Origin of the sequence: Arthrobacter ipis, from assembly GCF_014694315.1 — a bacterium.
GTDB lineage: Bacteria > Actinomycetota > Actinomycetes > Actinomycetales > Micrococcaceae > Arthrobacter > Arthrobacter ipis.
Genome location: NZ_JAAOXD010000004.1, coordinates 293,976 through 350,794, shown reverse-complemented (window position 1 = coordinate 350,794; position 56,819 = coordinate 293,976). Strand labels below are relative to the sequence as shown.

52 protein-coding genes, 2 pseudogenes and 1 riboswitch are annotated in these 56,819 nt (G+C 66.4%); of the genes and pseudogenes, 30 read left to right on the top strand and 24 right to left on the bottom strand.

Translation table 11 applies throughout. The features are described from left to right. Positions 1–36 precede the first annotated feature (36 nt). From sdhC to G9E11_RS13570, 5 genes are all read left to right on the top strand, one after another. Positions 37–417 carry a succinate dehydrogenase, cytochrome b556 subunit gene (sdhC, locus tag G9E11_RS13590; RefSeq protein WP_190606543.1) on the top strand — a complete coding sequence of 127 codons (381 nt, stop codon included), beginning with the start codon at positions 37–39 and terminating at the stop codon, positions 415–417. A 3-nt stretch (positions 418–420) separates the two neighbouring features. Further along, on the top strand, positions 421–912 hold the full coding sequence (locus G9E11_RS13585) for a succinate dehydrogenase hydrophobic membrane anchor subunit (protein ID WP_190606542.1): 492 nt from the start codon (positions 421–423) through the stop codon (positions 910–912). 106 nt (positions 913–1,018) lie between these two features. Continuing rightward, positions 1,019–2,821: a succinate dehydrogenase flavoprotein subunit gene (gene sdhA / locus G9E11_RS13580; protein WP_190606540.1), complete on the top strand. Its 1,803-nt coding sequence runs from the start codon at positions 1,019–1,021 to the stop codon at positions 2,819–2,821. Position 2,822: 1 nt separating this feature from the next. Continuing rightward, a complete protein-coding gene (locus G9E11_RS13575; RefSeq protein WP_111904067.1) occupies positions 2,823–3,605 on the top strand; it encodes a succinate dehydrogenase iron-sulfur subunit in 783 nt (260 codons plus the stop codon). A 220-nt stretch (positions 3,606–3,825) separates the two neighbouring features. Next, positions 3,826–4,596 carry an alpha/beta hydrolase family protein gene (locus G9E11_RS13570; RefSeq protein WP_190606538.1) on the top strand — a complete coding sequence of 257 codons (771 nt, stop codon included), beginning with the start codon at positions 3,826–3,828 and terminating at the stop codon, positions 4,594–4,596. Here the strand turns inward: G9E11_RS13570 and G9E11_RS13565 are convergent. The 13 genes from G9E11_RS13565 to glyA all read right to left on the bottom strand — a co-directional run bounded on the left by G9E11_RS13565 (position 4,553) and on the right by glyA (position 16,339). Further along, positions 4,553–5,566, bottom strand: coding sequence for a YihY/virulence factor BrkB family protein (locus tag G9E11_RS13565; RefSeq protein WP_194718208.1), 1,014 nt, complete (start codon positions 5,564–5,566; stop codon positions 4,553–4,555). The two genes, G9E11_RS13570 and G9E11_RS13565, sit on opposite strands and share 44 nt — an antisense overlap. Before the next feature lie 88 nt (positions 5,567–5,654). Then, the gene (locus G9E11_RS13560; RefSeq protein WP_246468932.1) at positions 5,655–6,251 is read right to left on the bottom strand and encodes a 2'-5' RNA ligase family protein; all 597 of its coding nucleotides are present in this window, start codon (positions 6,249–6,251) and stop codon (positions 5,655–5,657) included. A gap of 16 nt (positions 6,252–6,267) precedes the next feature. Beyond that, positions 6,268–7,356: a tryptophan--tRNA ligase gene (gene trpS / locus G9E11_RS13555; RefSeq protein ID WP_111904062.1), complete on the bottom strand. Its 1,089-nt coding sequence runs from the start codon at positions 7,354–7,356 to the stop codon at positions 6,268–6,270. 18 nt (positions 7,357–7,374) lie between these two features. Continuing rightward, a complete protein-coding gene (locus G9E11_RS13550; protein ID WP_190606535.1) occupies positions 7,375–8,208 on the bottom strand; it encodes an exodeoxyribonuclease III in 834 nt (277 codons plus the stop codon). A 10-nt stretch (positions 8,209–8,218) separates the two neighbouring features. Beyond that, positions 8,219–8,782 carry a hypothetical protein gene (locus G9E11_RS13545; protein ID WP_190606533.1) on the bottom strand — a complete coding sequence of 188 codons (564 nt, stop codon included), beginning with the start codon at positions 8,780–8,782 and terminating at the stop codon, positions 8,219–8,221. Positions 8,783–8,844: 62 nt separating this feature from the next. Next, positions 8,845–9,678, bottom strand: coding sequence for an ABC transporter permease (locus tag G9E11_RS13540; RefSeq protein WP_190606531.1), 834 nt, complete (start codon positions 9,676–9,678; stop codon positions 8,845–8,847). Then, positions 9,675–10,553, bottom strand: coding sequence for an ABC transporter permease (locus G9E11_RS13535; protein WP_190607068.1), 879 nt, complete (start codon positions 10,551–10,553; stop codon positions 9,675–9,677). Before G9E11_RS13535 ends, G9E11_RS13540 begins: the two co-directional genes overlap by 4 nt. A gap of 13 nt (positions 10,554–10,566) precedes the next feature. Then, positions 10,567–11,538, bottom strand: a complete 972-nt coding sequence (locus G9E11_RS13530) for an ABC transporter ATP-binding protein (protein ID WP_190607071.1) — start codon at positions 11,536–11,538, stop codon at positions 10,567–10,569. 127 nt (positions 11,539–11,665) lie between these two features. Further along, the gene (locus G9E11_RS13525) at positions 11,666–11,974 is read right to left on the bottom strand and encodes an SHOCT domain-containing protein (RefSeq protein ID WP_190606528.1); all 309 of its coding nucleotides are present in this window, start codon (positions 11,972–11,974) and stop codon (positions 11,666–11,668) included. 139 nt (positions 11,975–12,113) lie between these two features. Beyond that, positions 12,114–12,779: a response regulator gene (locus tag G9E11_RS13520; protein ID WP_190606526.1), complete on the bottom strand. Its 666-nt coding sequence runs from the start codon at positions 12,777–12,779 to the stop codon at positions 12,114–12,116. Beyond that, a complete protein-coding gene (locus G9E11_RS13515) occupies positions 12,776–13,972 on the bottom strand; it encodes a sensor histidine kinase (protein ID WP_190606525.1) in 1,197 nt (398 codons plus the stop codon). Before G9E11_RS13515 ends, G9E11_RS13520 begins: the two co-directional genes overlap by 4 nt. A gap of 160 nt (positions 13,973–14,132) precedes the next feature. Then, on the bottom strand, positions 14,133–15,026 hold the full coding sequence (locus tag G9E11_RS13510) for a bifunctional methylenetetrahydrofolate dehydrogenase/methenyltetrahydrofolate cyclohydrolase (protein WP_190606524.1): 894 nt from the start codon (positions 15,024–15,026) through the stop codon (positions 14,133–14,135). 8 nt (positions 15,027–15,034) lie between these two features. Next, positions 15,035–16,339: a serine hydroxymethyltransferase gene (gene glyA / locus G9E11_RS13505; RefSeq protein WP_311764372.1), complete on the bottom strand. Its 1,305-nt coding sequence runs from the start codon at positions 16,337–16,339 to the stop codon at positions 15,035–15,037. Between the two features lie 174 nt (positions 16,340–16,513). Then, positions 16,514–16,600, bottom strand: a riboswitch (ZMP/ZTP riboswitch). Between the two features lie 42 nt (positions 16,601–16,642). On the opposite strand from glyA, the gene purU reads away from it, so the two are divergent. From purU to G9E11_RS13485, 4 genes are all read left to right on the top strand, one after another. Further along, positions 16,643–17,503, top strand: coding sequence for a formyltetrahydrofolate deformylase (gene purU / locus G9E11_RS13500; RefSeq protein ID WP_190606521.1), 861 nt, complete (start codon positions 16,643–16,645; stop codon positions 17,501–17,503). A 68-nt stretch (positions 17,504–17,571) separates the two neighbouring features. After that, positions 17,572–17,931, top strand: coding sequence for a class I SAM-dependent methyltransferase (locus tag G9E11_RS13495; RefSeq protein WP_190606519.1), 360 nt, complete (start codon positions 17,572–17,574; stop codon positions 17,929–17,931). 186 nt (positions 17,932–18,117) lie between these two features. Further along, entirely contained in the window at positions 18,118–18,438 is a 321-nt protein-coding gene (locus G9E11_RS13490) for a DMT family transporter (RefSeq protein WP_190606517.1), read from the top strand. Between the two features lie 142 nt (positions 18,439–18,580). Next, positions 18,581–19,105, top strand: a complete 525-nt coding sequence (locus G9E11_RS13485; protein WP_190606515.1) for a gamma carbonic anhydrase family protein — start codon at positions 18,581–18,583, stop codon at positions 19,103–19,105. 66 nt (positions 19,106–19,171) lie between these two features. Here G9E11_RS13485 and G9E11_RS13480 read toward each other — a convergent pair whose 3' ends face one another. Together G9E11_RS13480 and G9E11_RS13475 are read right to left on the bottom strand one after the other, a co-directional pair. Then, entirely contained in the window at positions 19,172–20,905 is a 1,734-nt protein-coding gene (locus tag G9E11_RS13480; protein ID WP_190606513.1) for a flavin monoamine oxidase family protein, read from the bottom strand. Between the two features lie 33 nt (positions 20,906–20,938). Beyond that, positions 20,939–22,477, bottom strand: coding sequence for an amino acid permease (locus G9E11_RS13475; RefSeq protein WP_190606510.1), 1,539 nt, complete (start codon positions 22,475–22,477; stop codon positions 20,939–20,941). A gap of 101 nt (positions 22,478–22,578) precedes the next feature. Between G9E11_RS13475 and G9E11_RS13470 the strand changes: the two genes are divergently transcribed. Beyond that, positions 22,579–24,381, top strand: a complete 1,803-nt coding sequence (locus tag G9E11_RS13470) for a PucR family transcriptional regulator (RefSeq protein ID WP_190606508.1) — start codon at positions 22,579–22,581, stop codon at positions 24,379–24,381. A gap of 9 nt (positions 24,382–24,390) precedes the next feature. Here the strand turns inward: G9E11_RS13470 and G9E11_RS13465 are convergent, their stop codons facing one another. Then, a complete protein-coding gene (locus G9E11_RS13465; RefSeq protein WP_311764371.1) occupies positions 24,391–25,218 on the bottom strand; it encodes a carbon-nitrogen hydrolase family protein in 828 nt (275 codons plus the stop codon). A 201-nt stretch (positions 25,219–25,419) separates the two neighbouring features. On the opposite strand from G9E11_RS13465, the gene G9E11_RS13460 reads away from it, so the two are divergent. The 10 genes and pseudogenes from G9E11_RS13460 to G9E11_RS13415 all read left to right on the top strand — a co-directional run bounded on the left by G9E11_RS13460 (position 25,420) and on the right by G9E11_RS13415 (position 37,331). Continuing rightward, a complete protein-coding gene (locus G9E11_RS13460; protein WP_190606506.1) occupies positions 25,420–26,610 on the top strand; it encodes an ROK family transcriptional regulator in 1,191 nt (396 codons plus the stop codon). Positions 26,611–26,739: 129 nt separating this feature from the next. Continuing rightward, positions 26,740–28,296 carry a multiple monosaccharide ABC transporter ATP-binding protein gene (gene mmsA, locus G9E11_RS13455; RefSeq protein WP_190606504.1) on the top strand — a complete coding sequence of 519 codons (1,557 nt, stop codon included), beginning with the start codon at positions 26,740–26,742 and terminating at the stop codon, positions 28,294–28,296. Between the two features lie 44 nt (positions 28,297–28,340). Continuing rightward, entirely contained in the window at positions 28,341–29,618 is a 1,278-nt protein-coding gene (gene mmsB / locus G9E11_RS13450; RefSeq protein ID WP_190606502.1) for a multiple monosaccharide ABC transporter permease, read from the top strand. A 55-nt stretch (positions 29,619–29,673) separates the two neighbouring features. Beyond that, positions 29,674–30,774 (top strand): substrate-binding domain-containing protein, encoded by a 1,101-nt coding sequence (locus G9E11_RS13445; RefSeq protein ID WP_190606500.1) that lies wholly within the window; start codon positions 29,674–29,676, stop codon positions 30,772–30,774. Positions 30,775–31,029: 255 nt separating this feature from the next. Then, a pseudogene (locus tag G9E11_RS21165) lies at positions 31,030–31,244 on the top strand (hypothetical protein); the annotation flags it as partial. Continuing rightward, positions 31,241–32,310 (top strand): annotated as a pseudogene (locus G9E11_RS13435) (Gfo/Idh/MocA family protein). The pseudogenes G9E11_RS21165 and G9E11_RS13435, both read left to right, overlap by 4 nt. Before the next feature lie 121 nt (positions 32,311–32,431). After that, a complete protein-coding gene (locus tag G9E11_RS13430; RefSeq protein WP_190606498.1) occupies positions 32,432–33,634 on the top strand; it encodes a hypothetical protein in 1,203 nt (400 codons plus the stop codon). 87 nt (positions 33,635–33,721) lie between these two features. Then, positions 33,722–35,341, top strand: a complete 1,620-nt coding sequence (locus G9E11_RS13425) for a hypothetical protein (protein ID WP_190606496.1) — start codon at positions 33,722–33,724, stop codon at positions 35,339–35,341. A gap of 329 nt (positions 35,342–35,670) precedes the next feature. Next, positions 35,671–36,792 carry a serine/threonine-protein kinase gene (locus tag G9E11_RS13420; protein ID WP_246468958.1) on the top strand — a complete coding sequence of 374 codons (1,122 nt, stop codon included), beginning with the start codon at positions 35,671–35,673 and terminating at the stop codon, positions 36,790–36,792. Next, a complete protein-coding gene (locus G9E11_RS13415) occupies positions 36,789–37,331 on the top strand; it encodes a mucin-associated surface protein (protein WP_190606493.1) in 543 nt (180 codons plus the stop codon). The genes G9E11_RS13420 and G9E11_RS13415 overlap by 4 nt, the downstream gene beginning before the upstream one ends. A 75-nt stretch (positions 37,332–37,406) precedes the next feature. On the opposite strand, the gene G9E11_RS13410 is transcribed toward G9E11_RS13415, so the two are convergent. Beyond that, positions 37,407–39,623, bottom strand: coding sequence for a catalase (locus G9E11_RS13410; protein ID WP_190606491.1), 2,217 nt, complete (start codon positions 39,621–39,623; stop codon positions 37,407–37,409). Positions 39,624–39,897: 274 nt separating this feature from the next. Between G9E11_RS13410 and G9E11_RS13405 the strand changes: the two genes are divergently transcribed. Further along, the gene (locus G9E11_RS13405; protein WP_190606489.1) at positions 39,898–40,779 is read left to right on the top strand and encodes an SRPBCC family protein; all 882 of its coding nucleotides are present in this window, start codon (positions 39,898–39,900) and stop codon (positions 40,777–40,779) included. A gap of 113 nt (positions 40,780–40,892) precedes the next feature. Here the strand turns inward: G9E11_RS13405 and G9E11_RS13400 are convergent, their stop codons facing one another. Then, the gene (locus G9E11_RS13400) at positions 40,893–43,112 is read right to left on the bottom strand and encodes an NADP-dependent isocitrate dehydrogenase (RefSeq protein ID WP_190606486.1); all 2,220 of its coding nucleotides are present in this window, start codon (positions 43,110–43,112) and stop codon (positions 40,893–40,895) included. Between the two features lie 373 nt (positions 43,113–43,485). Here G9E11_RS13400 and G9E11_RS13395 point away from each other — a divergent pair, with 373 nt between their 5' ends. Beyond that, positions 43,486–44,487: a trypsin-like serine peptidase gene (locus G9E11_RS13395; RefSeq protein ID WP_190606484.1), complete on the top strand. Its 1,002-nt coding sequence runs from the start codon at positions 43,486–43,488 to the stop codon at positions 44,485–44,487. Continuing rightward, a complete protein-coding gene (locus G9E11_RS13390; RefSeq protein WP_190607127.1) occupies positions 44,471–44,641 on the top strand; it encodes a hypothetical protein in 171 nt (56 codons plus the stop codon). Before G9E11_RS13395 ends, G9E11_RS13390 begins: the two co-directional genes overlap by 17 nt. Positions 44,642–44,820: 179 nt before the next feature. Here the strand turns inward: G9E11_RS13390 and purH are convergent, their stop codons facing one another. After that, positions 44,821–46,491 (bottom strand): bifunctional phosphoribosylaminoimidazolecarboxamide formyltransferase/IMP cyclohydrolase, encoded by a 1,671-nt coding sequence (gene purH / locus G9E11_RS13385; RefSeq protein WP_190606482.1) that lies wholly within the window; start codon positions 46,489–46,491, stop codon positions 44,821–44,823. Positions 46,492–46,695: 204 nt separating this feature from the next. Here purH and G9E11_RS13380 point away from each other — a divergent pair, with 204 nt between their 5' ends. After that, positions 46,696–48,048 (top strand): MFS transporter, encoded by a 1,353-nt coding sequence (locus G9E11_RS13380; protein WP_190606479.1) that lies wholly within the window; start codon positions 46,696–46,698, stop codon positions 48,046–48,048. 182 nt (positions 48,049–48,230) lie between these two features. Here the strand turns inward: G9E11_RS13380 and purN are convergent, their stop codons facing one another. Continuing rightward, positions 48,231–48,809: a phosphoribosylglycinamide formyltransferase gene (gene purN / locus G9E11_RS13375; protein ID WP_190606477.1), complete on the bottom strand. Its 579-nt coding sequence runs from the start codon at positions 48,807–48,809 to the stop codon at positions 48,231–48,233. Between the two features lie 39 nt (positions 48,810–48,848). Between purN and G9E11_RS13370 the strand changes: the two genes are divergently transcribed. Then, positions 48,849–49,292 carry a hypothetical protein gene (locus tag G9E11_RS13370; protein WP_190606475.1) on the top strand — a complete coding sequence of 148 codons (444 nt, stop codon included), beginning with the start codon at positions 48,849–48,851 and terminating at the stop codon, positions 49,290–49,292. Positions 49,293–49,334: 42 nt separating this feature from the next. Here G9E11_RS13370 and G9E11_RS13365 read toward each other — a convergent pair whose 3' ends face one another. After that, positions 49,335–50,654 carry a cell division protein PerM gene (locus tag G9E11_RS13365; protein WP_190607063.1) on the bottom strand — a complete coding sequence of 440 codons (1,320 nt, stop codon included), beginning with the start codon at positions 50,652–50,654 and terminating at the stop codon, positions 49,335–49,337. 173 nt (positions 50,655–50,827) lie between these two features. On the opposite strand from G9E11_RS13365, the gene G9E11_RS13360 reads away from it, so the two are divergent. Further along, positions 50,828–51,289, top strand: coding sequence for a DUF4383 domain-containing protein (locus tag G9E11_RS13360; protein ID WP_190606473.1), 462 nt, complete (start codon positions 50,828–50,830; stop codon positions 51,287–51,289). A 200-nt stretch (positions 51,290–51,489) separates the two neighbouring features. On the opposite strand, the gene G9E11_RS13355 is transcribed toward G9E11_RS13360, so the two are convergent. Beyond that, on the bottom strand, positions 51,490–51,672 hold the full coding sequence (locus tag G9E11_RS13355; RefSeq protein WP_190606471.1) for a hypothetical protein: 183 nt from the start codon (positions 51,670–51,672) through the stop codon (positions 51,490–51,492). Positions 51,673–51,839: 167 nt separating this feature from the next. Here G9E11_RS13355 and G9E11_RS13350 point away from each other — a divergent pair, with 167 nt between their 5' ends. After that, positions 51,840–52,973 carry a hypothetical protein gene (locus G9E11_RS13350; RefSeq protein WP_190606469.1) on the top strand — a complete coding sequence of 378 codons (1,134 nt, stop codon included), beginning with the start codon at positions 51,840–51,842 and terminating at the stop codon, positions 52,971–52,973. Positions 52,974–53,061: 88 nt separating this feature from the next. Further along, positions 53,062–53,271, top strand: a complete 210-nt coding sequence (locus tag G9E11_RS13345; protein WP_190606468.1) for a hypothetical protein — start codon at positions 53,062–53,064, stop codon at positions 53,269–53,271. 109 nt (positions 53,272–53,380) lie between these two features. On the opposite strand, the gene G9E11_RS13340 is transcribed toward G9E11_RS13345, so the two are convergent. Next, positions 53,381–54,139 (bottom strand): MarR family winged helix-turn-helix transcriptional regulator, encoded by a 759-nt coding sequence (locus tag G9E11_RS13340; RefSeq protein ID WP_190606465.1) that lies wholly within the window; start codon positions 54,137–54,139, stop codon positions 53,381–53,383. Positions 54,140–54,239: 100 nt separating this feature from the next. Then, on the bottom strand, positions 54,240–55,115 hold the full coding sequence (locus G9E11_RS13335; RefSeq protein WP_190606463.1) for a PRC and DUF2382 domain-containing protein: 876 nt from the start codon (positions 55,113–55,115) through the stop codon (positions 54,240–54,242). A 411-nt stretch (positions 55,116–55,526) separates the two neighbouring features. Here G9E11_RS13335 and G9E11_RS21160 point away from each other — a divergent pair, with 411 nt between their 5' ends. After that, positions 55,527–56,525 carry a hypothetical protein gene (locus tag G9E11_RS21160; RefSeq protein ID WP_246468930.1) on the top strand — a complete coding sequence of 333 codons (999 nt, stop codon included), beginning with the start codon at positions 55,527–55,529 and terminating at the stop codon, positions 56,523–56,525. Beyond that, positions 56,522–56,819: phage holin family protein (locus tag G9E11_RS13325; protein ID WP_190607061.1), on the top strand; the 298-nt coding region annotated here is incomplete at its 3' end. The genes G9E11_RS21160 and G9E11_RS13325, both read left to right, overlap by 4 nt.

Here is a 56,819-nt window from a genome sequence, read left to right as displayed (position 1 = left end):
ACGCCAGCGCCACTGTTTTGCAGGGAGGTTTATTCAGTGCCGACGAAACCAGCTGGCACCTTGTACCGCGGCCGTGAAGGCATGTGGTCTTGGGTTGGACACCGCATTACTGGTGTAGTGATCTTTTTCTTCTTGTTGGTCCATGTGCTGGACACCTCCCTGGTGAGGGTGTCGCCTGAGGCCTACACCGCTGTAATCGGTGCCTACAAGAACCCGCTGATGGCCCTGGGTGAAACGGGCCTCGTCGCAGCGATCGTGTTCCACGCCTTCAACGGCCTGCGGATCATCGCCGTCGACTTCTGGAAGAAGGGCGCCAAGTACCAGCGCCAGATGCTTTGGGTGGTGCTGGGCCTGTGGGTCATCACCATGGTCGCCTTCGCCATCCGCCACCTGTCCCTCGCGCTCGGAGGTCACTAAGCCATGTCTGCAACTGAGATCCAGTCCCCGCGCAGCGGACAGATCGCCGGCAAGCCCGAGTCCGGCAAGATCGCCCCGAAGTACCGCCGCAACGGCACCTCCCGCGGCAACTTCGAAATGCTGGCCTGGCTGTTTATGCGCCTCTCCGGCGTGGTCCTGGTAGTGCTGATCTTCGGCCACCTCATCGTGAACCTCCTGGTGGGCGAAGGCATCCACGCCATCGACTTCGGCTTCGTTGCCGGTAAGTGGGCAGATCCGTTCTGGCAGTTCTGGGACCTGGCCATGCTGTGGCTCGCCATGCTTCACGGCACCAACGGCGTGCGCACCATCATCAACGACTACGCCGAGAAGGACTCCACCCGCTTCTGGCTCAAGATGGTCCTCTACGCAGCCTCCGCCGTCATCATCATCCTCGGCACCCTGGTGATCTTCACCTTCAACCCGTGCCCCGTAGTGGACGGCGTCCAGCTGCCCGGTGGCTTCTGCCCCGCGTAGCATCCCGTGGCGGCCCGCCATCCATTGGCGGGCCGCAGTTTTTGTGCGGAGACGGCTCCGGCCGCCCGCTGTTTTATTGCGAATTTTGAGAGAAAGAGCGTCTGGTATGCAGGTCCATAAGTACGACGTCGTCATCGTCGGTGCCGGTGGCGCCGGGATGCGCGCCGCGATCGAGTCCGGTCAGCGTGCGCGAACAGCAGTACTGACCAAGCTGTACCCCACCCGCTCCCACACGGGTGCGGCACAGGGCGGCATGTGTGCAGCCCTGGCCAATGTCGAGGAAGACAACTGGGAATGGCACACCTTCGACACCATCAAGGGCGGCGACTACCTGGTTGACCAGGACGCCGCCGAGGTCATGGCCAAGGAAGCCATCGACGCGGTGCTGGACCTCGAGAAGATGGGCCTGCCGTTCAACCGCACGCCCGAGGGCCGCATCGACCAGCGCCGCTTCGGCGGCCACACCCGTGACCACGGCAAGGCACCGGTGCGCCGCGCGTGCTACGCCGCCGACCGCACGGGCCACATGATCCTCCAGACCCTGTACCAAAACTGCGTCAAGCACAACGTCGAGTTCTACAACGAGTACTACGTCCTGGACCTCCTGACCGTCGAGGAAGACGCCGTGCGCGAGGACGGCACGCCGTTCAAGCAGAAGCGCGTGGCCGGCGTCGTGTCCTACGACCTCGCCTCCGGCGAGCTGCACGTCTTCCAGGCCAAGTCCGTGGTGTTCGCCTCCGGCGGCGCCGGCAAGGTCTTCAAGACCACCTCGAACGCCCACACCCTGACCGGTGACGGCATGGGCATCGCGTTCCGCCGCGGCATCCCCCTGGAGGACATGGAGTTCTTCCAGTTCCACCCGACCGGCCTCGCCGGCCTGGGCATCCTCCTGTCCGAGGCCGCCCGCGGTGAAGGTGCCATCCTGCGCAACTCCGAGGGTGAGCGCTTCATGGAGCGCTACGCCCCCACCATCAAGGACCTCGCCCCTCGTGACATCGTGGCCCGCTCCATGGCCAACGAGGTCCGCGAAGGCCGCGGCTGCGGTCCGAACAAGGACTACGTGCTCCTTGACCTGACGCACCTTGAGCCCGCCCACATCGACGCCAAGCTGCCGGACATCACGGAGTTCGCCCGCACCTACCTCGGCGTGGAGCCCTACACGGAGCCGGTCCCCGTCTTCCCGACGGCCCACTACGCCATGGGCGGCATCCCGACGAACATCACCACCGAGGTCCTGCAGGACAACGACACTGTTGTTCCGGGCCTCTACGCCGCCGGCGAGGTGGCCTGCGTTTCCGTGCACGGCTCCAACCGCCTGGGCACCAACTCGCTGCTGGACATCAACGTGTTCGGCAAGCGCGCCGGCATCGCCGCCGCCGAATACGCCAAGACGGCTGACTTCGTGGAGCTGCCGGAGAACCCGGAAGACTTCACCATCAGCCTCCTGGACGTGGCCCGCAACGCCAACGGCACCGAGAAGGTCTCCGCGATCCGCAAGGAACTGCAGGACACCATGGACGCCAACATGCAGGTGTTCCGCACGGCTGACACGCTCAACCAGGTCCTCCGGGACATCGAGTCCTTCGAGGAGCGCTACACCCGCATCAACGTCCAGGACAAGGGCAAGCGCTTCAACCTTGACCTGCTGGAGGCCGTTGAGCTCGGGTTCCTGCTGGAACTGGCCAGGGTCATGACGGTTGCTGCCCTGCACCGTGAGGAATCGCGCGGCGGCCACTTCCGCGAGGACTTCCCCGAACGCGACGACGAAAAATTCATGAAGCACTCCATGGCGTACAAAGAAGACCACGCACCGGCCGACGGTTCCGCGGAGGAGGCAATCGCCGGTGTCCGGCTTGCCACCAAGCCGGTTGTCTTTACGCGCTACGAGCCGATGGTGAGGAAGTACTAATATGTCCGCTGAACTTGCTGAGCCAGCCTCCAAGATCGAACTTCCCGCCGGTGTTGGCGGCGGCGGGGAAATCCCGACGTTCGACATCACCCTGCGCGTCCGCCGCTACGACCCCGAGGTTTCCGCCGAAGCCCGCTGGGACGACTACAAGCTGACCATGTACGGCACGGACCGCGTGCTGGACGCCCTGCACAAGATCAAGTGGGAAATCGACGGCAGCGTCTCCTTCCGCCGCTCCTGCGCCCACGGCGTCTGCGGTTCCGATGCCATGCGCATCAACGGCCGCAACCGCCTCGCCTGCAAAACCCTGCTGAAGGACCTGGACACGTCCAAGCCCATCACCGTTGAGCCCATCAAGGGCCTTCCGGTGGAGAAGGACCTGATCGTGGACATGGAGCCGTTCTTCCAGTCCTTCCGCGAGGTCATGCCGTTCCTCATCAACAAGGGCCACGCGCCCACGAAGGAACGCCTGCAGTCCGCCGAGGACCGTGAGCGCTTCGACGACACCACCAAGTGCATCCTGTGCGCCGCGTGCACGTCGTCCTGCCCGGTGTTCTGGACCGATGGCCAGTATTTCGGCCCGGCAGCGATCGTGAACGCCCACCGGTTCATCTTTGACTCCCGTGACGACGCCGGTGACATGCGCCTGGAGATCCTCAACGACAAGGAAGGCGTGTGGCGCTGCCGCACCACCTTCAACTGCTCGGAGGCGTGCCCCCGCGGCATCCAGGTCACGCAGGCCATCGCAGAGGTCAAGCAGGCCATCCTGGCCCGCAAGATCTAGGGATTAAGCGCGGACGACGGCGTCGCTCACCACGTACGGTAAACGTACGGTGAGCGGCGCCGTCGTCGTTTTCCGACTCCGGTGATTGAGCCTGTCGAAATCCTGGTTTCTCCCCACCCGCGCCCTGACCTCGCAAACTCGGCCCGGAACCCGGCGGGCGTGGGCCCAGCTCAACCACCGGGCACGGTTTCGACCAACTCAACCATCAGGGAAAGAACAGATGCACCGCTCCGAAAAAGTCTCGTTCGAAGGCACCACCGGCGAACTGCTCTCCGGCATTCTCGATGTGCCGGACGGCCCGGTGAAGGGCTGGGGCGTCTTTTCGCACGGCTTCACGCTTGGCAAGGACAGCCCCGCGGCATCCCGGATGTGCAAGGCACTGGCGGACAGCGGGATCGGCATGCTCCGCTTCGACAACGTGGGCCTCGGCGGCTCAGCGGGCCAATGGTCCGCGGGGTCGTTCAGCCATAAGGTGGCGGACACGGTCCGGGCTGCGGAGTACATGCGGGCCGAGGGCCGGGCCATCTCCCTGCTGGTGGGGCATTCCTTCGGCGGCGCCGCCGTCCTCGCGGCCGCATCAGAGATCCCGGAAGTCGATGCGGTCGCCACTGTCGGGGCGCCCTTCTCCCCCAAGCACGTGGCCCACGTCTTTGATGCGGCGCTCGACAAGATCCTCAGCGAAGGCAGCGCCGAGGTGGACCTGGGCGGCAAGCGCGTGGAGATCCGCCGGCACTTCGTGGAGGACCTGGAGAACGCCGACCTCACGGACTGCATCAAGCGGCTGCACAAGCCCCTGATGGTCCTGCACTCCCCCACGGACAACACCGTGGGCATCGAGAACGCCAGCACGATCTTCCAGACCGCCCGCCATCCGCGGAACTTCGTCTCGCTGGAGGGCAGCGACCACCTCCTGACCGGCAAGGGGCAGGCGGCGCGGGCTGCGAAGATTATCGCGGCGTGGGCCGACCAGTACCTCGACGCCGGACACTGACGCCCACGGGGCGCGGGTGCTCGGCCGGGTGGTACCCTTCCACCGGCGTCTTTCCGGGCTGCACCTGCCGTGACCCCCAGCCCCTGGTCTTGGCCGCCGGCGAGGCCTTCAGGTCCTCCTCTCGGATTGCTGACCAGGACGCGGCCACAAGGTAGACCTGGCTGACCAGGTTGAACCAGATCAGCAGCCCGATGATGATCGCGAACGGCGCCAGGATGGGGTTGCGTCCGGCACCGGCCAGCAGTTCGGTGCTGAAGACCTGCAGCGCAGTGGTACCCACACCTGCGAGGATGGTTCCTTCCAGCAGCGCCTGCCGGGACAGCTTCAGGCCGCCGGCCAGCCGGAACATGATCAGCGCCGTGATCCAGTTCAGGACCAGCGGCACGGCGATCTTGATCAGCGCCGCCATCGGGCCGGCCACGGCCGGATCCAGGCGTAGCTGCTCCATCGCCCAGCCCGCCGCCGTGCCGAACACGAGGGACGCACCCGAGCTGATGACCAGGGCGACGCCCAGCAACAGCAGCGTTCCGGCGTCGTGCAGTTTGAGGACCACGGGATTGAGTTTAAGCGGGCCCAGCATCATCACGCCGCGGAGCCCCTCCCGGAGGCCGGCGATCCAGCCCAGGGACGTGATGACGGTGACGACGGCGGCGATCACCGCCGTCCAGCCGAGACCGTCGGGATTCAGGAGGTCCTTGGGGTCCACCAGCCCGTCTCCGCCGTCGACCTTCAGCAGCCCGGGGGCGCTTTCGGCCACGCTTGCGGTGATCCGGTCAAGGAGAGCCGGCTGGCCGCGGAGCGCCAGGCCCGCGATGGAGAACCCGGTGGCCAGCAGGCCGGTGATGGAGAAGAACATGTTGAAGCCGGTGCCCGCGCTCATCAGCGGGCCGTGCTGCCGGGTGTAGTGCTGCCAGGCCCGCATCGGGCGGAAGGCGTTCAGCCTGGCCTGCAGCCACTGGACCAGGGCCATGAGCTGCGGAAACGCCCCCTGGCCGGACCTGCGGACCTTGCCCAACTCCACCCGCTTTCGGATCACCGCCAGCAGCAGCTGAGCACGCTCAGTGGGGAGCGGTGGCTCCGTCGGCGTTTGTTGCCCGGAGTGCGTCCCGTTCGTCGTCTGGTTCGGTACCAAAGTCAAGCTCTTCCCGTAGCTGCCAAATACCGTCGGTGTCGTGCTCGTAAAGTCCCATGCTAACCACCGGGAAGGTGGCCCTGTAGTCTTTCAGCACCGTTTCGGCCTCATCGAGGCTCTCGGGTGCGACGTCGTGGGCAATGGTCACATGGGGATGGTAGGCAAAAGGCAGATCACGTTCGAGTGGGCCGGTCTGGAGCTTTTCGTGCAGGTCGACGCATTCCTGGAAGCCGTCCTCCACGTTGATGAAGACCACCGGGGAGACGGGCCGGAAAGACCCCGTGCCGCCGATGGTCACCATGAACGGCGCCTGCGTCCGGGCCACCTGCCGCACGTGGTCACGGGCCGCTTCCCAGTCATGGGTGGGCGTGGTGGTGACCAGCGTGATGTGCGCCGGGATAACGGTGGCCATGGGGTCCCCGAAGGACGCCCGCCACCGCTGCAGCTCCTCGGCGATTTCAGGCGGGAAGCCCAGAATGACCCCTAGGCTCATTCCGTTGCTGACTTCGCTGTTGGCGGGCATGGGGGCCGGCATCTCGCTAGCGGGCTCCGGCATATGGCAGGAAGCCGGTCTTGGCGTAGACGTCCGCGAGCGTGGCTGAGGCGATGGCGCGCGCCTTGTCGGCGCCGTGGGCCAGCAGGCGGTCCAGTTCGGCCGGGTCGGCCAGCAGTTCGTTCGCGCGGTCGCGGATGGGGGTCAGGCGCTCCGTCACCACCTCGGCGAGGTCCACCTTGAGGTGGCCGTACATCTTGCCCTGGTAGTCGCCAACGAGCGCATCCACAGAACGGCCCGTGATGGCCGAGTAAATGGTCAGCAGGTTCGAGACCCCGGGCTTGGTTTCCCGCTCGAACCGGATTTCCGTCTCCGTGTCCGTGACCGCCGACTTGATCCGCTTGGCGATGACCTTCGGATCATCCAGCAGGTTGATCAGCCCCGCCGGGGATTCTGCCGACTTGGACATCTTGGCAGTGGGGTTCTGCAGATCGTAGATCTTCGCGGATTCCAGCTGGATGAAGGGCTTGGGCACGGTGAAGGTCTCGCCGAAGCGGGAGTTGAACCGGGTGGCGAGGTCGCGGCTGAGCTCGACGTGCTGGCGCTGGTCCTCGCCCACCGGAACGCCGTGGGGCTGGTACAGCAGGATGTCCGCGGCTTGCAGGATGGGGTAGGTGAACAAGCCCACGCTGGCCTGGTCCGAGCCCTGCTTCTGCGCCTTGTCCTTGAACTGTGTCATGCGTGACGCCTCGCCGAAACCCGTGATGCAGTTCAGGACCCAGGCCAGCTGGGCGTGTTCGGGAACCTGGGACTGGACGAACAGGGTGCACTTGTCCACGTCCACGCCACCGGCGATGTACTGCGCCGCCGTGACCCGCGTGCGGCGTGCCAGCTCGGCGGGGTCCTGGGGAACGGTGATCGCGTGCAGGTCCGGGATGAAGAAGATGGCGTCGTACTCATCCTGCATCCGCACCCAGTTCACGAGGGCGCCGAGGTAGTTGCCAAGGTGCAGCGAGTCGGCGGAGGGCTGCATGCCGGACAGGATGCGGTGCCGGATCCCTGCAGCCGGCTGGGTTCCGTTTGCTGCTTCGGGCTGCGCAGCTGCGGCGTCGGTCACGGTGGAAGTGGAGGTCATTCGTAGGAGCCTTTGGAACTAGAGCCGGTAGTCCACTACCAGCGGGGCGTGGTCAGAGAAGCGGGTGTCCCACGAGGGTGCCCGGTCCACGACGGCCGAAACTGCGGCGGCCGCGAGGGCGGGGGTGGCCAGGTGGTAGTCGATGCGCCAGCCGGTGTCGTTGTCGAAGGCCTGGCCGCGCTGGGACCACCAGGTGTAGGGGCCGTTGACGTTGCCCGCCAGGCCCCTGTGAACATCCTTCCAGCCGATTTCCTCACCAAAGAAGCGGTCGAAGTAGGCGCGCTCCTCGGGCAGGAAGCCGGCACGCTTGACGTTGCCCTTCCAGTTCTTGATGTCCAGCTCAGTATGGCCGACGTTCAGGTCACCGGTGACCAGGGCGTGGTCGCTGTGCTTGGTGAGCTCGGGCAGACGCGTGCTCATAAGATCCAGGAAGCGGTATTTGTCCTCCTGCTTGGGGGTGCCGGCCTCGCCGGAGTGCACGTAGGCGCTCACGACGGTCAGCTGGGACGCGTTGCCTTCGGCGTCGCGGACCCGGAAGTCCGCCTCCACCCAGCGGCCGGCTGTGGCGAAGTAGTCGTCGCCGATGTGGTCGCGGGTGACGAGGGGCTCCTCGCGGGAGGCGATGGCTACGCCGGCGCGGCCCTTGGCCTCGGCTTCGGCGTGCAGGATGTGCCACCCTTCGCCGATGAGCTGGCGGACGATGGCATCAGGGGCCCGGACTTCCTGCAGCGTCAGGATGTCCACTTCGCGGGTCGCGAGCCATTCCGACATGCCCTTTTTGTAGGCAGCACGGAGGCCGTTGACGTTGACTGTTGCGATGCGAAGGTGGTCCTTCTTCAATGCCGAGCTCACCCGTTCCACTCTAGTCGATGATGGTTCCGGCCACGGGCTCGCCGGAGCCGCCGGACGACTTGATCATGTCACGTGCGTTGGTGGCGGTGATTTCGATGGTCTCCAGGGCGCGGCGGATGGTGTCCTGGTCCGCAGCTGCGCCCTTGGCCCGCTCCTGCTCCACCACGCGTACCTGCACCTGCACGATCTTGAAGGAGTGGTCCAGCTTCATGTCCCGGATTTCCTCGGCCTCGCCGCGTTCACGGACCAGGCGGGTTCCGCCGTGGTCGGCCGAAACGGTGGAGGGTGCGCGGCCTGCGGCGGCGTTGAACGCGTTGTGCGCCTCGTTGATCTTTGCCCCGGCCTTCTTGGCCGCCCGCTGGATGCTGAAGACCACGAAGGAAGCCAGCGCCAGCCAGAACAGCGCGATGACGGCAACAACCCAGCCGACGACGTCGTTCTGGTTGGCGGCGAAGATCACTGCCACGAGGAAGGCGGTGATCAGGACCAGCAGGCCCGGACCGCTGATGCGGAACATGGAGAATCCGCCCCGGCCCGGGGTGGATGAAGACTTGGAGCTGCCCAGAGATTGCATGAAGCTATTCTCTCAAATCCCCGGACCGCCCCAGGACGCTTCCACCGGCGGCGAACACCTGTCTACTTCAGGAACAGGCTCCGCAGCCTGCCGGTGGTGAGCATGAGGCCCAGCACGATCATCACCAGGTAGTAGCCCACGTGGATGGCCGTCGCCGGGGTGAAGGAGGCCGCGCTGATCTGCCGCAGCAGCTCCACGCCGTGCCACAGCGGCATGGCCTGGATCAGCCACTGGATGTACTCGGGGTAGACGCTCAGCGGATAGAAGGTGGCGCTGAACAGGAACATCGGCAGCATGATGAAGTTCACCCAGTCCATCTGCTGGAAGGTCTTCATGAAGCTCGTGATGCCCATGCCGAAGCTGGCGAACCCGAACGCGATCAGCACCGAGGCCGGAATCATCAGCAGCGCCCATGGAGTGGTGATCAGGCCCATCAGCCCCATGACCGCCGTGAACCCTGTGGCGTACAGCAGGCCGCGCAGCAGGGCCAGGATGATCTCGCCGATTGCCACGTCCACGGGCCCGAGCGAGGTGTACAGCATCCCCTGGTAGAGCTTGGCGAAGTTCATCTTGAAGAAGACATTCCAGGTGGAGTCGTACACCGCCCCGTTCATGGCCGAGACCGCAAGGAGCGCCGGGGCGATGTACGCCGCGTAGCTGATCTCCTGGCCGCCCGGACCGGAGACGTTACCCACCACGGCACCCATCCCGACGCCCATGGAAATCAGGAACAGCACAGGCTCGAAGAACCCGGACAGCATGACCATCCAGTTGCTGCTCTTGGTGGCCATCAGCCCGCGCCCGATCACCGCCCGGGCGTTGCGCGAGTACAGGGGGCCGAAGCGCCGGTTCCGGGCTTCGTCCGTGACGGCGTGGCCCTGGGTCAGGACTGTCACTGCCCCATCCTCCTGACGAATTGGCGTTTGGTGAGCACCCAGCCGAACCAGGCGAGGGCCAGCAGGAACACGACATGGATAATGGTCAGCACCGGGGATTCCTCGTAGCCGAAGGTCATCACCCGGCCCAGCTCCGTGCCGTGCCAGATGGGCGAAATCCAGCCGATCCAGCGGACCAGCACGGGCAGGGTGTCCAGCGGAAAGAAGGTGCCGGAGAACAGGAACAGCGGCATGACGATGAACCGCATCACCATGGCGAACTGGCCCTTGTCCTCCTTGATGGATGCGGCGTACGCCATGAGCGGCAGGCCGAACGAGAGCCCGGCGAGGGTTGCCACCAGCACGGAACCCCAGCCCCAGCCACTGGGTGATGCACCGAACAGGGCCACGATCACGAAGTAGATGACGGACTGCAGCAGGAACCGCAGGGTCACCGCGATGATCTGCCCCGCCGCGATCTGCTCCGGCGTCAGCGGGGAGGCGTGCGGCCCGTAGTAGACCCGTCGCCATTTGAAGCCGTCCATAACAGGGAACGTGAATTCGGTGCCGGCGGTCATGACCGCGGCGGAGACGAGCAGGGCCGGCGCGATGAAGGCGATGTAGCTGACGCCGCCGAATGCGGAGACAGCGTTGGTGTCCACCAGTGTGGCCAGGCCGACGCCCATCGCGAACAGGTACGCGGCGGGCTGGCCCACGCTGTACAGGAAGATGGACCAGCCGTACCCCTTCATGACGCGGAGCACCTGCTCGGCGTAGTAGAAGGCGCCCCAGCGCCGCGCCCTGGCGGCCGACACCTCGGGAGGGTGCGCCCGTAGGGTGCGTCCCACCGTCGTACTATCCGCTGAAACAGCGGTGGCCGGCCGGGCGGCCGGCATGCGAGGCGACGGCTCAGTCAACGAGGCTCCTGCCGGTGAGCCGGAGGAACACGTCCTCCAGCGAGGACCTGCGCACCAGCGACGTCAGCGGCCGCAGTCCGCGGCCGGAGACTTCCTCCAGCGCCGCCTCGCCGTCGTGCGTGTAGATGAGCACCCGGTCCGGGAGCGTTTCCAGGCGTTCGCCGATGCCCTCGAGCTCGGCCCCGATGCTGGCGTTGCGTTCCGACCCGAACCTCAGCTCGAGGACCTCGCGGGTGGAGTAGTCCCGGATGAGCGCGGCCGGCGATCCCTCCGCCATGATCCGGCCCTTGTCCACCACGATCAGCCGGTCGCAAAGCTGCTCCGCCTCGTCCATGTAGTGCGTGGTGAGGATCAGCGTGACACCCTGCTCCTTCAGGCGGAACAGCCGGTCCCAGAGGATGTGCCGCGCCTGCGGGTCCAGGCCGGTGGTGGGCTCGTCGAGCAGCAGGATGCGGGGTTCGTTGATGAGCGAGCGCGCAATGGTGAGGCGCCGCTTCATGCCGCCGGACAGGGCGTCCACCTTGGACTTGGCCTTGTCCGTCAGCTGCGCGAATTCGAGCAGTTCGTCGGCCTTGGGCTTGAGGTAGCTCATGGGCAGGCCAAAGTAGCGGCCGTAGACCAGCAGGTTGTCCCGGACCTTGAGTTCCTCGTCCAGGTTGTCCTGCTGCGGCACCACGCCCAGGTGCGCGCGCACCTCGGGACCGTTCTGCTCGGGATCCAGCCCCATGATGGTCAGGTTCCCGGACGTCCGCTGGGACACGCCGCCGATCATTTTCATGGTGGTGGACTTGCCCGCGCCGTTCGGCCCGAGCAGCCCGAAGGACTCCCCCGCGGGAACGCTGAAGGAAATGCCGTCGACGGCGATGACGTCGCCGTAGGTCTTGGTCAGGTTCTCTGCGGTAATCACGTACTGCGGCGCGGCGGGCGCTTTATGTTTCTCGGGCCCTGTCTCGTGGGCGGGCACAGGCTTCTTGGACGTTCCTTCAGCGGAATGGAGTTCGGGCACCCCATCACGCTAGTACGCGGCGCGGGCCAAAGGAATAGCTGCATCTCATAATCGGGCGATACCTGACCTCGCGTTGCGGTAGCCGTTACCTGCGGTTCCCCCGCGAGTCCCCCCGCAGGACCTCCAGCCGCTGACGGTATTCGGTCTCATCAATTTCGCCGCGTGCGTAGCGCTCGCGCAGGACGCTTTCTCCGCCGCGGGTGGTGGCCCACTCGTGGTTCCTGCGCCAGGTGCGCCGGGCGAAGAAGATGAACAGTCCGATCACCAGGATCCAGAACAGCGGGAACAGCAGGAACCATGGCGAGAATCCTGTGCCCCACGGGCCGTGGGCGGCGGGATCGGCCACAAGCTGCGCGGACTGCACCGCAAAAGTGGTGGCTAGGGATGAAGTCATGTCGTGCTCCCAAAATCTCGGTACGGGCCGGCTTTCGGCTCTGGTTCGAGTCTGGCCGTCCGACGGCGGCGGGTCGTCCGACGCCGGGAGTCACCTTGGGTGCCCCGCGTACTCCGCCAGGAGTCACGCGCCTGCTGCCTCAGCCGGCCCAGCCGGGCCGGACGAGGCCCGATTCGTACGCCAGTACCACCAGCTGCGCCCGGTCACGGACCAGCAGCTTGGTCATGATGCGTGAGACGTGTGTCTTGGCGGTGAGCGGTGTGATCACCAGCCGCTCCGCGATCTCGGCATTGTTCAGGCCCTCGCCCACGAGCCGCAGGACTTCCCGCTCGCGCTCGGTGATGTTCGCCAGCGACGCCGGAGCCGCCGTCGCCCGGGACTGGAGCGCCAACTGGGCCATGATGCGCCGGGTGACCGACGGCGAGAGCAGCGCGTCGCCGTCGTGGACCACGCGCACGGCGCGGAGCAATTCCTCGGGTTCGGTGTCCTTCACCAGGAACCCTGCTGCCCCGGCCCGCACCGCCTCCGCGATGTATTCGTCCAGTTCGAAGGTGGTGAGGATGATGATGCGCGTGCCGGCGAGGGCCTGGTCCGCCATGATCTTGCGGGTGGCCTCCAGCCCGTCCATCTCGGGCATGCGGATGTCCATGAGCACGACGTCGGGACGCTCCCGGGCGGCCAGGCGGACGGCGTCGCGGCCGGTGCCGCACTCGGCCACCACCTCCATGTCCGGTTCGGCGTTGAGGAGGGCGCGGAAGCCGGCGCGGATGAGGTTCTGGTCATCGGCCAGCAGGATGCGGATCACCGCGCCTCCCGCTCGGGTCGCGGCCAGGGGCCGGCCAGCGGCCCGGCGACCGGTATCACCGCGCGGACCCGCCAGCCCGGATGCAGCGGCTCACGGTTGAGCGGCGCCACGTGGAGCGAGCCGCCCACGGCGGCCGCCCTCTCCCGCATCCCCGTCACCCCGTTGCCTTCAGGCACTCCGGCGGCACCGGCGCCGTCGTCGTCAACGGTCACGGTGAGCTGCTTTCCGGGGTTCCCTACCGGGGTCGTGCCCTCCAGGGCAAGGACGACGGCGGCCTTCCGGGCTCCGGAATGCCGCACCACGTTGGTCAGGGCCTCCTGGACGATCCGGTACGCCGCTTCCTGGACGGCGTCCGGAAGCTGCTGCGCAGCGGTGGCCTCCGGCTGGGTCAGGCTGACTTCGAGCCCAGCGCGGCGGGCGTCCTCGGCGAGCCCGGGAATCCTGTCGAGCCGCGGCGGCGGCGCGGGACTCAGCGGGGCGTCCTCGCGGAGCACGCCCAGGAGCTGGCGGACCTCGGCGAGCGAATCCTTGCTCGCGGCCTTGATGGCTTCCAGCGCGGGGCGGAACTGGTCAGGGTCCTTCTCCCCGAGGTGCAGCGCCACGGAGGCACGGACGTTGATGAGCGACAGGGAGTGGGCAACGACGTCGTGGATGTCCCGGGCGAGCGTCAGCCGGTACTCGTCGCGGGCGGCCTGCTCGCGCGCCTCGTGCTGGCGGCGCCGTTCCGCCACCCGTTCGCCGCGCAGCCGCGCGCCCTCCCCCAACAGCACAAGAATGGCCAGCCACGAGGTCCCGGCGAATGCCCGGATGAGGGCAAACTCGTCGCCGCCGGCTGCCGCGCCCGCCACCAGGACGGTTGCGCATGCCCCGGCCACGGTCCAGGTTTGCCAGCGCTTCCCGGCCGCCGCGGAAAGCACGATCGCCAGCGCCAAAGACAGGAACACCGGACCCCATGCGTAGCCGAGCACCAGATACGCCGCGACGGACGCCGCCGCGGCCGGAAGCATCACCAGCGGGGCGCGGCGCCGCAGCGACAGGGAGGCCGGTCCCGCCAGCAGCAGGACGAACGCGAGGGCATCCAGCGGCCGGTGGTCCGGCTGCCGCGCGGAGGCGAACACCGTGCCCACCACCTCGAAGATGGCCACGGCAACCACGATCGCTGCTGTGGGCGGTCCCCGGAAACGGCGCTGCATATGTCCGAGCCTAGCCGGGAAGGCCATGGCCGTCGTCGGCTTAACGGCGTAGGGCGCCTACTCCCGGAGGAGTAGACTCCCCACCCGCTCCCTAACCTCGCAAGCTCGGCCAGGGAACCCTGCGGGCGTGGGCCCAGTCAGTCGGACCGACGCCCGCTGGTTAAGCAATCCCCGCCTGGCGTTCCGCGGCTTCGACCACGTTGGTCATGAGCAGCGCCACGGTCATGGGACCGACGCCGCCGGGGTTCGGCGAAATCCAGCCAGCAACCTCGGCAGCGGCGGGATCGATGTCGCCGTGGACCCTGCTCTTGCCCGTCTCAGCGTCGGTTTCACGGGTGACACCGACGTCGATCACTGCTGCGCCCGGCTTTACGTCCGCAGCCTTGACGATGTGCTTTGCACCCGCCGCGCCCACAATGACGTCCGCCTGGCGCAGCAGCTCCGAGAGGTTCCCGGTTCCGGTATGCGTCAGCGTCACGGTGGCGTTCACGGCCCGCCGGGTCAGCAGCAGGCCGATCGAGCGGCCGATCGTGACGCCGCGGCCCACCACCACGACGTGCTTGCCCGAGAGGCTGTAGCCGTTGCGCTCCAGGAGTTCGATGACGCCGCGGGGAGTGCACGGCAGCGGCGAAGTGATCTCGTCGTTGACGTTGAGCACCAGCCGGCCAAGGTTGGTGGGGTGCAGGCCGTCGGCATCCTTGGCGGGGTCGATCCGCTCCAAAATGGCGTGTGTGTCCAAATGCTTGGGCAGCGGCAGCTGCACGATGTAACCGTGGCAGGCAGGGTCCGCATTGAGATCGTCGATGAGGGCCTCGACCTGAGCCTGGGTGGCGTCCGCCGGAAGCTCACGCTGGATCGAGTTCATCCCGATCTCCACAGACTGCTTGTGCTTCATGGACACGTACAGCTGCGAGGCGGGGTCCGCGCCCACGAGCACGGTGGCAATGCCCGGAGTGACGCCGCGGGCCTTCAGGGCCGCGACGCGCTCAGCCAGCTCGGACTTGATGGCTGCAGATGCTGCCTTGCCGTCAAGGATCTTCGCGGTCTGCGCCATAGACGGGTTCACCACTGCTCGTGCTGCGGGTACAGCGGGAAGTCGACGGCGAGCTTGTCCACGCGGGCCTGCAGGGCCTCGACGTCCGTGGCGGAGCCCGCCTTCAGTGCGGTGGCGATGATCTCGGCAACCTCAGTGAACTCGGTGGCGCCGAATCCGCGGGTGGCCAGGGCCGGTGTGCCGATGCGCAGGCCGGAGGTGACCATCGGCGGGCGGGGGTCGAACGGCACGGCGTTGCGGTTGACGGTGATGCCCACGGAGTGCAGGAGGTCCTCGGCCTGCTGGCCGTCCAGCTGCGAGTTGCGCAGGTCGACGAGCACCAGGTGAACGTCGGTGCCGCCGGTGAGGACGGACACGCCGGCCTCGGCAACATCCGACTGGTTGAGGCGGTCGGCGATGATCTTGGCGCCTTCCAGGACGCGCTCCTGGCGCTCCTTGAATTCGGCGGTGCCGGCAATCTTGAAGGCCACGGCCTTGGCGGCGATGACGTGCATGAGCGGTCCGCCCTGCTGGCCCGGGAAGACGTTGGAGTTGAGCTTCTTGGCCCACTCCTGCTTGGCCAGGATCACACCGGAGCGGGGGCCGGCGAGGGTCTTGTGCACGGTGGAGGTGACGACGTCGGAGTGCGGCACCGGGCTCGGGTGCAGGCCTGCTGCCACGAGGCCGGCGAAGTGTGCCATGTCCGTCCAGAGCAGGGCGCCAACTTCATCGGCGATGGAGCGGAACGCGGCGAAGTCGAGGTGGCGCGGGTAGGCGGACCAGCCGGCGATGATCACCTGCGGCTTCTCGGCGATGGCCTGCTCGCGCAGCTTGTCCATATCGACGCGGAAGTTGTCCTGCTCCACCTGGTAGGCGGCCACGTTGTAGAGCTTGCCGGAGAAGTTCAGCTTCATGCCGTGCGTGAGGTGTCCGCCGTGGGCCAGGGACAGGCCCAGGATCTTGTCACCGGGGGTGATCATGGCGGAGAGCGCGGCAGCGTTGGCCTGCGCGCCGGAGTGCGGCTGGACGTTGGCGTATTCGGCGCCGAACAGGTCCTTGACCCGGTCAATCGCCAGCTGCTCGGCGACGTCCACATACTCGCAGCCGCCGTAGTAGCGGCGGCCCGGGTAGCCTTCGGCGTACTTGTTGGTCAGAACGGAGCCTTGGGCTTCCATGACCGCGCGGGGGGCGAAGTTTTCGGAGGCGATCATTTCCAGGGTGCCGCGCTGGCGGCCAAGTTCCTGGTCCAGTACTGCGGCGATCTCGGGATCGAGCTCAGCCAGCGGCTGGTTGCTGACGGCGGAGGTGCTAACGGAAGTCGGTGAAGTAGTCACGAAGAACTCCTGGCTAGGGATGGGCACTGCTAAAGGTCAGGCTACCGGCTGGCACGTTGCTCCGCCCGTCGGTGACCACCATCCGGAAACGTTCCGGGCGCAGGTCTATCCAGGGCGCCGCAGCGCAATCGGGTGGCCGCTCTTCGAGAAGCGCAGCGCTACCGGCAAAACATGACCCTCGGCCCAGGCGTACGATCCGTGGTCTTCGTGAATGCCGCTCCCTGGTGGTTAGCCACCCAAACGCCAGTTGCGACGCCACCACACTATCAAAAGCGGGACCGACGCGCGGGTAGGCTGTTCTTCGTGAATGAAGACCAGCTCGCCAAATCGCACGTCGTAACCCTGTCCTGCCCGGACCGCCCGGGAATCGTCCACGCCGTGGCCGGCGCCCTGCTCGTGGCGGGCTGCAATATTACGGACTCCCAGCAGTACGGCAGCGAATCCACCGGCACCTTCTTCATGCGCGTGGAAGCCACCACCACCGCACCCGAAAACGAGGTTGTCGCCGCCCTGGAACCGGTGGCCGAAGCCTTCGGCATGCAGTGGAACCTGAACCCCGTCGGCCGGAAGGTCCGTACCCTGCTGATGGCCAGCAAGTCCGCCCACTGCCTGAACGATCTCCTGTTCTTGCAGCGCTCCGGCACCCTGCCCATCGAGATCCCCGCGATCGTCTCCAACCACCGCGACCTGGCCGGGCTGGCCGAGTTCTACGGCATTCCGTTCCACTACATCCCGGTGACGGCCGACACGAAGGAACAGGCCGAGGACCAGCTGCGCAAGATCATCGCCGAAGAGGGCGTCGAACTGACCGTCCTGGCCCGTTACATGCAGATCATCTCCGACGACCTGTGCACCGAGCTGACCGGCAAGGCCATCAACATCCACCACTCCTTCCTGCCGTCCTTCAAGGGGGCCAAGCCCTACCACCAGGCCCATGCCCGCGGCGTGAAGCTGATCGGTGCCACCGCGCACTACGTCACCGCTGCGCTGGACGAGGGCCCGATCATCGAACAGGAAGTCATCCGGGTGGACCACGCGCGCACGCCGGAGCAGTTCGTGCAGATGGGCCGGGACGTGGAAGGCCGCACCCTCGCCCAGGCCGTGCAGTGGCACGCCGAACACCGCGTGCTCCTGGACGGCAACCGGACGGTCGTCTTCAACTGACGCTCCGCCTTTTACGGGCTTGCCAGCGGTTCACACTGGGCGGGTTTTAACCAAGACTGGTTAACACGATGACTCTGCTGACAGAAACTTCGCTGGAACCATTCATCGCCCTGCTCAAAGCACAGGGCAGGCACTCCGTGCTGGACGTGTGCTGCGGCCCGGGCGACGACGGCCTCCGGTTCGTCCAGGCCGGAATCCACTACACGGGCGTTGACCCCTTCGACGGCAACGTAAGGTACGCCATGGCCCGCCGCCTGAGCGTCTCCGTGGCGGAGCCCGCGCGCCTGCCCTTCGCCGTGAATACGTTCCCGGCGGTCTGGGCTGTCCAGTCGCTGGAGGGCCTTACGGCGGACCAGGCGGACGACGTCGTGCGGGAGCTTGAGCGGGTGGCAGAACCGGGTGCGCCGATCGCCGTCGTCCTCCCCTGACCACCGCCCACCGGCGCCGACAGACCGACCCGGAGAAGCTGGCCCACGCCTTTGAGAAGACTTGCTGGAGCTGTAGCGGCCCCTCGGGTGAATCCACCGTTCCGCGCGCACCTAGGATGGGACCGTGGGTGCGCAACGCCGGCAGCACGCCGGTCAGGCCCCAGCAATCAGAGAGGACAATACGTCTTGGGCTACGTCTATCTGGCACTGGCGATCGCCGTCGAGGTCCTGGGCACCAGTCTCCTGAAGTTCACAGAGGGATTCAGCCGGCTCTGGCCCAGTGTCTGGTGCCTGGCGTCTTACGGGGTTGCCTTCGCGTTGCTTTCCCAGGTGGTCAAAAGTGTACCCGTCGGCGTCGCCTATGCCCTGTGGTCAGGCCTCGGAACGGTCGCCATCGTGGCCATCGGCGCCGTCTTCCTCGGCGAGGAACTGAACGTCATGAAGATCCTCGGGATCGCACTGGTGGTGGCCGGCGTCGTCGTCCTGAACGTCGGCGGAGCCCACTGACGGTCTTCCCGGCAGGAGATCCATATCCCGGCTCGGATGCGTTTTTGTCCAGATATCGCGCCCTGATGGCCCTTTAACTCGCGACAACTGGACTAAAACTCCTAAGGAGGGTCATGGGGTGCCGGTGTCCTAGGCTTGGGGCATGGCTCCCATTTACCCCTTCGCCGGTGACACCCCGGACATTCACCCTTCCGTTTTCGTTGCGCCGACGGCGTCGGTCATCGGCCGCGCCACGCTCGCCGAGGACGCCAGTGCGTTCTACGGCGTTTCGGTCCGCGCGGACACCGCCGCCATCACCGTGGGCACCGGCAGCAACCTGCAGGACAACGTGGTGCTGCATGCCGACCCCGGCTTTCCCTGCAGCGTGGGGGCGCGGGTCAGTGTGGGGCACAGCGCCGTCGTCCATGGCTGCACCGTGGAGGACGACTGCCTCATCGGCATGAGCGCCACCATCCTGAACGGCGCGGTGATCGGCGCCGGCTCGCTCGTGGCGGCCGGCGCCGTCGTGCTGGAAGGGACTGTTGTCCCGCCCCGCTCGCTGGTGGCCGGTGTCCCGGCCAAGGTGCGCCGCGAACTTACCGATGAGGAGTTCGACGGCGTGAAGAACAACGCAGCGCGGTACCGGGAGCTCGCCCGGGCGCACCGCGAAGTCCACGCGCCCAAGTAGGTCGCAGCACAGGGCGTTCCCAGCGCTGGGAACGCCCTGAAGTGCTACCCGGTTGGGGACCGCGGGTCAGTCCAGGCTGATCGGGCCCAGCTCGTCCAGCAGGTCGCCGGGGCCGGGGTTGCCGGGTGCCGATGAGCCGCCGAGGTGGTTCACCACGCCCCACACCGCGTTCAGGCCGGTGGTCACGGCTCCCTCGGCCCAGCCGGCGGTGAAGGAAACGTCGTCGCCGGCGAGGAAGATGCCGCGCTGGCTTTCCGGCAGCTGGTCCTGCTTAAAGTGCGTGAACAGCCGCTGCTGGTAGCGGTAGTGGCCGGGCAGGTTCGCCTTGAACGCGCCCATGAAATTGGGGTCGGCCTCCCAGGACACGGTGATGGGCTGGCCCACGATGTGGCTGGCGATATCCACGCCGGGGTAGATCTGCTCGAGCGAGTGCAGCATCAGCTCCACGCGTTCGTCGGCGTCCAGCGCCAGCCACTTCAGCGCGTCGTCGTTCCAGGTGTAGGACAGCAGAATCACGGCGGGCTGGTCCGGGCCGTTGTCCAGCAGGTAGGTGGCGCGGTTCAGCCGGTCCGTGAGCGTCATGGACAGCACCTCCCTGCCGGTTTCCGGATCGATGTCCTTCCAGAACGGCCGGTCCACCATCACGAACGTCTTGGACGACTGCATGTAGTGCGAACGCTCGATCGCCGTCCACAGCTCAGCCGGGAACAGCGCCTCCTCGGTATGGATCCGGGTGGACAGCAGCCATGACTGGCAGGTGGTGACCACCGCCGGGTAAGAGGCTTCCCTCCCCCAGCGCTCCCGGATGCGAAGGTTGCCGTCCGTCTCGCGGCTGATCCGTTCCACTGCTCCGCGCGGGGAGCCGGAGTGCAGGGACGCCAGGGACGTCCCTTCCGGCCAGTGCACCATGCCCGACGGCGCGTGGCGCCAGAGTGCCTCGGGGAGCCTTTGCGCTCCCCCGGCAATGAGTCGGTGCTGGTCGTCGGCGTCGGTGTAGACGACGCGGAGGATTTCCAGGATGGAGTTGGGGAAGTCGGTGTCCCAGCCGCCGGTGCCGAAGCCGACCTGACCGAACGCCTCGCGGTGTGCGAAGCCCGCCTTCCGGAACGCCTGGCTGCCGGCGATGAAGCCGTAGAAGGTCTCCTCGTCGAGCTCCGGAAGAAGCTCGTTCCACAGTTCCTTGATCCGGGCTGTGTCCCTCGCCCGGATGGCTTCCTGCATCTGGGTGAACTGCGCGCCGTCATTCACGGCGGCCTTCCAGGCGTCAGCCACTTCGCGGAAGAACGGCGGCAGGTCTGCCGAGGTGGCGGCGTAATGCCTCTGCCCCGCCAGCTCAATCACGGTGCTGGAAGTCGCCGGTGCCAGCGGGTTGGGGAAGTCCCGCGTCTCCAGTCCCAGCAGGTCCACGTAGTGGTAGAACGCCCTGCCGGATACCGGGAACCGCATGCCGCCCAGGTCTGCCACCACATCCGGGGCCGACGGGAAGCTGGCGGTGCGCAGGCGTCCGCCGAGTTGGTCCGCCTCGTAGAGCACCGGGCGCAGCCCAAGCTTCATCAGCTCGTACGCTGTCACCAGCCCGGACAGCCCGGCACCCACCACCGCGACTTCGGTGCCGTACAGTTCCGGCGGGATCGAACCCAGGCCGTCCGGGTGGGACAGGTAGTGGTCGTAACTGAACGGGAAGTCCGGGTTCAGCATGGTAACCGGGGCCTGGCCCGGTGCTCCGGCCCCCGGCAGGCCGGGAACAGTGGTGGAGGCGCTGGACGGGTCGGAGGCCGGCAGTTCGGTAGCGGTTGTCATGGAAGATCTGTCTCCGTGGTCTCGTGTGTTGTCTTACTGGTGAAGAGTTGTCGTTTCAGCCGATGCGGGAGCCGGGGAAGAATCACGGGCGGATAGTTCACGGTATTCCTCCTGCCCCAGCGCGGCCACCCGCGAGTGCCGCCTGCCGTAGCCGAAGTAGGCGGCCAGTCCCACGAGCATCCAGATCCCGAACGTCACCCACGTTTCGGCGCCCAGGTTGGCCATCAGGTAGACGCACATCAGCGCACCCAGGATCGGTGTCAGCGGGAACAGGGGAACCCGGAAGGTCCGCCTGAGCTCCGGCCGGGTGCGGCGAAGGTAGATGACGGCCACGTTCACCAGGGCGAAGGCGAACAGGGTGCCGATGCTGGTGGCATCCGCGAGCGCCCCGAGTGGGACCAGCCCGGCGGTGAGGGCGACGGCGGTTCCCACGATCAACGTTCCGGCAACGGGGGTGCCGGTGCGGTGGGAGACGCGGCCAAAGACGCTGGGAACCAGCCCGTCGCGGGACATGGAAAGAAGGATGCGGGTCTGTCCGTAGAGGACGGTCAGTACGATGCTGGCAATGGCGAGCACAGCGCCGACGGCGAACACCAGCGCGATCCACGGCTGGCCGGTGGTTTCCTCCAGGATCTTCACCAGTGCAGCTTCGGTGCCGTCGAACCAGCCCCATGGGCGGGCGCCGATGGCGGCAACGGCAACCAGCACGTAGATGGTGGTGACGATCAGCATGGAGAGCATGATGGCCCGGGGCAGGTCGCGCTTGGGGTTGCGGGCTTCCTCGCCTGCGGTGGAGGCGGCGTCGAAGCCGATGTAGGAGAAGAACACCCGGGAGGCGGCGGCGGAGACGCCGGCGGCCCCCATCGGCAGGAGCGGTTCGAAGTGGCCGCCGTTGAACGCGGTGAAGGCCACCGCGCAGAAGAAGACGAGGATCCCCACCTTGACCAGCACGATCGCGGTGTTGATCCACGCGCTTTCCTTGGCGCCGCGGACCAGAAGGACCGTGGCCAGCACCACGATGATCATGGCCGGGACGTTCACCAGGCCACCGTCACCCGGCGGCTGCGAGACTGCATCCGGCAGGACCTGCCCGAAGACCGCCAGCGTTTCGTTGACGTACTGGCCGGCACCCACTGCCACGGCAGCGACGGAAACAGCGTATTCGAGCACGAGGCACCAGCCGCAGATCCAGGCCATGCCCTCGCCCATGGTGGCGTATGTGTAGGAGTAGCTGGAGCCCGCGGCCGGCACCAGGCCGGCCATTTCGGCGTAGGACACGGCGGACAGCAGCGCGGCCAGGCCGGCGATGGCGAACGAGATCCAGATGGCCGGCCCGGCCAGCGGCACGGACTCGCCCAGGATCACCAGGATGCCGGTGCCGAGGGTGGCGCCCACGCTGATCATCGTCAGCTGCAGGACCCCGAAGCTGCGCACCAGGCGGGTTCCGCCATGGCCCGTCTCGGCCTCCTGGACCATCTGCCCGATCGGCTTGCGACGGAGCAGCTGGGCTGCCAGTCCTGGGCGGCCGGCCTGCACCGGAGGCCGCTGTCCTGCTTGGGTGGGCACAGTCATCATTGACGTCCGTTCGTAAGTAGTTTGGGCTTTCCGTCGCTCAAGCCTAGGCGTGTGAGTCACCTCTCACTGCTGTGCAAAATGACCTAGAGTGTTCTGGCATGGGACGTAATGCACAACAGATGGGCCCGCCTGAGGCGGCCGGCGGCACCACTTCGGCGGCCGGTTCCGCCGGAGAGCATCGAAGCGGGGTCACCCTTGACCAGCTCCTGGCAAAGCTGCCCGCCGAGGTGGTGGTGGTTCACGACGGCGGTAATGGTTCCGGCCTGCTGCGGTGGGTTGAACCGAGTGAGCTGGAGGACCCTACCCCGTATCTGCTCGACGGCGAATTCCTCCTGACGGCGGGCTTGCCTTTCGTGGGCGGCGCCGGGGGTGACGCGGGCGACGCGGGCGACGCCGGCAGCAATCCAGCCGACGCGGGCGACGCCGCAGGAGGCGCATCCGGGGTCGACGCCTATGTCCGGCGCCTCGTGAAGGCCGGGGTGGTGGCTCTCGGCTTCGGCCTGGAGCCCTACTTCACCGCCGTCCCCGACCCCGTGGTGGCTGCCTGCGTCCGGCACAACCTGACGCTCGTGCAGGTACCGAGCACGGTCCCGTTCGCCGCCATCGGCCTAGAGTTCTCCCGGCTCCTCGAATCGGACAACGCGAAACTGTTCAGGCACCTCGCGGACACCAACAGGCAGCTGATGCGAGCCGTCCTGTCCGCCCGGCCGGAACACGAGCTGCTCGCCGCCCTGGCCCAGCGGGTTCCGGTGTGGGCCATGCTGATCGGTGCGGACGGGCGGGTTCGCGCCCGGGCGGGCTCCGGCGTCGAGGTTGCCGCCCTGCAGCCGCTGCTCGGCCGCCTCCTGGGCGGAAGCGGCCCCCGCGTGGAGATGGATTCCTTGGACCGCCCCGGGTCCCGGCTCGTGTTTGGACATCCGCTGCGCAGCACACGCGACGCCAATCTCGGGGCACTGGTGCTGGGCAGTGACACGCCGCTGACCCCAGCGCAGAACAGCGTTGTCTCCTCCGCCGTCGGACTTCTGGAGCTCCTGGTCCGGCAACGGACCAGCGGCTCACTGGCGCCGAGCCAGCTGGCGACGTCGCTGCTGCTGCACCCGGACAGCCTGTCCGCCGGCGGGGCGCGGCACCTCAACGGGCTGCGGGACCTGCTGGCCCAGAGCACTTCCTCCACTCGTTCGGGTGCCTTGCGCATTGTGCAGGGAATCAGCGCGGCGCAGGGAGTCAGCGCAACCCAGGGAATCACCGCGACGCAGGGCAACGGGGCTGAGCAACGCATTCGGGCTGAAAAAGGCATTCGGGCAGATCAGGGCGCGGGGCAGGCTGCCGGGCGCGCCGCAGACAGCCCGGTCCGGGAGCTGCTGCAGTGGCGCCGCCTCTTCGACACCAAGCTCGTGGAGCTCACGGACTATGGCTTCGCCGCCATCACCCGGCTCCGGGTGGACGATGCCCTGCTGGGTGAAGTCGAGAAGCTCGGGTGGCGGCTGGTTATCGGGGACGCCAGCGAACTCACCGATCTGGGCAGCGCCTACCAGCGGGTGACGGCGCTGCGGCAGCGCGTCCAGACCACCGGCAAGAGCGCCAGGGTGGGTGAGGTGACGTGGACGGTCGCCGGACTGCTGGGGCAGGAAGCCGGAACCATGCTGGCCGGGCGGCTGCTGGAGCCCGTGCTCAGCCAGGACAGCGAGCGCCGGACCGCGCACCTGTCCGTACTGAGGGCGTGGCTCGGCGAGAACGGGAACTGGGATGCCACGGCCAAGGCGTTGGGCCTGCACCGGAACAGCGTCCGGCGGCAGGTCAACGCGGTGGCCGAGCTGTTGGACATTGACCTGAACCAGGCGCAGGTGCGGGCCGAACTCTGGATTGCGCTGCAGTACGTGGACGGGCTGCCGGCCACCTAACACTGCATCCTAGGAAGGGCCTGTGCCGCCGCCGTTCTCGTCCCAGGCGCGGTAGACATCAGGCCGCCGTTCCCGCAGATACGGCACGGCATCCCGTGCCTGTTGGGCCGCTTCGGCGCTGACCTCGGCGTACAGCAGTTCCGGACCGGTGCCGGCGGCGGCCAGCAGTTCGCCGTCGGGGCCGGCAATGACGCTTCCGCCCAGGAAGGTGCAGCCGTCCTCCTCCCCGGAGTGGTTGGCGTAAGCCACTGTAAGTTGGCTCTCCAGCGCGCGGGCCCGCAGCAGTACCTGCGGCACCGACTCGAAGCCGTGGGCCAGAGCTGTGGGTACCAGAAGCAGGTCGGCGCCGGCCGCGGCGGCCGCGCGCACGGTCTCGGGGAACTCCACGTCGTAGCAGATAGCCAGCGAGGCCTTCATGCCGCCCAGATCGACGACGGCGGGGGCTGCTTCCGCGGGACTGAATGCCTTGCGCTCCTCCGGACCAAAAAGGTGCACCTTGGCGTAGCTGAGCAGTTCGTTCCCGCGGTTGTCCAGCACCGTCGCGGTGATCTGCCACTGCCCGTCGGCCGTGACCCGGGGCAGGCTGTAGACCATGGCGATCCGGTGCCTTGCGGCGATGCCGGCAAGAGTACGCCGGATGCCGGGCAGGGCGTTAAGCTCCAGCTCCGCCCTGACGCGCAGCGGGGCGTAGCCAACCGGGAAAAGCTCGGGCGTCAGCAGTACCTCCGCACCCGCTTCCGCGGCCATCTGTGCCGTCCGGTCAATGGCTTCGCAGTTCCCTTCGATGTCCAAAACCCTGGAGTTCGCCTGCATCAGCGCCAGCTTCACCGTGATCACCTCAAGTCTTCGTGGACGCCCGGCCCACACCGGGCGCCGTTTCCTTCAGCGTATCCGCGGGCGGCGGCTGCCGATCCGGTCCATTTGCACCGTCCCTGACAGCCCGCGGGACGGATCGTCCGGCGGGCGGCTTACTTCAGACGCCGGGTCATTGCGTTAACTTCTTGACTACAAGGCCGCCGATGGTGCAATGTTCATTTCATGCCCTCACCAGCGCGCTCAACGAGGAGCCGAACCAAAAACCCCGGGTCGCAATCCGCCCTCAGGCACCTGAACCAGCAGCGGATTATTGAATGCCTGCTCAATGGTCCTTCCACCCAGGCGGAACTGGCGCGGCAGACGGGACTGTCCACCGCGACAGTGTCCAACATCGTCAAGATCATGCAGGACTCCGGGCTGGCTTCCACCGAGCCGACCACCAGTTCCGGCCGGCGCGCGCTCAACGTCCGACTCAACAGCAACGGTGCCGTGGCAGTGGGCATTGACTTTGGCCGGCGGCACCTGCGGGTGGTTCTGGCCTCGCTCAGCTACCACATCATCGCCGAGGAATCTGTGCTCCTGCCCCTCGGACACCAGGCAGAGCAGGGCATCCAGGCCGCCGTCGCCCTGCTCGAAAAACTGCTGGCGGACAGCGGCGTGGAGCGCAGCGCCGTGGTGGGGGCCGGCGTCGGAATTCCCGGCCCGATTGACCGCCGGACCAGCACCGTCGCGCAGGGGGCCATCCTGCCCGAATGGGTGGGCATCGATATCCTGGAACGTCTCGAAGACGCGTTCCAATTCCCAATATTCGTAGACAATGACTCGAATCTTGGTGCACTGTCCGAGGTCACCTGGGGGCCGCACAGCGGCATCAGCAACCTGCTCTTCATGAAGATCGGATCGGGCATTGGCGCGGGCCTGATCCTCAACGGCAACCCGTACTACGGCAACGTCGGGATCACCGGCGAAATCGGCCACGCGACCATCCACGAACACGGCCTGATCTGCCGCTGCGGCAACAGGGGCTGCCTGGAAACCATCGCCTCCACCACCACCATGATCGAACTGCTGAGCCGGGGCGAGGAGCGTCCGCTGACCCCCGAGGACATCGTTCGCAAGGCGCTGGCCAGGGATGCCGCCACCCTGCGCGTGGTGGACGACGCGGGCCTTGCAGTGGGCAGGGCGCTCGGAAATGTGGCCAACCTGATCAATCCCGAGGTCATTGTGGTAGGCGGCCCCTTGGCGGGCTTGGGGGACATCCTGCTGGACCCCATCCGGCGAGGTTTGGTGCGGCACGCCGTCCCGGTGATCGGCGAAACCACCACCCTGACCATGTCCTCCCTGAACGACCGGGCGGAGGCCTTGGGCGCCGCATCGCTGGTCTTCCAACATGCCGGAATCCGGCGCTCGTAGCGTTTCGTTATCCCGCCGTTGCGTTAAATACTTGACGACAAGGGCATGCTCCATCTACTTTTTTCATCAGACGGCCCTGCGGATTGCAGGGAAGACAACGAAGTCAATGCATTGGAGGCGTAAGGGCATATGACGTCCCTCAACACGCAGAGCGAGCCGGTTCTCTTGGAGATGCGGTCCATCACCAAGGAATTCCCGGGCGTTAAAGCCTTGTCCGATGTGAACCTGGTGGTGAAGGCCGGGGAGATCCACGCGATCTGCGGGGAAAACGGCGCCGGAAAGTCCACCCTCATGAAGGTCCTCTCCGGCGTGTACCCCTACGGCAGCTACAACGGCGACATCGTGTACCAAAACGAGGTGCAGCAGTTCAAGGACATTCGGGCCAGCGAACACGCCGGCATCGTGATCATCCACCAGGAACTGGCGCTCATCCCGGAGCTCTCCATCACGGAGAACATCTTCCTGGGCAACGAACCGGTCAAGCGCGGAGTGATCGACTGGGCCGAAGCCCGCACCCGCTCCCGCGAGCTGCTCGCCCGGGTGGGCCTGCGCGAGGACCCGGACACCCCGATCAAGGAAATCGGCGTCGGCAAGCAGCAGCTGGTGGAGATCGCCAAGGCGCTGAACAAGTCCGTGAAGCTCCTCATCCTGGACGAGCCGACTGCCGCACTGAACGAATCCGACTCCCAGCACCTGCTGGACCTGATCCTCGGCCTGAAGGGCCGCGGCATCACGTCCATCATCATTTCCCACAAGCTCAACGAGATCGAACAGATCGCCGACTCCATCACCATCATCCGTGACGGCAAGTCGATCGAGACGCTCAACGTGAAGGCCGACGGCGTCGACGAGGACCGCATCATCAAGGGCATGGTGGGGCGCACCCTGGAATCGCGGTTCCCGGACCACGAACCCAAGATCGGGGAGGTCCTGTTCGAGGTCAAGGGCTGGACGGTCGGGCACCCGCAGGTGCAGGACCGCCTGGTCTGCAAGGGTTCAAACTTCTTCGTCCGCCGCGGTGAGATCGTCGGTTTCGCCGGTCTGATGGGCGCCGGCCGCACCGAACTGGCGCGGTCAGTGTTCGGCCGTTCCTACGGCCGCTTCATCAGCGGCCAGATCTACAAGAACGGCAAGGAACTCCACCTGAAGAACGTCAAGCAGGCCATCGACGCCGGCCTGGGCTACGTCACGGAGGACCGGAAGTCGCTGGGCCTGAACCTGCTGGATGACATCAAGACCACCACCGTCTCGGCGGCTCTGAAGAAGATCACCAAGGGCCTGGTGGTCGATGCGAACAAGGAATTCACGGTGGCCGAGCAGTACCGCAAGTCCCTGCGGACCAAGACGCCGTCCGTGGAGGAGGGCGTGGCCAAACTGTCCGGCGGGAACCAGCAGAAGGTGGTCCTGGCGAAGTGGATGTTCACGGACCCGGACCTGCTGATCCTTGATGAGCCCACCCGCGGCATCGACGTCGGGGCCAAGTACGAGATCTACGGGATCATCCAGCAGCTGGCCAACCAGGGCAAGGGCGTCATCGTGATCTCCTCCGAACTCCCCGAACTGCTGGGACTCTCCGACCGCATCTACACCATCTTCGAAGGCTCCATCACCGGCGTCCTGGACAAGGACGACGCCAGCCAGGAAAGCCTGATGAAACTCATGACCTCCGCCCGAAAAACCGCCTGACCCTCTGGAACCCTCCAGAACCTTCCAGACCAAGGACTGACAAAATGAACGCGCTCAAGAAGCTCTTTGGCGGCAACACCCGCCAATTCGGCATGATCTTCGCCCTGGTGGCGCTGATCATCTTCTTCCAATTCGCTACCCAGGGCCGCACGCTGACGCCGGGCAACGTGATCAACCTTTTCAACGGCAACTCCTACATCCTGATCCTGGCCATCGGCATGGTGCTGGTGATCATCGCCGGCCACATCGACCTGTCAGTCGGATCCGTGGCGGCGTTCGTCGGCGTCACGGTGGCACTTGCCATCCGGGACTGGGGCATCCCCTGGTACGCCGGCATTCTGCTGGGCCTCGCCCTCGGTGCCCTGATCGGGGCGTGGCAAGGGTTCTGGACCGCCTACGTGGGCATACCCGCGTTCATCGTCACCCTGGCCGGCATGCTCCTGTTCCGCGGCTTCAACCAGTTCGTCGGCAAGTCCAACACCATCCCCGTCCCGTCCGACTTCCAGTACATCGGCTCCGGCTACCTTCCGGAGGTCGGCCCGAACACCGGCTTCAACAACCTGACCCTGCTGCTGGGCCTGCTCGCCGTCGCGTTCGTGGTGTTCAGCGAACTCCGCAGCCGCCGCACCGCGAAGGCCCTCGGCGCTGAGGTACCCGAGGGCTGGGTGGTGGCCACCAAGCTCATCTTGGTCTGCGGCGCGATCCTTTACGCCACCTACCTGTTCGCCACCGGCCGCCCGGGCACATCCTTCCCCATCCCCGGCCTCATCCTCGCCGTCCTGGTCCTGATCTACGGCTTCATTGCCTCCAAGACCGTCGTCGGCCGCCACATCTACGCCGTGGGTGGCAACCGCCACGCCGCCGAACTCTCCGGCGTCCAGTCCAAGAAGGTCAACTTCCTGGTCATGATGAACATGGCCATCCTGGCCGGCCTCGCCGGCATGATCTTCGTGGGCCGCTCCACGGCATCCGGCCCGTTCGACGGCGTCGGCTGGGAACTTGATGCCATCGCCGCGGTGTTCATCGGCGGTGCAGCAGTCACCGGCGGCGTCGGCACCGTGATCGGCTCGATTGTCGGTGGCCTGGTCATGGCCGTGCTGAACAATGGTCTGCAGCTCCTCGGCGTGGGCGCCGACCTGACCCAGATCATCAAGGGCCTGGTCCTGCTGATCGCCGTCGCGTTCGATGTCTACAACAAGAGCCAGGGCAAGCGCTCCATCATCGGCATGCTGACCCAGGGCTTCAACCGCCCCAGCGGCGGCACCCCGCTCCAGCCCGACGAAGTGACTTCCACCAAGGAAACTATCTCCCGGGAAGCCTGAGCACCGCCCGCTCCCCGGATGCATTTCCCACCCCTATAGAAAGTGAACCGAGCACATGCGAATGATTGGTAAGGCAGGAAAGGCGGCAGCAATCGCTGCCATTGCGGCACTGGCGCTGACAGCCTGCGGCCGTTCCGACACAGGTACGACGGGCGGCGGCACCGCCGGCGGTGAGGCGTTCCCCAAGGACTCCTCGATCGGCGTCGCGCTCCCCCAGAAGACCAGTGAGAACTGGGTCCTGGCGGAGAAGCTGTTCAATGACGGGCTGACCCAGGCCGGGTTCAAGGCGGACGTCCAGTTCGCCAACGGCGGCGTCTCGGAACAGCAGAACCAGATCAGCGCCATGATCACCAAGGGCGCCAAGGTCATCGTCGTCGGCGCTATCGACGGCGCGCAGCTCGGCACCCAGCTGAAGCAGGCCAAGGACGCCGGCGCCACCATCATCGCCTACGACCGCCTGCTGCTGAACACCGAGAACGTGGACTACTACGTGGCCTACGACAACTTCAAGGTGGGCGAGCTGCAGGGCAAGGCGCTGCTGGACGGCATGAAGGCCAAGAAGCCCAACGGCCCGTACAACATCGAGCTCTTCGCCGGTTCCCCTGACGACGCCAACGCCAAGGTCTTCTTTGACGGCGCCATGAGCGTCCTGAAGCCGAAGATCGACGACGGCACCCTCAAGGTGGTTTCCGGCCAGAAGACCTTCGAACAGGCCGTCACCCAGGGCTGGAAGGCAGAAAACGCCCAGCGCCGTGCCGACACCCTCCTGACGGGCAGCTACACCTCCGCTTCACTGGACGGCGTGCTTTCCCCGAACGACACGCTGGCCCGCGCGGTGCTGACCGCCGTCAAGGCCGCCGGCAAGCCGCTTCCGGTGGTCACCGGGCAGGACTCCGAGGTTGAATCGGTCAAGTCCATCATGGCCGGCGAGCAGTACTCCACCATCAACAAGGACACCCGCAAGCTCGTTGAGCACGCGATCGTCATGGTCAAGGACATCCAGGCCGGCAAGAAGCCTGAAATCAACGACGACAAGTCCTACAACAACAAGGTCAAGACCGTTCCCGCCTACCTGCTGGAGCCGGTCATCGTGACCAAGGAAAACGTCAAGACGGCCTACGTGGACGATCCGGTTCTCGGCCCGATCACCAAGTAACACCGCAGACGCAGACGCTGCAGAGCCCCGGCTCCCCCCGCACGTGACCAGTTCACAAGGGAGGGCCGGGGCTCTTGCTTTGCCACGTGACGCTCTCTCACTTCCTGCAACCCCTGACCTGACGCTCTCTCACATTTCGCGTGTCCCGGCTTCACAGCGCAAACATAGGTTCGGCCCGTTTGCGCACAGCAGCGGGCACCAGTGTGGGATCCGAAGCCGACCAATCCTCCGGCATGCGATCCCAAGGAGTGCAGTGAGCAGACCGGCGAGCACATCATCGAGCTGCTCAGCTCCCTCAGCCGCGACCACAACACCACCATTCTGGTGGTCACGCACGACCGCACGCTCGCCAACAAGACCGGACCGCCGGTTCCGGCTGCAAGGGCAGGCTGACGGACCCCGATCCCTCCTCACGTTTCGCTGGTTTTGACGCAACGCTCCCGCACCCGGGTGAGAGGATGGCGTCATGACGTCACCGATCGCCAAGCCGTGGCTCTTCAGCCAGTCCAACCAGGATCCCCTTGCCGCCACCGGCCGCCGGCTGCGTTGGGGAGTCATTGCAACCGGACGGATCGCTTCCCTCGTGTCGCGGGACCTGGCACTTCTGGAGGACGCGGCACTTTACGCCGTCAGCTCCCGCGCCCAGCACAGCGCGGATGCTTTTGCTGCCGAGTTCGGCTTTGCCGTGGCGTACGGGGACGACGGCGGACAGCACGGCTTTGAACGACTCCTCGCCGACGACTCGGTGGATGTCGTTTACGTGGCCACCCCGCACGCCCAGCACCACAGGGTGGTGTTGGCTGCGTTGCGGGCGGGCAAGCACGTGCTCTGCGAAAAGGCGTTCACCATCAACGCCCGCGAAGCGTCCGAGCTGATCGACGTGGCCCGCGAGAAGAAGCTGTTCCTGATGGAGGCCGTGTGGAGCCGCTTCCTGCCCAGCATGCAGAGGGCCTTCGAGATCGCGCATTCCGGCGAACTCGGAACCGTCCAGTGGGTAACGGCGGATCTCGGCTTTCCGGCGCCCTACTCTCCCACCGCCCGGCTTTGGGCCGTCCAGGACGGAGGCGGCGCGCTTCTGGACATCACCGTCTACCCGCTGCTGTGGGCCCTCGGCACCCTGGGTTTCCCGCAGACGGTCAGTGCCATGGGCACTTTGAACGACGACGGCGTGGACGCCCAGAATGCGCTCACGCTGGGATACCACCACGGCGCCCAGGCACAGCTCACCTCGTCCCTGCTCGCCCATGGCCCCCGCGCCGCAACGGTTGCTGGCAGCTTGGGGTACCTGCAGACACTCGGCTCGATCAACAACCCCAAAAACTGGTGGTGGGAATCGGGCAGGAGACACCGCGAACGGAACACTTCGAGGTGACGGGCCGGGGCTACACGTACGAGCTTCGTGAGGTGACGCGGCGCGTCCAGCAGGGCCTCACCGAGAGCCCGGTCATGCCACTGGAGGACTCGCTGAATACGATGCGGCTGTTCGACGGCGTGCGTGCCCAGCTCGGTGTCGCGTATCCGAACGATGCTCACTAAGGAGCCCTTCCGGACCTTCATCCAATCGAAAGAAATACTCTCCCGGGTCTGGACTCTCACTTTGGGCCAGGCTTAGGCTGTAGTCGATCGTCGATTCATTCGGTGAGGGGGTGTGTTGAGCATGGCCATTGAAGCTTTGTCGTGGTCTGCACTGCGCCCCTTGCGCCCGGTTCTTTTGGCTGGCGCCGCTGCTGTGGCATGGCTGGCGGTATCCGCCCCGGCCGCCGACGCCGACAATTCACACCTATCTGATTCGATTGGCGGCAGCATTTCCTCGGCTGTCTCGTCCGTCGAAGGCAGTACGGACAGCGTGGCGGGAACCGTTGGCGCGCTGGTCTCCGGGAACGCACATGAAGCCCCCGCCGCTGCTCAGCCCACGCCGGCTGTGGCTCCCCTGCCGCTTCCGGCCATCGATCCGGCAGCCCTCCCGGCATCATTGCCGGCTACGGTTGCGCCGACGCCGGCCGAACAGCAGCCGGTTGTTGTGCCTCCACCTGTTACTCCCGTTCCTTCCACGCCAGCGCCACCCGTCGCCGTCGTTGCGCCGGTTGTGGCGTCCATTGTGGAGCCCGTTGACGCCGCTCTCGGCGGACTGCCTCTGGGCGAGGCGCTTGCTGATGACACCTTGGCTGGAGTCACCGGCCCCGTAGCCTCCGTTGCTGATGGGGCACTGACGGGGACGGCTGAAACTGTCACGAAGCCGGTGGCCGAGACCGTTAAGCCAGTAGCCGAGGTCGTGGAACCAGTAACCGACGCCGTGAGCCCGGTGACTGATGCCCTCCCTGCCGAGCTTCCCGTCGAGACGGTCACTGACGCGCTCACTCAGGCGCCCCCTCTGACTGCACCTGTCACTGCACCCGCCACGGACGTCGTGGCGGGCCTTGTCGCGGCTCCAGAACGGCTCCCCGCAGTTGACCTCGCCGAAACGAAGCAAATTCCCGCAAGTCCAGAGGCCCCGTTTGGCGTCGCCGCCGGGCCCTCGGTGGTGTCCGCGCTGCCTATTCAACCGGCCGTCGGATCACCGGCTCATTTCAGCCACCCTGTAGCGCCGAAAGCTGCCAACCCGACGGGGTCCGCGCCAGAGGTACCTGCCCGCGGAGACTCGCCGTCCGGTGAAGACCGCACGCCGTCACCGGAGGCGTTGCTTCCGGCTCCGGCCTCAGGCTCGGGAAGCGGCACGTCATCCGGTGGCCCTTCCGCTTCGGCCGCCTGGCTGAACAGCCCCTTTGAATACCTGCCGCTCATGGGCTTTGTCCCGGTCAGCGGCCCCCTTCAGCATGTTCCTTCGCCGGTGGCCATCGACCCCGGCTCCTCTCCTGACTAGTTGGGCCCCTTCTGCCTCCCTGCGGCAGTCACACGGCCAATCGGGTTGCCATGAGCACCTGACAACAACTTTTCAGGAGACATCACAATGCACCAGACAGTTCGCAGGGGCCTATTAGGCACCCTCTTTGCCGGCGGGCTACTTGCCCTCGGCGCTACCGCGGCGAGCGCGGACACCACTGCCACGGCCGCGGTCTATATCGCGTCTGAAACCGCTTCGGCGGACCTAAATGCTTCGACGTCGCTGGGTCTGCTGGGTGGCCCAGCGCCGTCGAATTCTTCCGCGGTCAGCGTCAATGCCGACCTCGGCACCGGTACCGGTACCCCGAATGGCAGCACTGCCGCCGTGGAACCGGCCGCCGCGGCCCTGGTCGACGTGAACCTCGGTGGGACCGGAACGGGAACTGGGACGGCTGCTCCTCCGGCAGACGCCACCGCCCTGGTCGACGTCAACCTCGGCAACACCCAGGCGACAGGAACCGACACCACCGTTCCCGCAGCCGACGCCACCGCCCTGGTCGACGTCAACCTCGGCAACACCCAGGCGACAGGAACCGACACCACCGTTCCCGCAGCCGACGCCACCGCCCTGGTCGACGTCAACCTCGGAAACACGACGGGAACGGGTAGCACGGTTCCGGCCGCCGACGTAGCAGCCGCACTCGACGTCAACCTCGGCAACACCGCCGGCACGGGAACCGGCACCATAGTTCCCGCAGCCGACGTAGCAGCCGCACTCGACGTCAACCTCGGCAACACCCAGGCGACAGGAACCGACACCACCGTTCCCGCAGCCGACGCAACCGCCCTGGTCGACGTCAACCTCGGCAACACCCAGGCGACAGGAACCGACACCACCGTTCCCGCAGCCGACGCAACCGCCCTGGTCGACGTCAACCTCGGAAACGCAGCACCCGGAACGGGCACCACTGTTCCTGCCGCTGACGTAGCAGCCGCGCTCGACGTCAACCTTGGCAACACCGCCGGCACGGGAACCGGCACCATAGTTCCCGCAGCCGACGTAGCAGCCGCACTCGACGTCAACCTCGGCAACACCGCCGGCACCGGGACCGACACCACCGTTCCCGCAGCCGACGTAGCAGCCGCACTCGACGTCAACCTCGGCAACACGGGTTCCCTCGGAAGTGGTGCTGAAGGCACCGTTGACCTCGGGCTCGGTACGGGAACTGATGCATCCGTAGACCTGGGTGTTGACCTGGGCATCGGCCTTGGCGAAGGGACCGTGACGACGCCGCCCGCTGTTGATCCGGGTGATGGAACCGGCAACGGCTCCGATCTGGGTGATGGAACGGATGGAACCGGTACCGATGGAGCCGGAACCGGAACCGACGGCACGGGCACTGATGGAGCCGCCGCAGACGGAAACGGAACCGGCGGTAGTGGAACCGGCACCGAGACTGCCGGCACCGACGGCAATGGAACCGGCACCGACACGACCGGTGGAGCCGCAGCTGGCACCGACAATGGCACCATGACCACGACAACTGGTGCTGCTGCCATCCTGCCGGCCGGTTCGCTGACCACAGGCGCCTCGGGATCGGCAAGCACCGCAACCATGGCCACGGGAAACATGGCCACCGCACAGCAGACGCTCGCCAACACTGGAGCCGACGCCGGGCTGCTGCCTCTCGCCCTGGTCCTGCTCGCGATCGGCGCGCTGCTGGTGATCCGCAGGAGGAAGGCCTAACACTCCGGATCCTGTCCGGACAGGAATAAACCGCACTTCGTCGGCGGTCCGCATCGCGGCAGTCCTTTGGACTACCGGATGCCGGGCCGCCGGCGAAGCCGCGCCCCCGCCCGCGGGGTGCCGGCCCACGGGGAGAGAACCCGGGTGTTCGGGAACCGGGGCCGCCCCGGAATCAACCAGCAGCATCAATTAGTAAGTAGACGTATTACTCTTAACACCGAGCCAGAACTGAGAAGGACGGCAACGTGTTGAAAGAAACGCACAGCGGGGTGTCAACGGATGTACTGGGCGGGCGCTACCTGCTGGGTGGGGTGATCGGACGCGGCGGCATGTCGACGGTCTACACGGCCAGCGACCAGAACCTGGGCAGGGACGTGGCCCTGAAGCTCTTCGCCCCCCAGGCTGCAGATGCCGATGAGCTCAAACGCCAGGAAGCCGAGATCCGGCTCCTGGCGACGCTGAACCATCCCAGTCTTGTCACGCTATTCGACGCCGGCGTGGATACCCGCGTCCCGGACCAGCCCCGGCCCTTCCTCACGATGGAACTTGTGGACGGGCAGGACCTGCGCAGCCGCCTCCGGCATAGCCGAGTTCCGCTCGAGGAGGTTGCTGTCATCGGCGCCGGGGTCGCGGATGCCCTAGCCTACGTTCACGGGCTGGGCATCATCCACCGCGACATCAAACCCGCCAACATTCTCCTCATCCAGGTCCGTCCCGGCGAACCGGTGCGGCCGAAACTGACGGACTTCGGCATTGCCCGGATCGTGGACGGGACCCGCCTCACGGCCACCGGCACCATGGTGGGCACGGCAGCGTATCTGAGCCCTGAGCAGGCGATGGGCTCCCCGCTTTCGCCCGCGTCAGACATCTATTCGCTCGGCCTCGTGCTGCTTGAATGCATCAAGGGCACGGTTGAGTATCCGGGCAGCGCGGTGGAATCGGCAGTGGCCCGGCTGCATCGGGCCCCTGAAATCCCTGCCGACCTGCCCGCACAATGGCAGCACCTGCTGGCCTCTATGACCGCCCTCGACCCGCTGGAGCGGCCCTCCGCAGCGGACTTGGAAGTGGCTCTTCGGCACGCCCTCGTTTCACCGGACTCCGCTCCCGGAGACCTGGCCGAGGAGCACACCCGCGTTCTCCCCGCACTCCCGTCGCGGCCGCCGTCGATTCTTCCGGTCGGGGTTTCTGAAAAGGAGTCCACCGCCAAAACGACGGCCAAGACACAGTCAGCTACTCCCGGCCGGAACAGCCGCGCGGCCGGCAGGAAACGCCGGAGCCGGCGCTTTCGGATTGGCTCCGCCCTTGCGGCGGCAGCCCTGCTTGGCGGAGCAGCCGCCGTGACCGTGGCCGCCAACTCAACTGAAACGCCGCCCGACGTCGTTCCTTACCCCAGCGTGAGCGGCACCTTGGGTGACCATCTCGTGGAGCTGCAAAGGAGCGTTGAACCATGAGCCCCAGCCGGGCACCGGCCGTGTGGCGCCGGGCGATCACCGTCCTCACCGGGTGCATGTTGGCGGCCGGACTGACCGGCTGCGCGGGCGCCGCCCCGGAGCTCGAGATAAACGCGGCGGCAAAGTTTCAGCAGCAGGTCCTGGAGGTCACCAGGTCTGCGGCGGGAAGCAACCCCGCCGCCGCACTGAAGTCCCTTGACCGTCTCTCCTCTGAACTGGATGCCGCGGCGGCTGCCGGGCAGGTTTCCTTCAAACGCCACCGGAGCATAACGGCGGCCATCAAATCCGTGCGGGCCGACCTCACGGCAGCGCAGGCGCAGGCAGCCAGAAAGGCGGCTGCGGAGGTGGCTGCCCAGCCTGCCGCTGCGAGGCCCACGGCAGCCCCGAAACCCTCGCCGACGGCTGCGCCCGCAGTGGTGGTCCCGGCTCCCGCACCTGCCCCCGTGCCGGCTCCCGCCAGCAACGGACGGCAGGACAACTCCGGCAAGGGCAACTCGGAGGGGAACAAGGACAAAGGTTCGGGCAAGAAGAAGGACTAGTCCCCCTTGGGGGACCAGCCCTTTTTCTTACTCGATCAGGAAGCTTTTACGCCGTTCAGAAAGCTTCGTCGCCCGTCAGGAAGCAGCTGCCGGGAACCGCTCCCACGCCCGGTGGGCGGCCAAAAGCTCCTGTATCTGCGGAACCACTTGCCCGGCGTTGTCGCCCAGCACCACGCCGGCCGCATCGTCCGGAATACTGGCAGCATCCACCCCTGCGGAGCCGGATCCCCACGCTCCGATGGCCTTGGCGTGGCGGAAGGCCTCTGACAGCAGCAGCACGATCCGCGGATCAAGCGAAGCACCGGGTTCACCGGCCTTCGCATCGAGCCCCTGTTCGGCGTCGGCCGCCGGCTCACCTGATCCTGCCACGATGACCGCGTCGAATTCGGTGGAGCGGGCGGTGAGGTAGGTCCGCTGAACCGGGATTCCGCCGTCGGCCTCTCCCCCGAGCGTCCCGCCGGACGGCGCGATCACGAGCGGCACGATGCCGGCATCGTCGAGCGCCTTGCGGGCATCCCGCACAGCCTCCAGATCGCTGGACTCGTCCGCCACGATTCCGACGACGCGGCCGGCCACGGGCCAGGTCTTCCCCAGCTGGGACACGGCGGGACTGGGCTGGGCGTCCGGCACGTCCTCGGTGGCCTCGGGGGCGGGCATGCCGAGACCGCGGGCGACGGCCGCGCACAGCGAGGCATCGATGTTGGCCAGCGCGAGCAGCTGGCGCTCACGGACCGGCTTCTCGTAGCACTTGCCCAGTTCGAACGTGTAAGCCTGGATCACGTGGTCCTGCTCCACCGGCGTGAGGCTCCGGAAGAACAGCCGCGGCTGGCTGTAGTGATCATCGAAGGAAGCGGGATTCCTCCGCTGCTTGATGGCTTCCGCCACCGCTTCCGGGACATCCACGAACGCCCCCAGGTCTGCCCCGGCCTTGAACGGGCAGCCGCCGTCGAGGGAATTGGGCCGGTAGGGCGCTACCCCGGCGTGGACGGCCGTCTGATGCATGCCCTCGCGCAGCATGTCGTTGACCGGAGCCTGCGGACGGTTGATGGGGATCTGGGCGAAGTTCGGCCCGCCCAGCCGCGAGATCTGGGTGTCCAGGTAGGAGAACAGCCTGACCTGCAGCAGCGGGTCATTGGTGACGTCGATGCCCGGCACGAGGTGCCCCGGGTGGAAGGCCACCTGCTCCGTTTCCGCGAAGTAATTGACCGGGTTGGCGTTGAGCGTCATCACGCCGATCGGCTGCACCGGGGCGAGCTCCTCAGGCACAAACTTTGTGGGGTCAAGCAGGTCGATCCCCTCGAACATCTGGTCTTCGGTGTCGGGGAAGGTCTGGATGCCCAGCTCCCACTCCGGGTAGGCGCCGGCCTCAATCGCATCGGCCAGGTCCCGCCGGTGGAAGTCCGGATCCATGCCGTTGATGATCTGGGCCTCCTCCCAGACCAGCGAGTGCACGCCCTGCTTCGGCTTCCAGTGGAACTTGACGAGCGTCGTGGCGCCGGCGGCGTCAACCAGGCGGAAGGTGTGGACGCCGAAGCCTTCCATGGTCCGGTAGGAGCGCGGAATCCCGCGGTCGGACATGTTCCACATGGTGTGCGCCTGTGCCTCGGTGTGCAGGGACACGAAGTCCCAGAACGTGTCATGGGCGCTCTGGGCCTGCGGGATGTCGCGGTCCGGATGGGGCTTTGCGGCGTGCACGATGTCCGGGAACTTGATCCCGTCCTGAATGAAGAACACGGGAATGTTGTTACCCACGAGGTCGTAGGTTCCCTCGTCCGTGTAGAACTTGGTGGAGAAACCCCGCGTGTCACGGACGGTGTCGGCGGACCCGCGCGAACCCAGCACCGTGGAGAACCTGACGAACACCGGCGTTTCGACATCCTTGGCGAGAAAGCCTGCACGGGTAATGTTGGCGGCCGTGCCATACGAACGGAAGACCCCGTGGGCACCGGCGCCCCGGGCGTGCACCACGCGCTCCGGAATCCTTTCGTGGTCGAAGTGGGTGATCTTCTCCCGGAGGTGGTGGTCCTGGAGCAGGATCGGACCCCGAGGCCCGGCCTTCAGCGAGTGGTCTGTATCCGCCAGTCGGAGCCCCTGTGCGGTGGTCAGGTACTGGCCGGACTGCGCCCGGGAGTGTTCCGGCGCACCGGTGGGGCTGCCGGTCGGAGACACCGCTTCCGGCCCCTGCTGGTCCGGCTTGGGCGGCAACGGCTCCCGCGGGGTGGTGGGTTCGACGACGGCGGGTTGCTCGCCTGCCGGCGCTCCCGGGATGTTGATAACTGGTTCTTCAGGCACAGAGAGGATCCTTTCCGAAACGGCGGCCTAGCGGGGCTCGGCCTAGGCGCTGGGCACCCGGCCGGAAGATAAGCCTGCTTAGTACCCTATGAAAACGTGTGGCCTCCCACAACCGCGTGCCGTCATCTGGGCCCGCCTGAGCTTCATAGTCAGCAGGCTTAGTTTCGCTCTTCAAATGCCGACGGCTTCCCGCTACGTTGGAGGTGTTCCATCCGAACAATGGCAATCAGAACCACGGGCCCAGCCGCCCGTACGCCGAAGGAGTGAACCAAGCATGGCAACTGTCCAGGAATCGATAACCGTCGATGTCCCCGTACGCCAGGCCTACAACCAATGGACCCAGTTTGAGGATTTCCCCAATTTCATGAGCGGCGTCGACGCCGTCCGCCAGCTCGACGACACCACTGTTCATTTCGAAACCAGCATCGCCGGTGTGAAGCGCGAGTACGACGCCCAGATCACCGTCCAGGAGCCGGACCAACGGGTCACGTGGGAGAGCCTGAACGAGCCCCGCAATGCCGGCACTGTATGGTTCGAGTCCCTGGGCGCCAACGAAACCAAGGTGAACGTCGAGCTGACGTGGGAGCCCGAATCCGCGATGGAGAAGCTCGGTGCGGCCACCGGGCTCGATTCCCGGCAGGTCGCGTCGGATCTGAGGAAGTTCAAGAAGTTCATCGAGGAACGCGACACGGAAACCGGCGCCTGGCGTGAAAGCGTCAGCGGTGGCGAGGTGGAAGGTGATGCGGGCTCGACGGCGGCTGGCATGGGAGGCGGCATGGGAACCGGTCTTGGTGGTGGCACCGGGGCCGGGACGGGTGCCGGGACAACGGGTGCCGGGACAACGGGTGCCGGCGTCGGAGCCGGAGCGGGCGGTGCTGGAACGGTAGGGACCGGCGTCGGCATGGGCACTACAGCGGCCGGCGGCAACGGCGACCCGGGCGCAAGCACCGGCTACTCCGAGGGGGCCGGCATGGACGCGGTCCCGGGCCGCAGCTACGAATCAGGCGACGCCTACGACGCCTCAGCAACCGAGCGGCCCGTCAGCACCGACCCAGACATGGCGGTCGACGCCCCGTATGGTGACGACGACACCGGCGAGCCACGGAATGAAACCCGGCACACGGACACCCGCCGCGACGACATCCCCGACCGGTAGGTCAGTTTCCAAACCGCTAGCAGTCCCGGCAAGCAAAGAAGCGCCCCGCCACTCAAACGAGTGGCGGGGCGCTCCTACTGCTCAGCTCTACGACTCAGTCGAGAGTCAGAGAATCAGCTCAGCGTGGCAACGATCTTGTTGAGCGTCGCCGACGGCCGCATGACGGCGGCAGCCTTCACGGCGTCCGGGCGGTAGTAGCCGCCGATGTCCACCGGCTGGCCCTGGACGCCCAGGAGTTCGGAAATGATGGCCTCCTCGTTGGAGGTCAGCGCGTCGGCGACCGATGCGAAGGAGGCTGCCAGCTCGGCGTCCTCGGACTGCTTGGCGAGCTCCTGTGCCCAGTACTGCGCCAGGTAGTAGTGGCTGCCCCGGTTGTCGAGTTCGCCGGCCTTGCGGCTCGGGGACTTGTTCTCGAGCAGGAACGTGCCGGTGGCGCGGTCCAGGGTGTCGGCCAGGACCTGCGCGCGGGCGTTGTCCGTGGTGTTGGCCAGGTGTTCGAAGCTGACGGCCAGTGCCAGGAATTCACCCAGGCTGTCCCAGCGCAGGTGGTTTTCCTTCAGCAGCTGCTGGACGTGCTTCGGGGCGGAGCCGCCGGCCCCGGTCTCGAAGAGGCCGCCGCCGTTGATCAGCGGAACGATGGACAGCATCTTGGCGCTGGTGCCCAGTTCCAAGATCGGGAAGAGGTCCGTGAGGTAGTCGCGCAGCACGTTGCCGGTGACGGAGATGGTGTCCTCGCCCTTACGGATGCGCTCCAGCGTGAAAGCGGTGGCCTTCACCGGAGACAGAATCTCGATCTGCAGGCCCTCGGTGTCGTGCTCGTGCAGGTATTCGCGGACCTTCTCGATGAGCTTGGCGTCGTGCGCGCGGGTCTCGTCGAGCCAGAACACAGCCGGGGTCTGGGACGCGCGGGCGCGGTTCACGGCCAGCTTCACCCAGTCGCGGATGGGCAGGTCCTTGGTCTGGCAGGCGCGCCAGATGTCGCCCGGGGCAACTTCGTGTTCGATCAAGACGTTGCCCGAGCCGTCGACCACCTGGATCTTGCCGGGGACCTGGGCCTCGAAGGTCTTGTCGTGGCTGCCGTACTCTTCTGCAGCCTGGGCCATGAGGCCGACGTTCGGAACCGTGCCCATGGTGGTGGGGTCGAAGGCGCCGTTGGCGCGGCAGTCGTCGAGGACAACCTGGTAGATGCCGGCGTAGGAGCTGTCCGGGAGGACTGCCAGGGTGTCGGCTTCCTGGCCGTCCGGGCCCCACATGTGGCCGGAGCTGCGGATCATGGCGGGCATCGAGGCGTCCACGATGACGTCGCTGGGGACGTGCAGGTTGGTGATGCCCTTGTCCGAGTCGACCATGGCGATCGCGGGGCCTTCTTCGAGGCCCTTCTTGATGGCGGCCTGAACGCCCTCGCGGACGTCCTCGGGCAGCTCGTCCAGTCCATTGAGGATGGAGGCAAGGCCGTTGTTGGGGCTGAGTCCGGCAGCGGCGAGCTGCTTGCCGTAGGTGTCGAACAGCTCGGAGAAGTAGGCCTTGACCACGTGGCCGAAGATGATGGGGTCGGAGACCTTCATCATGGTGGCCTTCAGGTGTGCGGAGAAGAGCACGCCCTCTTCCTTGGCGCGGGCTACCTGTGCGGCCAGGAATTCGTCCAGGGCAGCGGCGCGCATCACGGTGCCGTCGATGACTTCGCCGGCGAGAACCGGGAAGGCCTTCTTCAGGACCTTGACCGTGCCGTCCTCGCGGACCAGCTGAATTTCGATGGTGCCGTCGGCGGGGACCACCACGGACTTCTCGTTGGAGCGGAAGTCGTTGGCGTCCATGTGGGCCACGTTCGTCTTGGACTCGGGGGTCCAAGCACCCATGGAGTGCGGGTTCTGGCGGGCGTAGTTCTTCACCGACAGTGGTGCGCGGCGGTCCGAGTTGCCTTCACGCAGGACCGGGTTCACAGCGGAGCCCTTGATCTTGTCGTAGCGGGACCGGATGGCGGTCTCTTCGTCGGACGTGGGGTTGTCCGGGTAGTCCGGCAGCTTGTAGCCCTGGGACTGAAGCTCGGCGATGGCGGCCTTCAGCTGCGGCACGGATGCGCTGATGTTGGGCAGCTTGATAATGTTGGCTTCCGGCTTCTTCGCCAGTTCACCGAGTTCAGCCAGGGCGTCGCCGATCTGCTGCTCTTCAGTGAGGTAGTCGCCGAAGACGGCGATGATGCGGCCGGCCAGCGAAATGTCGCGGGTCTCCACCTGCACACCTGCCGTGGACGCGAACGCCTCAATGATCGGCAGGAACGAATATGTGGCCAGCATCGGCGCTTCGTCGGTGTGGGTATAGATAATTTTGGCCATGCTCGGGCGTCTCCCTGAAGGTCGGCTTGTATCTGGTATTCCGGTCTATTTCACCAACCTTTAACTTACCCGAGGTGAACCGGTTGAACCTCAACAGGAGGGCCGGATGCCCTTGGATTACCCCCTTCGTGTGGCTTTCGCCACACTATCCATTGTCTCCGGGGCGGTGGGGCTCTAATCTTTCTCTCATAAAGGAATACCGCTTCGGCGGCTGAACTGAGTAGTAACCCCTTGCGGCAGGGGCAGATCAGCACCACCCCTACCTGGCAAGAAAACCTGAATCGTTTTTAACCGAGCTTGTCATCCCCGGGTAGGTCAATCAGTCACCCGGCGTGCCTCCCGGGCCCGCCCCACCTGATAGGTAGGACCGCAAATGACGAGCAAAAAGACACTGGCTGGCAGCCTTCTGAGCCTCTCCACGGGCTTGCTGCTGGTAGTGAGCGCCATCGGCGGCGCTACAGCCTCTTCTGCAACGTCGCAGGATACAACCCAGTTGCAAGTTGCTAGCACCCCCGTGTCCAGCCCGCAGGGCTACTGGACGCCCGAGCGCATGCGCGCCGCCCTTCCCGGCGATTTGCTGGCCGCCAAGGCCGTGGTCAGGCACGAAAACAAAGGCTCCTCGCCTTCGGCTGCCGTGGCGACGGGAGCGCCAACGAGAATCGCCGGCACCGCCCCGCAGACCACGGTAACCACGGCCCTGCACGCAGATGAAAAACCGGTGCCGCACATCGGCAAGGTCTTCTTCACCCTCGCCGGAATCAACTACGTCTGCTCCGGCAACTCAGTCGCCGCCCGGAACAAGAGCCTCGTGGCAACCGCCGGCCACTGCGTTAATGAGGGGCCGGGCGCCTTCGCCACCAACTGGGTGTTTGTTCCCGGCTACAACAACGGCCTGTCCCCGTATGGTCAATGGCCGGCCCGGTCGCTGCACGCGGCACGGAACTGGACCTCCGGCGGCGATATCCGCTACGACACCGGCTTCGCCGTTGTGGCCCGGGTGGGTGGCAAGACCCTGGCCGACAAGGTGGGTGCCTCCGGTGTGGAGTTCAGCCAGCCCCGGGGGCTGACATACAAGTCCTTTGGGTACCCGGCGGCGGCCCCGTTCACCGGCAAGACCTTGGTCAGCTGCACAGGCAAGGCCAAGGACGACACGATCAACCCTCAGTTCAATTCCCAGGGGATTTCCTGTGACATGACGGGCGGTTCCTCGGGCGGCCCTTGGTTTGCCCGGGGCGACACGGATGCTGCAAGTTCAGCCGACGGCTTCCAGAACTCGGTCAACAGCTACGGGTACGGAACGAATTCCACCACGATGTTCGGGCCGTTCTGGGGCTCGACCATCATGAAGGTCTATGACAGTGCACAGCGGAAATAAGGATGACGCGGGCAGCACTGACGACGCTGCGGTAGGCCACAGCATCAGCCAGGCGCCCGAGGAGATCCTGGCCTACTGGACGCCGGAACGGATGGCCGAAGCGGTCCCCCGGGACCTCCGGTTGCCGGCCCAGGAGGAAACGGAGGAAAGCTAAGCAAGTAAAAGCCCGACGGCGGCCGTCCCCTTAAGGGGGCAGCCGCCGTCGGGCTTTAACTCGGGCCCACGCCGCCCGGATTCCCTGGCCGAGCGCAGCGAGGTTAGGGAGGCGGTGGTTGGGCCCACGCCGCCCGGGTTCCCCGGCCGAGCGCAGCGAGGTTAGGGAGGCGGTGGGGACTAGTGGAAGAAGTGGCGGGCGCCGGTGAAGTACATGGTGATGCCCGCAGCGTTGGCTGCAGCGACGACCTCCTCGTCACGGACCGAGCCGCCGGGCTGCACTACTGCCCGTACGCCGGCGTCGATCAGGATCTGCAGGCCGTCGGCGAACGGGAAGAACGCGTCGGAGGCAGCCACCGCGCCGCGGGCACGGGCGGGAGCACCGGTTGCGTCGGCGTTGGAGGCGCCGCCTGCACCGTCGACGTCGGACTGCACGCTAACGCCCAGCGTGTTGGCCCGCTCGACGGCGAGCTTGCAGGAATCCAGACGGTTGACCTGGCCCATGCCGATGCCCACTGCGGCGCCGTTGGAGGCGAGCAGGATCGCGTTTGACTTGGCTGCGCGGCAGGCGGTCCAGGCGAAGGCGAGGTCGGCCAGCGTGGCGTCGTCGGCCGCTTCGCCGGCGGCGAGCGTCCAGTTGGCGGGGTTGTCGCCGTCGGCGTCCACCTTGTCGCTGACCTGCACCAGCACACCGCCGGAGACCTGACGGATTTCCGCCGGGTAGCGGCCGTAGCCCTCCGGGAGGGACAGAAGGCGGATGTTCTTCTTCTTGGAGAGGATCTCCACAGCCTCGGGCTCGAAGCCGGGAGCGATGACCACCTCGGTGAAGATTCCGGCCACGGTCTGGGCCATGCCGGCGGTGACCGTGCGGTTGGCCGCGATGACGCCGCCAAACGCGGAGACGGGGTCGCACGCGTGGGCCTTGGCGTGGGCATCGGCGATGGGGTCGGCCGCGTCGGCGGAAGCCACTGCCACACCGCACGGGTTGGCGTGCTTGATGATGGCCACGGCGGGCTCGGCGAAGTCGTAGGCGGCGCGCAGTGCTGCGTCGGCGTCCACGAAGTTGTTGTAGCTCATGGCCTTGCCGTGGATCTGGTCAGCTTGGGCAATGCCCGCGGGGGCTGCCTTGTCCACGTACAGCGCAGCCTGCTGGTGCGGGTTTTCGCCGTAGCGCAGCACCTCCGAGCGTTCCAGGGCCAGGCCGGCGTAGGCGGGCCAGTCGATGACGCCGTCGCCGTCCTCGTCGAGGAACTGGCTGGCGGTCCAGGTGGCCACGGCCGTGTCGTAGGTGGCTGTGTGCGCGAACGCCTTCGCGGCGAGCCGGCGGCGGGTCTTAAGGTCGAAGCCGCCTTCCGCAGCGGCGCGGACCACGTCGCCGTAAAACGTCGGGTCCACCACAATGGCGACGGCGGCGTGGTTCTTCGCTGCGGAGCGCACCATGGCGGGGCCTCCGATGTCGATCTGCTCCACGACGTCGTCCTGCGCGGCGCCGGACCTGACCGTCTCCACGAACGGGTAGAGGTTCACCACGACGAGGTCGAAGGCCTCGATCTCCATCTTGGCGAGGGTCTCCATGTGCGCGGGGACGCGGCGGTCGGCCAGGATGCCGCCATGGACGCGCGGATGCAGGGTCTTGACCCGGCCGTCGAGCATCTCGGGGGAACCGGTGACCTCTTCGACTTCCTGGACCGGGATGCCGGCCGCGGCGATCTTCTTGGCTGTCGAGCCGGTGGAAACAATTTTGACGCCTGCGGCGTGCAGGCCCTTGGCGAGCTCCTCCAGACCGGTCTTGTCGTATACCGAGATCAGGGCCCGGCGGATGGGAACACGGTCAAGCTGCGTCAAGCTCACAAAAGTCTCCGTCTTTATCTCGCGGTGGATGTGCCGCGGTTGGTGGGGATACGGCCCAGTTTATCGTGTCGGCGGACCGCCGCCTGCTGGCGGCCGGACTGTGAAGGCCGGGCTGTTCCCGGCGCGGGGGCTCGGCTCTTCCGGGCGTTCCCGGTCCGCCGCTTCGGGGTGTTCCGCAACGTAAGGTTTAAGCAGGAGGCCGAGATGAATATTTACACCGCTGTGCCCAGTGGCGAGCAGGTAGTCCAGGAGCTGCCGTGGCGCTGGAAAGTGCAGGGCCGGATCTTCGTGATCGGCGGTCTGGGGTTCATGTTCGACGCCTGGGACGTCACCCTGAACGGTATTCTCATTCCGCTGCTGTCCACCCACTGGAGCCTCACCCCGGGCGAGGCTGGCTGGATCGGCACGGCCAACCTCATAGGCATGGCCCTGGGTGCCTTCATTTGGGGCACCATCGCTGACACCATCGGGCGCAGGAAGGCCTTCACGGCCACGCTGCTGATCTTCTCGCTGTTCACGGTGCTCGGCGCCTTCTCCCCCGACTTCCTCTGGTTCTGTGTGTTCCGCTTCATGGCCGGATTCGGCCTGGGCGGCTGCATTCCCGTGGACTACGCGCTGGTAGGCGAATTCACGCCCCGAAGGCAGCGCGGCCGGGTGCTGACCGCGATGGACGGCTGGTGGCCCGTGGGTGCTGCCCTCTGCGGCTTCGTATCGGCTTGGCTCGTCGCCTCTTTTGCCGACTGGCGTCTCACCATGCTGGTCATGGTGCTGCCTGCCCTGCTGGTGTTCTGGGTGCGGCGCAGCGTTCCCGAGTCGCCGCTGTTCCTGATCCGCAAGGGACGCCGGGAAGAAGCCGCTCTGGTAATCGACGGCCTGGTCGAGGCCACCGGAGCCGAGCCGCGGGCCTACAGCCTGCCGGAGCCGCAGACCGTCCCGCGGTTTTCCGCCGGCAGCGCGTGGCAGCAGCTGCGCGGGGTCTGGCAGTTCAACTGGAAGATCACCACCGCCGCCTGGGCTCTGTTCATGAGCATCCTGCTGGTCTACTACCTGTCCCTGACCTGGATGCCGCGGATCCTGATCGGCGCCGGGTTCGCCGAGTACAAGGCGTTCCTGACGACGGCGGGGATGGCCGCCGTCGGGCTCCTGGGCGTGATCGCGGCAGCGCTGCTCGTGGAACGCGTGGGCCGCAAGTGGCTGCTGGCTATTACCGGGCCACTGTCCGCGCTGATCCTGGTGGTGGTGGCGTTCGTGGTGGACGTGCCCACGGCTGCCGTGTTCTGGCTGCTGGTGTTCGGGTTCGTGGTGCAGGTGGCCATCCCGGTGCTCTACGCCTACGTTTCCGAGCTGTACCCCACGGAACTGCGCGGCAGCGGCTTCGGCTGGGCGTCCACGTTCTCGCGGCTGGGCGCAGGCTTCGGCCCGCTCATCTTTGCGAACTACTTCTGGCCGCAGCTGGGGCTGGCCACATCATTCGCCCTCGCCGGCGGCCTGGTGGTCCTGTCGGTGCTGTGGATGGCGTTCTTTTCCCCGGAAACCCGCCAGCGCCGCCTCGAGTAGGTGGGGCTGCCGGCTGGGGCCGCGCGCTCGGCAGCTGGCGCGCTTGTTGTGCAACTCAGTCTTGTTTTACCGCGGCCGACAGCTGGATGACGGTCCAGGAAGCGAGTGGTTCAGCTCAAACCCTGAGGAGATCAAGTCCATCATCGATTGGGCACACGCCTGCTAAGGCACTTAGCGGGCTGCTACTTCGCGGCGGCGTACTCAGCAGCCAGCGACGCGAGGGTGGAGACCAGGAGCCGCCGTTCCACTACTTTGATGCGTTCGTGGAGGGTGTCCTCAGTGTCGGCGTCCTCGATGGCCACCGCCTCCTGCGCGATGATGGGCCCGGTGTCCACGCCGGCGTCGGCCCAGTGCACTGTGCAGCCGGTGACCTTGACCCCGTAGGCCATGGCGTCCCGAACGCCGTGGGCGCCGGGGAAGGACGGCAGCAGCGCTGGGTGCGTGTTGAGGTATTTCCCCTGGAACGCGTCTATGAACTCCGGGCTCACGATCCGCATGAAACCTGACGACACCACCACTTCCGGCTGGTACGCGGCCACGGCTTCCGTCAGCGCAGCGTTCCACTCCGCACGGTCCGCGTAGGCCTTGAAGTCCACCACGAACGTGTCGATCCCGGCGGCAGCAGAGCGCTCCACGCCGTAGGTTCCCGGGCGGTCCGCGCCGACCGCGGCGATCTCAACATCCAGGTCCCCGGCCTGAACGGCGTCGATGACGGCCTGGAGGTTGGAACCGGTTCCGGAGACGAGGACTACTATGCGCATTGCTCAAGCTTAGGCGGCTGCTCGCGTAGGCTGGAAAACATGAACCCCACTCCTGGCCCCCAAGGGCCGCAGCGGACCGCGCGTCCGCTCAGCGAGGAGGCCAAAGCCTCGCTCCAGAAGACGCACACGCTGTTCCGCATGTTCATTGTGGCCGTGCTGGGCGCCTTCTTCGTGTTCCAGCTGGACATCGCCTACCTCTGGCTCACTGCCCTTCTGACGGCGGCGGGCATCGCACTGGGAATCATCGTGCTCATCCGGGCAATCCGGTTCAAGGAATCCAAGCTGGTGCTGTTCGGCACCATCTCCGGCCTGGTGGTTTCGGCCGTGCTGGTTCTCCTGGTCCTGACCTCGGCACTGTTCTTCAACCAGGTCCGGGACTTCCAGCAGTGCTCCCGCCAGGCGCTAACCAGCAAGGCAAGCACGGAGTGCCGGGTCCAGCTGGAGAACTCGCTGCCCGCACCGCTTCAGCAGCCCGTCCGCTAACTCCGCGAGCCACCGGCACCGGCCGCCGGCCCGCTCGGCCGGCTATTTGCTGTTCGGTGCACTCCCCAGCTCGGCGTCCCGCAGTTGGCGGCGTTCCAGCCACGGTCCCGCTGCGTACCCAATTACGACGCCGATCCCGACTTCCGCCATCAGCCAGACAGCCGTCCACAGCGGGTCTGGACCGATATCCGTGAGGCGGCCGATGCCGGCCGAGCCACGCGCAAGCCAGGCGAGGGCCGCGGCCAGAACGCCGGCAGCAGCTCCGACGATGAGGGCCAGGAACAGCGTGGACGCCGCGGCGGTCAGCCAGCGGACGTGGAGCTTGATGGACAGCCACTCGTCGAAGTGATTTTCCCCCTCGCGCAGGAACCACCAGCCGGCCAGGACCCCGGCGAGCACGGGAACCACCAGCGCCACCGGTCCGAAGTCGAGGGGGCCGGAAGGGATGGCCGCAAAAACCGGGATGGTGGGCAGCGGTCCGACGGCGGTCCCCAGCGGACCCACCTGCGATCCGGCGCCCAGCGCGAAACCGGAGCCGCTGAGCCACGCGAGCGCGAACACTGCGAGGTTGGGCAGGAACCCGAGCTGCGCAATGGTGAGGGCCGCGCCTCCGACGGGTCCGGCGTCGAGCTTTTCATAAACCGCCACCACAAGGTTCCAGTGGATGAAGAGATCCAAGGCCAGCAGGGACGAGGAGATGGCGAGCGCCGCGATAACAGCCACGAAGCCTGCCTTGGCGGCGGAAGCCAAGTACGAACCCGCCCACCGCGAATGCTGGCTGGTGCGGGCGATCCAGTCCACGGCGTCGACGCCGATCAGGCGGCTCCATGAACCGGCCTCCCGCCGGGCGCCGATCACCATGCCGAGGCCGAACGGAACCAACGGGAGGAGCCCGGCCCACCACAGGAAGACCCCAACGTCCTCGGTCCGGCAGATGAATCCTGTGGCGATGCCAAAACCCGCATAGACCAGCCACGAGCCGAGCAGCGCCTGCCACAACTGGTCCGTGTACGACGCCCGGGCCAGGCGCCTGCCCGCCCGCCAGGCCAGCAGGAACGGGACGAGGGTCAGGCCCAGCGGAAGCAGCGACAGGGTGCCGGTCTCCGGCCTGGCGGCGGCACCCTCCCCCACCGCGGTGAGGTAGAGGGGCACCCCGTGGATGACCAGCCAAGCCTGGCCGGCGAGCCGCGCCAGGGCATCGAGGCCGCTGCTTCCGAAACCCGAGGTGGCCCACACCGCAACGATGGGTGCGATGACCAGCAGTGCGGAAATCACCGCCGCCTGCGCGGACTCGAGCCCGCCCTGCAGCCACAGGGGCATGGGGAGGCCACGGTCTCCGGTCTGGTCAGCGCGCAGTTTCATCGCCTCCCATCGTGCCATGCGAGGCCCGGCCCGCCTGTTTGCGACAGGCTCAACGGCGTGAGAAGTCGGACCGCACTCCGCTGGCACCAGTACGGGCAAGCTCAACCGCGAGCGCTTTTTCAGAGGGCCGGACGTAAACTTAGCTTGTCCGCATTCAGTGGTTGGAGGCAGAAATGACTACCGCATCCCCACATGCACACGGCGTTCACTTTGGCAGGACTGACGTCCAGAACGCTGGCATGGGTGTAGGTATTGTCTTGATGGTGGTCGGTGTGCTGGGGTTCATCCCGGGCATCACCGCACGGTATGGCGAACTGATGTTCCTTGGGCCTGATTCTCACGCCATGTTCCTCGGCTTGTTCCAGGTATCCATGCTGCTCAACATCGTGCAGCTGGTTATCGGCGCAACCGGCTGGGCCATGTCCCGGAGCGAAATGGGCGCGCGCAGGTTCCTCATGGGCGCCGGTGCGCTGTACATCGTCCTCAGCATTTACGGGCTCAGTGTCGGAGTAGATTCGGCGGCCAACTTCCTGTCGCTGAATATGCCGGACAACTGGACGCACATGGTGCTTGGCGTGCTGATGATTGCCTGTGGCTGGATGTTTTCACGGCATTCGGTCGAGGACAGGAGATAGCCCGGACCGCGAACGCCGGGAACTAGGAGCCGCGAATGAGTAGATATCTAATCTGAGTATTCGTACTACCGGTTGGTGCAGGCGGCCACGCAAGTCGTGGGCGGCTGCACCAACTTTGTCTCTGGCAAGGCGTGCCCTTCCCAACCATGAATGACGGCGCCGGCTGCAAAGGCCAGGGCACCGAGATGGTTCCCAGTTCGCTACTTAAAGCGAATCAGGGCGTAGGGCTCGCTGGGCAGGTTTCCGGCAGTCCACGGCTCCTCGGACGGTTCGCTTCGGACTTCGCCGCGCCCGTCGCGCAGGACGGCCAGCACTGTTGCAGCAATGGCAACGACGGCAATTGCGGCCAGCAGCACAAGGACGACGACGATGGATCCAGACATCCCATTTGCACCTTCTGCTCCAATTTTATTGCGGTTCAGCGGACCCGATCATGCGCAAATACTTTTTTCCTATGGACGGAACCGGGCGCCGGGCATATTCTGGTCTTCCATTGCGCTGGGGGGTGATTCGAATGGGCAAGAGCTTGCGCCTTCACAAGGCTGCGGTCGTGCGTGCCCTCCTGTTGCCCGTTCTCCTCGCCCTGGCTTGGATTATCTGGGGCGCGGCATCCGCAGGCGCGGCATCCGGGGACAACGACTCGTTTGGCTCCGGTTCCCTCAACGCCGGTTCCCTCGCCACAGCTCCCGTCACTGCCATCGCGCAGTCGGCAGTGTCTGCTCCGCTGGCGTCCCCCGTCTCCCAGGTTGCCCCGGCGCGCAAGCTGCTGCCGGTGGTTCCTGCGCTGCCGGCAGCACCTAGCCTTCCTGCTGCAGTCACCAAGCCTGTGTCCAGTGTCGCCGGCACGGTAGCGGGCACGGCGGGCGCCGTGGTCAGTAGGGCATCGACGGCGGTCACTTCCGTGACCACGGCGACGGCGCCCGTGCTCGCCAAGGCGGACAACCTGATAACGGCCGCAGAGCACATCGTTTCGTCGGTGCCACGGCTACCTGCGAAGCCTGCTGTGCCCGGCATTCCTTCGCTACCGCTTCCCTCGGTGCCTGTCCCGTCAGTGCCGGCCCCGTCAGTGCCGGTCCCTTCGCTGCCGCTTCTTTCAGTCCCGGTTCCTTCAGTGCCTGTTCCCTCGGTTCCCGTTCCTTCAGTGCCGGCGCGGGGGCTGCCCGCGGCTCCGGTACCGGGAGTCACGCCGACGACGCCGGTTCCCAGCGCCGGGGGGAACGCGCCAGATCGTGCTGCGCCGCCACATGCCGCTCCGCCCTCGGCGGTTGGGCCGCGGACCGCCGCTCCGACGGCAGGAGGCAATGCGGGGCCGGCAACATCGGTGGAAACAGCAGTCCAGGTCCTGCCCGCTACCGGCGCCGGACTGCCGCTCGCCGGCACGGGCCTCTCGCTGGTCGAACTTCAGATGACGACGCCCCAGATTCGTGAACTGGCCGGCGCCAGGCCCCCTGTCCACAAACCGCATGTCGTTGCACGGCCCGGCGACCGCTTTCTTCAATCCTTTGCCGTGAGCGAGGGAACGTCGGGTAACTCCTTCTCAGGTTCAGAAGGCTCTGGCGCCCAGGCCGCCGAAGTGGCGGGAGATTGGGACCGGACGCCCTTGTTTGCCGGCGTCCGCGTGTTCGACGCTGCCCAGCACCTTCCCTCCAGCCCAGCCGTCGATCCGGGGTCTTCCCCCGACTGAACAGGTCAGCTCTGCCCGCATTCGGGGCAGAAAAGACCACCTGCGCAATCCTGCGCAAGGACCATCAGTTCAGTCAGGAGAACATGTCATGTCTACCCACGCCCCGCTGTCCGCTGCCCCTCGCCCGTCCCGTCCCCAGTCCGGACCCCTTAGCGGCCGGATCGGCAACTGGCCCGACCCCATGCGCGGCCGCATCGGCAACTGGCCCGACCCCATGTCCGGCCGCATCGGTAACTGGCCCGACCCCATGTCCGGTCTCATCGGCAACTGGCCGGACCCGATGCGAGAGGGACGCTAGGGCTCGCGCAGCGAAGCCAAGGCAAGGTCCGGCATTGAGCCCGAACCGGAGTACGCAAACAGGAAAGTGCCGCCGCGCGCGGCGCGGCGGCACTTTCCTTCCTCAATGATCAGTCCGCCTGCTCAGGGCCCGAGTCGCTCACGCCATCTGGCTTCTGCCTTCTTCCGCCGTGGTCCTCCGGCGCCGGCGCAGCGTCCTGCGCGGCAACCTCGTCTCCGGAAGCGGGTTCCTGTAAGGCAGGTTCCGCAGCAGTATCCGCGCTCGAAGCCTGCTGCCCATTTGCCGGCACACCTTCAGTAAACGCACTGGCTGCGGGCATCACGCCTTCGACCTCCGCGCCTTCTGCTGGCGCACCGGCTACGGATGAGCGGGCTTCCGCAGTGTCGTCCGCGGCTGGGTCGCCGACGGCTGCGGCCGGATTCTGGTTCTTTGCGGAGCCGGGCTTGGCGCGGCCCGGAAAGTAGCTGATGACCCGCGCCAGCTCCCGTCCCAGGACGGTACCCTCGACGACGTCGGGGGGCAGCGCATCCTGCTCAGCTTTCCTGGCCGCCTCCAGTGCCTGACGGCCTGCTTCCGTGATGGAAACCTCGTTGTGCCGCCTGTCCAAGGAACTGGACGCACGAGTCACGAGCCCGGCCTCCTCGAGCCGCGACAGGACCCGGCCAATGGACTGACTGCGGACTTTGATATCAGAGGCCAACTGTTCCTGGTTCAACGGCCCGGCAAGGAGGCCCTGCAGCGCGATGACTGCAGCGTGGGTGAGGCCGAGCTCGGCCAGCGCCTGGTCCTGCCTTCGCTGGACAAGCCTGGCGGCCATGGACAGCAGCTGGTGAGGCCCCCACTGCTCCGCGTCAGGATTCGGGACCATCGGTTTGAACCTTCTTTCCCCTTTGAGCCCGTGCTGGCGACATGCCAGCCCACAACGCCTGCAACGCCGGGGCCAGTAAGCCGGCCCCGGCGCGGGGCAATTAGTGGCGGGTTTTCTCTACGCCGTCGGCCTCAATGCGCTCCTTGCGGACTTGTTCATCCACGGTGACCTCGTCGGTGACGGTTTCCGTGTCCAGCCTGACTCGCTCAACGGGCACAGTTTCCTTGTCCACCACCGGACGTTCCTCGTGAAGCACCACTTCGTCGTGTTCTGCCTCGCTGATGTCCGGCCCGCCCAGCGCCTCGCCCCTGTTTCCGTCGGTGATCGGTTCGCGCTCCAGCCGCACTTCCTCGCGCTGCACGGGAACGGTCTGGGTTACGTTTTCGGTCACCACGTATTTGCGCAGACGCGCCCGGCCGGCGGCCTGCCTTTCCGTGCCGACATTCACGCGTTCCTCCGAGCGGGTCATGGCGTCACCGTCGGCCAGTCCGTACGTGTCACGGCCAGCCCTCTCATCGGCCGCGCTGTACGTTCCGCCGCCGCCTGTGGCGGCGAATCCGGCATCCCGCTCAGTGGCGGAAAGGCCGGCCGCGGACCGGTCGGCCGTCCCGCCGGAGTCGGCGGTGTGGCCGTTCGCCGCTTCGGTGTAAGTAACCGTTCCGCTCAGCTGGTAGTGCTCGTAGAGCCGGTCCTCTTCGGCGGGATCAAGGTGTCCCTCCGCATCCACGCGCGGGGCGTCCTTCACCTGCTCTTTGGTGTACGGGACGACGATGTCGGCTCCATCAACCCGGGCACCTTCGAGGGGGATGAAGGATTCGGAGGTACCGAAAAGGCCCGTCCGTGCGGTTACCCACGTAGGCTGCCCGTTGTCGTCGTCCGCATACACCTGTCCGACGGAACCTATCTTGCCCCCGTCTGTCGACAGGATGTTGCCGTTCTTGTTCAGCAGGTCGTCGATGTGTTCCTTGGCGAGCATTCTGTCTCCTTGAATGTTGACTTCTTGTCCACTTTTGGCTGTTCACGTTGAACCGGCGACGACGGTGCGACGCCACGGCGCGCTGTGCCGCCGAAGAGCGGCAACTGCCGTGCGTGGCGGGCGTCCGCCGGCGGGCCGAGGCAAATACTCCGGCCCCGCACCTATACCCTAAGCATGCTTACTATCAGATTGGCAAGCTACTTAGCTTTTTTCTTGATGCCGGGAGCAGGGGCGCGCCGGAATTCCGCGCCATTACGCGGCCCTCGGCCCACTTCGTACCATGACACCAAAGTAAAGCTGAGAAAAAATGCCAAGGGTGCTTACTATTTATTAGTAAACATGCTTACCATTGCATGCCAGCAACGCTGGTTCCTGTACAGCAACTGACCCTTTCGGAAAGAGAGAGCGAAGATGACTGAGAACCAATGGCCGCAGGATGAAGACCTCACCGCTCCCCCGGCCACACAGAATTCGGGTTACGGCGCCGGCACCACCGGTTACGGCGCAACTGGAGCGGGCACCACTGGCTACACCGGCAGCCCGGGCTACCAGGATGATGCATCCTCGAAGAAGGACGTGGCGAAGGATGAGGCCGCGAACGTCGCAGGCGAGACTAAAGTCGCCGCCCAGAACGTTGCCGGGACGGCCAAGACTGAGGCGAAGAACGTTGCCTACGAGGCGAAGAACAGTGCCAAGGATCTGCTGCACCAGGCGAAGTCTGATCTGACCAGCCAGGCCGGTACCCAGCAGACCAAGGCCGCCGAAGGCATCCGCACCATCTCGTCGCAGCTGCGCTCCATGGCCGACGCGCCGGACCAGCAGGGCGTTGCGTCGGACCTGATCCGGCAGGCCGCAGACCGCTCCGAGTCGGTTGCGTCGTGGCTTGATAACCGCGACCCCGGCTCCCTGCTGGACGAAGTGAAGTCCTTCGCCCGCCAGCGCCCCGGTACCTTCCTGCTCCTCGCGGCTGGCGCGGGCATGCTTGCAGGCCGTCTGGGCCGCAGCCTGCAGGCCGGTGCCCCGGAGACGGGAACCGCCGCAGGATACGCGGGCACAGTTCCGCCCTACCCCGTCCAGCCGCCGGTCACCGAAAGCAGCCTTGACGCCGGGATCGGCACACCGCTGTATGACCAGGCCGGACTGGGAGAACCCGCCTATACCCAGCCGGCCTACGGCGAGCCGACTTATGGGGAACAGACGACCGGTCAGCCCGCCTACGGTCAGCCCGCCTACGGCCAGCCCGCGTACGGTGAACCAGCCTATGGGGAACCCGCCACTGGCCAGCCCGCTTACGGCGAACCGGGCATCGGAGAGCCGGCGATCGGCGAGCCGGGATATGGCGAACCAGGGTACGGCGAGCCGAGGCGCCGGGATACTGATGATACCGAGGGTGGGGGTCGTCCCCTGTGAGCAGCCAGATACCTGACATCCCTCCGACGGAGGCGCACGCGAAGGCCGACACCACTTCCCTGGGTGATCTCCTCGGTGAGGTCACCCGGGACCTGTCCACCCTGATCCGGCAGGAAATCGAACTCGCCAAAGCCGAACTCAAGCAGTCCGGCACCCGCGCCGGCAAAGGCGGCGGCATGCTCGCCGGCGCCGGCGTCGCCGGGCACTTCGTGCTCCTGTTCCTCTCCATCGCCCTCTGGTACGCCCTCGGCGAACTCATGGGCCTGGGCTGGTCCGCCGTCATCGTCGCCATCA

What these genes read in the sequence shown, in the direction of transcription:
- G9E11_RS13445 (WP_190606500.1), top strand. Translation starts at nt 29,674, where the DNA reads ATGCGAATGATTGGTAAGGCAGGAAAGGCGGCAGCAATCGCTGCCATT.
- mmsB (WP_190606502.1), top strand. Translation starts at nt 28,341, where the DNA reads ATGAACGCGCTCAAGAAGCTCTTTGGCGGCAACACCCGCCAATTCGGC.
- G9E11_RS13370 (WP_190606475.1), top strand. Translation starts at nt 48,849, where the DNA reads ATGAACCCCACTCCTGGCCCCCAAGGGCCGCAGCGGACCGCGCGTCCG.
- G9E11_RS13565 (WP_194718208.1), bottom strand. Translation starts at nt 5,566, where the DNA reads ATGGCCCTGGTCCAGTGGCTGCAGGCCAGGCTGAACGCCTTCCGCCCG.
- G9E11_RS13395 (WP_190606484.1), top strand. Translation starts at nt 43,486, where the DNA reads ATGACGAGCAAAAAGACACTGGCTGGCAGCCTTCTGAGCCTCTCCACG.
- G9E11_RS13460 (WP_190606506.1), top strand. Translation starts at nt 25,420, where the DNA reads ATGCCCTCACCAGCGCGCTCAACGAGGAGCCGAACCAAAAACCCCGGG.
- G9E11_RS13345 (WP_190606468.1), top strand. Translation starts at nt 53,062, where the DNA reads ATGTCTACCCACGCCCCGCTGTCCGCTGCCCCTCGCCCGTCCCGTCCC.
- G9E11_RS13495 (WP_190606519.1), top strand. Translation starts at nt 17,572, where the DNA reads ATGACTCTGCTGACAGAAACTTCGCTGGAACCATTCATCGCCCTGCTC.
- G9E11_RS13405 (WP_190606489.1), top strand. Translation starts at nt 39,898, where the DNA reads ATGGCAACTGTCCAGGAATCGATAACCGTCGATGTCCCCGTACGCCAG.
- G9E11_RS13335 (WP_190606463.1), bottom strand. Translation starts at nt 55,115, where the DNA reads ATGCTCGCCAAGGAACACATCGACGACCTGCTGAACAAGAACGGCAAC.
- G9E11_RS13525 (WP_190606528.1), bottom strand. Translation starts at nt 11,974, where the DNA reads ATGACTTCATCCCTAGCCACCACTTTTGCGGTGCAGTCCGCGCAGCTT.
- G9E11_RS13475 (WP_190606510.1), bottom strand. Translation starts at nt 22,477, where the DNA reads ATGACTGTGCCCACCCAAGCAGGACAGCGGCCTCCGGTGCAGGCCGGC.
- G9E11_RS13420 (WP_246468958.1), top strand. Translation starts at nt 35,671, where the DNA reads ATGTCGACGGTCTACACGGCCAGCGACCAGAACCTGGGCAGGGACGTG.
- G9E11_RS13415 (WP_190606493.1), top strand. Translation starts at nt 36,789, where the DNA reads ATGAGCCCCAGCCGGGCACCGGCCGTGTGGCGCCGGGCGATCACCGTC.
- G9E11_RS13380 (WP_190606479.1), top strand. Translation starts at nt 46,696, where the DNA reads ATGAATATTTACACCGCTGTGCCCAGTGGCGAGCAGGTAGTCCAGGAG.
- trpS (WP_111904062.1), bottom strand. Translation starts at nt 7,356, where the DNA reads ATGACCTCCACTTCCACCGTGACCGACGCCGCAGCTGCGCAGCCCGAA.
- G9E11_RS13515 (WP_190606525.1), bottom strand. Translation starts at nt 13,972, where the DNA reads ATGCAGCGCCGTTTCCGGGGACCGCCCACAGCAGCGATCGTGGTTGCC.
- G9E11_RS13585 (WP_190606542.1), top strand. Translation starts at nt 421, where the DNA reads ATGTCTGCAACTGAGATCCAGTCCCCGCGCAGCGGACAGATCGCCGGC.
- G9E11_RS13400 (WP_190606486.1), bottom strand. Translation starts at nt 43,112, where the DNA reads ATGGCCAAAATTATCTATACCCACACCGACGAAGCGCCGATGCTGGCC.
- purN (WP_190606477.1), bottom strand. Translation starts at nt 48,809, where the DNA reads ATGCGCATAGTAGTCCTCGTCTCCGGAACCGGTTCCAACCTCCAGGCC.
- G9E11_RS13480 (WP_190606513.1), bottom strand. Translation starts at nt 20,905, where the DNA reads ATGACAACCGCTACCGAACTGCCGGCCTCCGACCCGTCCAGCGCCTCC.
- sdhA (WP_190606540.1), top strand. Translation starts at nt 1,019, where the DNA reads ATGCAGGTCCATAAGTACGACGTCGTCATCGTCGGTGCCGGTGGCGCC.
- G9E11_RS13470 (WP_190606508.1), top strand. Translation starts at nt 22,579, where the DNA reads ATGGGACGTAATGCACAACAGATGGGCCCGCCTGAGGCGGCCGGCGGC.
- G9E11_RS13510 (WP_190606524.1), bottom strand. Translation starts at nt 15,026, where the DNA reads ATGGCGCAGACCGCGAAGATCCTTGACGGCAAGGCAGCATCTGCAGCC.
- G9E11_RS13340 (WP_190606465.1), bottom strand. Translation starts at nt 54,139, where the DNA reads ATGGTCCCGAATCCTGACGCGGAGCAGTGGGGGCCTCACCAGCTGCTG.
- G9E11_RS13360 (WP_190606473.1), top strand. Translation starts at nt 50,828, where the DNA reads ATGACTACCGCATCCCCACATGCACACGGCGTTCACTTTGGCAGGACT.
- G9E11_RS13430 (WP_190606498.1), top strand. Translation starts at nt 32,432, where the DNA reads ATGGCCATTGAAGCTTTGTCGTGGTCTGCACTGCGCCCCTTGCGCCCG.
- G9E11_RS13425 (WP_190606496.1), top strand. Translation starts at nt 33,722, where the DNA reads ATGCACCAGACAGTTCGCAGGGGCCTATTAGGCACCCTCTTTGCCGGC.
- G9E11_RS13355 (WP_190606471.1), bottom strand. Translation starts at nt 51,672, where the DNA reads ATGTCTGGATCCATCGTCGTCGTCCTTGTGCTGCTGGCCGCAATTGCC.
- G9E11_RS13570 (WP_190606538.1), top strand. Translation starts at nt 3,826, where the DNA reads ATGCACCGCTCCGAAAAAGTCTCGTTCGAAGGCACCACCGGCGAACTG.
- G9E11_RS13575 (WP_111904067.1), top strand. Translation starts at nt 2,823, where the DNA reads ATGTCCGCTGAACTTGCTGAGCCAGCCTCCAAGATCGAACTTCCCGCC.
- G9E11_RS13485 (WP_190606515.1), top strand. Translation starts at nt 18,581, where the DNA reads ATGGCTCCCATTTACCCCTTCGCCGGTGACACCCCGGACATTCACCCT.
- G9E11_RS13560 (WP_246468932.1), bottom strand. Translation starts at nt 6,251, where the DNA reads ATGCCCGCCAACAGCGAAGTCAGCAACGGAATGAGCCTAGGGGTCATT.
- G9E11_RS13365 (WP_190607063.1), bottom strand. Translation starts at nt 50,654, where the DNA reads ATGAAACTGCGCGCTGACCAGACCGGAGACCGTGGCCTCCCCATGCCC.
- G9E11_RS21160 (WP_246468930.1), top strand. Translation starts at nt 55,527, where the DNA reads ATGACTGAGAACCAATGGCCGCAGGATGAAGACCTCACCGCTCCCCCG.
- mmsA (WP_190606504.1), top strand. Translation starts at nt 26,740, where the DNA reads ATGACGTCCCTCAACACGCAGAGCGAGCCGGTTCTCTTGGAGATGCGG.
- G9E11_RS13545 (WP_190606533.1), bottom strand. Translation starts at nt 8,782, where the DNA reads ATGCAATCTCTGGGCAGCTCCAAGTCTTCATCCACCCCGGGCCGGGGC.
- G9E11_RS13535 (WP_190607068.1), bottom strand. Translation starts at nt 10,553, where the DNA reads ATGCCGGCCGCCCGGCCGGCCACCGCTGTTTCAGCGGATAGTACGACG.